The sequence below is a fragment of the Pantoea sp. PNA 03-3 genome (genome assembly GCF_003201175.1).
GTDB classification, from domain to species: Bacteria; Pseudomonadota; Gammaproteobacteria; order Enterobacterales; family Enterobacteriaceae; genus Pantoea; species Pantoea stewartii.
On sequence record NZ_QICO01000010.1, the window covers coordinates 57,672 to 115,342 of the forward strand.

A 57,671-nucleotide genomic window follows, 5' to 3' on the forward strand; every position below is an offset into this window, starting at 1 on the left:
CCATTCGTGAAGCGCTGTCCCGCCTGACGTCAGAAAACCTCGTAATCGCTGAACCGCAGAAAGGATTTCGCGTTACGCCTGTCTCTCTTGCTGATTTGCTTGACCTGACTGCCACCCGGAAGCTGATTGAGTGCGAATGCCTCAGTGAATCCCTGGCTAACGGGGATGTAAACTGGGAGGGGGAAATTCTTTCGGCGTTTCATCTCCTGGCACGCTACGGTAACGGGAAGGATGAACACCCCGGAACGCCGGAGTGGAACCGGCGTCATAACCGGTTTCACGATGCCCTGACGTCCGCCTGTCCGAACACCTGGCTGCTTCGTATGCAACGCATGCTTTTTATTCAGAACGAACGCTACCGCATACTTTCCGTCAATCTGACGCGCGGAGAGAGAGACCTGAATGCGGAACACAAAGCACTGATGGAGGCCGCACTCGACAGAAACACCGGACAGGTAAAACAGCTCATGCAGGAGCATATTCAGAAAACCACTGACGTTATCGTGAAACTGTTTGATGACTACGGTGCACTGACACTGCACGAATAACTGAGCGATACGGGGCAGGGTTTGCACGTTTCTGGCGGGTGAACCCTGACAAATTCATCCAGACTCATAAGGTTTTTAAAAAAAGGAACCCTTATGAAAAAGAAATACCTCTCTGGATGCCTGTTAGCGTTATTTGCCGTTAATGGCTGGGCCGCGCAGTCTTATGTGCTGGACGAAGTCCACCTTATCGACGGTTCGGGAAAGCCTCCGCAGGAACACATGCGTATCGTCGTTAGAGGGCAAAAAAATCAGTGAGGTCGGGCACGTGGCCTCTATGGCCATTCCTAAAGATGCCGATGTGAAAAACTACACGGGGAAATCCGCCCTACCCGGATTGATTTCCGACCACGCCCACCTGGCGCAGTATCAGGGAGTTACGCCTTCACCGGATGCGTATACCCGCGAAAAAAATTATTAACCAGCTCATGACTTACCAGAAATACGGTGTGACGACCGTGATGTCTCTTGGCGTTGACGATGAGTTTCTGAAACTGATGAAGGAACACGGGACGGTTTATATTCCAACGCTTGGGGGGATGAGTCTTTTTATCTTTTCGCCGAACAGCCTGAACTGCTTAAAACGCCTGAAGTCAGTCGGGCCCTTAACCCGGAGCAGCGTAAACTTTTCAGCAGCCAAGCATGGGCGCAGAAGCAATTGTCGAGCCCGGCTTACAAAACATTGAAAGCAGGCTTTGAAACGAATATGAAAAATACTTTCACTGTTTATAAAAGCGGACTTCGTCTGGGATCCGGAACAGACTCAGGCGCTAACCCCATGCGTATTCCGGGCTTTGTAGAGCATCACGAGCTGGCTTAACTGGTCCGTGCGGGCCTGACGCGTTACAAGCACTTTATCTTGCTACACGTTCGCAGCAGATACGCTGAGTCTAAATGACAGAGGAACGGTTGAAGCGGGTAAAAGAGCGGATTTGATTATCGTGAGCGGATAAACGATGTGTACCACAAGGTGGATTTAGAAGATGTTTTTTCGACGTGGATCACGCAACTATCGAAGATTAATAAGTGAATGACTTTTAGCGCCTGAACTCCGTTTGAAGGGGTGTGCCACATCACCAGTCAGTTTTCAGACTTGGTATTAATAAAGGCTGAATGTCCGCTCCTCGCTCATAGCGGACCTTCAGTTCAGTCAGCAAGTCCGCTCTGTGCCAGAAGCGGACATTATCGTTGCAACTCATGCTCAAATGATGGCGTGTGTTCTCAAAGACGAAAGCCCACCACTGGATGCCGGATTTTTTCAAACTTACAAAATCAATTATTCCAGCCTAATTTATGTAATGGCATAATCAGGCTGGAAAAAGTGAGGGTGAAAATGGATAAAACATCTAAAAATCAAATAGTAGATAGCGACATTGCACGTTTATTGCTTAAACACAGAAAGGCTCGCAACTTGACTGTAACTGAGCTTGCTCAACGATCTGGCGTCAGTCAGGCTATGATCAGCAAGGTTGAACGTGGTACTTCTAGCCCCAGTGCTACGATACTCAGTCGTTTAGCTAACGCGATGAATATTACGCTATCAAAGCTTTTCACAGAGCTTGAACTCCACCAGAACTCACTTGTTCTCTTTGCCGATCAGCAACAGCATTGGACGGATGAGCAATCAGGCATTACCCGCTGGTCTCTATCCCCGGCAGGGGCCTGCCCGGAACTTATAAGAGTTGAAATTCCTGCAATGGGTGAGCTGACGATACCCGCTTCCGCGAATGAACATCTTTCCGGGCAAACACTTTGGATGCTGAGTGGCAGCCTTGATTTTCGAGTCAATCATCAGACCCATCATTTACAAGCCGGTGACTGTCTCGCCCTTACCTTTTCAAGCGAGTACCAAATGAGCAATCCTGATAGTGAGCAGAGCTGTTCTTACATCGTCGCTTTTAGCCAAAAAGGTCAATGATATTTCCCTGCCACAACGGTTACATCTTATTCGCTATTCTTAAATGCAACAGGGGGTATGGCCTTCCCTGATTATCCCGCTCGGAACGTCCTGATACCTGAAAACCCATATGCTGATAAAACTCTACAGCCTGCTGGTTCTGTTCATTTACATCGACGCTTAAATCTGGATGCAGCTCCAGTGCATGTGAAACTAACCGTTTGCCGACGCCAAGTCCGCGAGCAGAAGCATCCACAAAAAGTGCCTCCAGATGACCATCATGCAAAAACATGAATCCCAGTGGTTGATCAGCCTGATTTGTTGCAACCCATACAGGCGTTTCTGAAAAAAAGCCGACAACCTCTTTTTTGATTTCTTGTCGGTCTGACGCCGTCAGAAAATCGTGCGTAGCATCTACTGAACTCTTCCAAATTTGTATAATTTCTGATGCTTCAGAGGGCCGTGACATTCTGATTGCTAACATTTTTCAACCTTAAAGTGATTTTAGCTGGTGCATTAAAGTACAAGAAAAGCCCACTTAAATTTACTATAGTGAAATTAAATTCACAATAGTGATTTTATGGTTATATCTTTTATTCATCATAAGTAGTGTTAACACTCTGCCTGACTTGAACCTTTTCATCATCTGCGACAAAGACCCTGACTTTTACACAAACGTCCGCTTCTCGCTCATGAGGGACAGCCATACTCAGATCACCCACATTTCAGGAGATTTGAGTATGAACACATCACCGTGGAACAAAGACCGTATCATCGGCCAAAAAAGACCACTTCAGATATCTCATATCTGGGGGATCCGAATCAGGCTTGAACTGGGAGGTAAAACGCGCGATTTGGCTCTGTTCAATATGGCCCTGGATAGTAAGCTTCGAGGCTGTGATCTGGTAAAACTCAAAGTATCTGATGTTGCATATGGTAGCTCTGTTTCAAGCAGAGCTACGGTGCTACAACAGAAAACCGGTAGCCCTGTCCAATTTGAGATAACCAAAGGGACAAGAGAGGCTGTTTCTGCATTGATAAAGCTTGGCAATTTACGCAGTAAAGACTACCTGTTCCGATCTCGGGTCGGTATTAACCAACACATATCACCCCGGCAATACAACCGAATTTTTCATGGGTGGGTAGCAAAAATTGGTCTCGAAGATTCTCTTTACAGTACACATTCCATGAGAAGAACAAAACCTTACCTGATCTACAAGAAAACTAAGAATCTTCGTGTGATTCAACTCCTGTTAGGTCATAAGAAACTGGAAAGCACGGTCCGTTATCTGGGTATTGAAGTCGATGATGCGTTAGAGATTTCTGAATCGATTGAAGTCTAAGTTTGTCAGGGCTGCAACAGCAGCCCTGTGCCAGAAGCGGACATTGCTAACATTCTATCTGCATCAACCATTTGGGAGTAGGACCCAGCTTCATTACACTTCCTCAACCTATGAACTTTTTGAGGGGCATTTAAATAGATATTGAATTCCTGACCTGCTCCCCATTAATCAACACGCTGCAATGTTGGTAACGTGACTGTTTGGCTACTAGAACAACTGCGAACTTCCGCTCCTCGCTCATAGCAGACATATCTAAATTGCTTAATTGAACGAGCTAACATCTGATAAGCGTGGGATTGACCTAATCGTTCGCTATCAGACATGATCTAAATGATACTTATGGTGTGTCTGTGGAGCTAACTCAGCAACTTGACCTGATTGTTAAGGGCTGTACTGATGCTAAACCCTGCCTCAGCTATGGGTTTTTTAAGTTAAAAGGAGTAAACATGGAAGTAACGGTAGAAATGTGTCCGCCGGATGAATGGGAATCCATGGTAAAAATTTTTACCGAAATGGAAGAGCACTACTATGGTAAGGGCTTCATTCAGGAACCACTGTTGAAGAATTACCTCTGCAATCGACTGTTCAGTCAGCTCTCCGGTACACTGGTGCTCAGGGCTCGCTGCGACGCTCTTATCGTTGGGCTGGCGTGTTGCAGTATTCTCTATCCTTCTCCCCGATACAGTGGCCAGCTACACATCAAAGAGCTTAATGTCTCCCAAAGTGAGAGAGGTAAAGGCACAGGGGAATCCATAATGCGCTTTATGGCAAAACTCGCTCTAGAGCATGAGTGTCGTAGCCTTAGCTGGAACGCCGAGAAATCAAACGCCGAAGCAAACCGTTTTTATCAGTATTTAGGGGGCAAAATAAATAACGATGTTGTGAATTATTATCTTCATGGTGAACTCCTTAGTAAACTGGCCTCAGACAGTTCGGCAGAGCCTGGCAACTGCACTGATTAGGCTATCGCATTGATTTGGCTTGCCAGGAAGGCAAAGAAAACCTGCAGAATGTTGATGCCGTATCCATTATGTGCCATAAGCTGGCGTTGCTAACTTCGGCATGAAATAATTTGCGGGTTAGCATGTCAAGGAAGATGTGGGTTTCAGCTGTGTTTCGTTCGCTCAACACAATAACGGGATAAATGAGCAAACATGATGAAAAGTATAAAAGCGATTATTACGGCCATGTTCTTTTTTGGACTTTCACCTTTGTGTTTTTCTGAAAATGGTTCCTTTATCCATCCTGGTGCATTAAACACGGCTGTTGACTTCAGAAAAATAGCTCTCGAAGTCAAAGAAGGGCACCAGCCCTGGTCTTCAGATTTTGCGTTATTACGTACTAATACTCATGACTCACCTGACTACACACCTCATCCCGTCGCTGCTATTTATCGGGGCACAGCAGCAGGTCACCCAAAAGAAAATTACTCGCTCCTCTTCAATGATGCCGCAGCCGCATATGCTTTAGCTCTGGACTGGCGAGTGAGCGGAGACAACTCACGCGCAGAGCGTGCCGTTTATATACTCACTCAGTGGGCGAATAAACTACGCTCCGTTGACGGAACATCAGATAAATTTCTCGCGGCCGGACTCTACGGCTACCAGCTTGCTGTAGCAGCCGAAACGCTTCGAGGGTCATCCGCTTTCTCAATCTCTCAGCAGAAGGCGGTCAGAAATATGCTGATTACGGTGTTTGCACCCATGAACGTCGATTTTCTGGAACATCATAACGGCGCAAAGACGGACCATTACTGGGCAAACTGGGACCTGTCTAATACCGCTTCACTGATGGCTGTTGGTATCTATGCAGACCGAAAAGATTTTTACGAAAAGGCTCGTGACTACTATCTCGATGGAAACGGTAACGGCGCGCTCAAAAACGCTGCATGGAAAGTTTATCCTGGCGGGCTTGTCCAGTGGCAGGAGAGCGGGCGTGATCAGGCGCACACGCTGCTCGGCATTGGTCTGGCAGGGACCATCTGTCAGCTGGCCTGGAACCAGGGTGACGACCTGTTTGGAGCCTATAATAATCGCCTGCTCGGGGCGGCCCGCTTCGTAGCCAGATATAATTCAGGAAACAGCGTACCTTATTCGATTTACCATAACAGTGACGTAACTCAGTCAGTTATTTCCGGTGTAGCCCGCGGAGAAAAAAGGCCCGTATGGGCACTGTTCTACGGCCATTATGTACAGGTTATGCATCTCAGCGCGCCGGAGATGAAGGCGGCGATAATGAATGAAGGCAATGAAGGCGGTGGTGGTAATTATGGCCCGAACAGTGGTGGGTATGACCAGCTGGGTTATGGAACTTTAACTTTTCTACATTGATATCCAGGGGGTGTTATTGCTCCCGGTTAATGCTTATACCAAAAATGGAGTCATACAGCGTTCAGATATCAGAACTACGGTAATCTCCAAAGTACATTCATTAGTCAAGGTTCATCAGCCTGAAACAGAGCACTTTCTTTAAACAGAATTCGAAATGGATAATGCATATGGAGATGCTCAAGCGAATGAGCGCTGATCAAGTAAGGGCTGTAACAGCAGCCCTTAGGGATACCAAATGTTCAGCGTTCAGTTTTTTAACAAAAAATACGATGAAGACCCGCTAAAGCAACTCAGAGAGAGTTGTTTTAGAATCCCTAATCGAGGGGATTGCCTGACGGTATCTGGCTGGCGAAATACCATAATGACGCGTAAAGGCACGAGTGAAGGTTTGTTGAGACTCAAAGTGGTATTTCTCAGCAATGTCAGCAATTCTTTCGTTAGTGCAAATTAGCTCAGATGCAGCCGACTTCATTTTTTCATCTCTGATTAAAACCCCTATACTTCTTCCTGTGTACTTTTTAAAGTGCCGGTTAAGGTACCATTTTGTATAACCAGATTTACAGGCCACATCGGCAACCGTAATTTGCTTATCAGCATGTCCTTTTATCCAGGTAAGCAGAGTGTCAATAAGCTTTTTATCGGCCATATATTCTCCGTCATTCATCCAGCACTGAGTTCACTACCTTTAGATTCAGAAGGTATAGGTAATGGCCATCACACCCATCACCTGGTCGCGTCGAAATACGATCGGGCTGTCTGCAGCGTGGTCTCCCAGCCATGTGTAACCTGCCGTTATGGCACTTCCCCAGTGATCGTCGAACTGATGCCCCCATGTAACCGTGGTCGCTACGCCATAAAATCCACCTGGCGCGTTATAACGGGAATAACCAGTTCGGGAACTCTGCTGCCCACTGACACCGTAAAAGGTATTCATATATCGTCCATCGCCAAAAAGTGCTGCAGACTGTATGGCTAAAGTGTCAGCTTTGTTTTGTACCGGTAGGAATGTCAGCGAAGTCTGATAATTAACTCCCTGACTGTCGCTCACTGGCAAGGTCGCTTTGCCCTCAATGACCATCCACGGCGTCACAGACCAGCCTAGTGCCAGTGCAGTATTGACGGAGGCTTTTATATTGCCCATTCCCCTCAGCTTGTCAGAGCCATCACGCCAGTCCGAATCACGGTCAGCACGACCCATTCCCCAGCCTAAGGTATGCTCCAGATAGAGTCCGTTATCACTCTGAATGTCATAGCCAAGACCTTTTTGAGAATCGAAGAAGAGTGCACCTTTACGCGCCTGCAGGAAAGGCACAGGCTGCAGGCGCATTTTGTCAGAGCCACTATACCGGGGAGCATACTGACCTCCTGCGCCGACAGTAACGCCATCCTGCGATACGCTGTCATCTGAATGCGCGTATGAAGTGAAAAGCAGAGCCAGTCCGGCCATATACAGCGAGCTTGTTTTACCTATCATCCTTACATTCCTCTGTTTCAGATAACCTGCAAGTGCAGGTGAAATTAACCAGGCCCTCAGTATCGCAACCGATTGTCAATAAACAGCCTGGGTTTTATGTAGAAATGGTCAAGGTGCGCAATGCAGACAAAAAAAATACTGGTTATTGAAGATGACAGTGATGCAGCAGAAGTCCTGGAAGCTTATCTGCTGAGAGAATGCTTTCTGGTGAATATCGCTGCTGACGGGTATCAGGGGCTCAGACAATTTGCGCTCTGGAAACCTGACCTGATTCTTCTGGATATGATGCTGCCGGGTATCGGCGGTAATGAGGTGCTTCAGGCAGTCAGACGCGAGAGCGACGTCCCCGTGATAATTGTTACCGCCATGGGTGACGCAGAGGATCGAATAGGTGCACTCCGGTTCGGCGCCGATGATTATGTCTGCAAACCATACCATCCCGGCGAAGTCATCGCCCGGGTGCACGCAGTGTTGAGAAGAGCGGAAAAAACAGATCCTTCATCAGATATCGCCTCACCGGACGGGAAGATAATCTGGCAGTCTCTCACGGTCTTTACCGAGACCATGCTCGCAACGGTGAACGATGGCAGCAGCAGTGGATATCATCTTGAACTTACCCCCACGGAGTTTTCACTGCTGACAGAACTGGTTCGATCGCCTTTCCGGCCTCTCAGCAGGCAGTACCTGCTTGAAAACTGCATACCAGAGAGCGATGCTCTGGTCAGAGTGGTGGACACGCATGTTTATAATCTTAGAAAAAAACTCGCTGCAGCAGGCATGACTGGCGTGTTGCTAAATGTTCGTGGATTTGGATACAGGTTCTCACACCCATGAAAAAAAACCATCAGACTCTGTGGCAATGGATGTGTATTCGCATCCTTACTCTTGCAATCGGTACTGTCATTCTCATTGCGTTCTGCATGTGGCTGCGTTTCGCAGTGCAATATACGTGGATTACTCAGCATATGCCCCCGGATGTTTTCAGAGAATTTCTTGCACTGAGGCAACATCCTGAAACCGATCTTGCCCGGTTCCATGAAATTGTTGATACATGGTGGGGAGTGCGTTTTTCAGATCCTTCTGTTTCCTCATCAGACTGGATTACGGTTGGCATTCTTGTCCTGGTAACCATTCCTTTTATCGTTTATTTCGGCCTCAGAAATGCGCGCCCACTTTCTAAACAGTTTGGCCATCTTAAGAGGGCAGCCGAAGCCGTCACTATGGGGCAGTTTGGTGCCCAGGCTGAACGCGTAGACAATGCGCCGGCAGAATTAGTCGATTTCTCGCAAGACTTTAACGCCATGACCCGACAACTGGCTTTATATGAAAAAGAACTGAGAGAATCTCATGTTGCGATGGCCCACGAGTTACGTTCCCCTTTGACAGCGGCAATTGGACGCCTGCAGGGGATGCTCGATGGTGTTTTTACAACTGAACCGCGCCAGTTACAAATGGTTATGAACCAGCTTGGCTATCTGAGCAGGTTGATAAATGATTTACACATGCTTTCTCTTGCTGATGCCGGTCAGCTTCGCATGGATTTTGTCCCGGCAAATCTGTGTGAACTTATTCAGGAGCGGGTGCACGGTTTCAGCCCCATTATGGATGAAGCCGGAGTCAGAGCAGAATTCAAATATGAAAAGAAAACAATCCTGCACGTTGATCCCTTAAGGGTGGGGCAGGTACTCACCATTCTCATGGAAAACGCTGTCCGTTATGGTCGTCAGGGTGGGACGTTCAGGATAGACATGCGCGTTGAAAAAGAGTGGTGTCTGATTGATTTCAGTGATGACGGGCCGGGGGTCCCTGAGGAATTTCTCAGCACCATGTTTGAACGCTTCAAGCGGGGAGAAACTTCCCGTTCACGTCATTCGGGCGGCAGCGGGCTGGGACTTTCCATAGCAAAAGCTATATGCGTTGCCCACGGGGGCAGGATCAGTGCTCATCTGCCACCACAGGGTGGACTGCTGATAAGGCTTCATTTTCCTTTGTCCCGTTGAAAAGCAGATAAATTTCGCTTCTTGACAGGTCCTTGACTGTTCGTCAGGCGAATCTCGACAATTTTCAGTTTTAATGGCGCGAATTATTACAGGAGCAGCGCCATGAACGACGATATCACCACCCTACTTCAGCAAGGGGCAAGCCACCTGACTCAGGCGCGGCGTATGACAAATGTGCTGCCGCTTCTGCCAGTCTTAATTTTCATTGCTCTGTCACTCACGGGTTGTGGGCAGAAAACCTCTGATGCCCCTCCCATAGCACGTCCGGTCAGAACGATGGTTGTTTCTCTGCCCTCTGAACTTCCTCTACAGGTAATGACTGGCGAAATCCGGGCACACGACGAAACCTCTCTCGGATTCAGGCTTGACGGCCGGATCGTCAGGCGAAACGTCGATATTGGCGACCATGTGCGTGCAGGAGATGTACTTGCCACTATTGAGAGTGACACGACGGCTAATCAGGTGACGACCGCTCAGGCTGATGTCAGTAGCGCAGCAGCATCAGAGCAGGTTGCCTTGATTAACCTGAACAGGATGAAGCAGTTAATGCCTTCAGGCGCTATCGCCAGAGCACAACTGGATACCGCACAGTCCGACTGGAAAGTGGCTTTTTCTCGTCTGCAGAGCAGTAAAGCCGCACTGAAAACGGCAGAGGACAACTTTCGCTGGACTCAACTGACAGCGCCGGTGCCTGGCATCGTGACCAGTGTCAGCGCCTCAGCCGGACAGGTTATCAGCGCGGGACAGACAGTTCTGACTCTTGCATCCGGAACCGAAAGGGATGTGGTACTTGACGTCACTGATCCCGCCATTGTGTCGGAGCATTCAGGTGAAGCATTTAACGTTTCGCTCCTGAATAATCCGGCAGCAAAAACAACCGGCCATTTACGTGATATCAGTCCTCAGGCCGATCCACAAACCCGGACATGGCGCGTGCGCATTGTTCTGGATATGCCTTCTCCCTTGATGGTACTTGGTGCAAGCGTAACTGTCAGTCTCCCCGGCCAGGTTTCCAGCGCATTCGTCTTACCGGCATCCGCTTTAACCCGGCTTTATGATAAACCCGCAGTTTTTGTTTGTGACGAAAAAAATAAAAAAGTCTGGCGACGTGAAGTTACTCTCGCGGAATATTCAGCCTCCTCTGTTTTCGTCACCGCTGGTTTAAGGCCCGGCGAAAGAGTAGTCACGGCAGGAGTGAGTAGTCTGCGGGATGGCCAGTCGGTATCTACAGAAGGAACGGAACCATGAAATTTTCGTTTAACCTCTCCGCCTGGGCGCTGAAAAGACAACAGTTGATCACTTTTTTTATGTTGATGATCATGGCTGCCGGAATTGAAAGCTACCAGTTACTTCCACGAAACGAGGATCCGGCATTTACCATCAAAACTGCGGTGGTCTCTGCACAATGGCCAGGCGCAAACCTCCCGGATACGGTTAATCTGGTAACCGATCCTCTGGAAAAGAAACTGCAGGAGATTCCCTGGCTTGACTATGTACAAAGTGAGACACATGCCGGTCAGAGCGTAATATTTATCAATCTGCGTGATGATACGCCCCCGGCTAAGGTTGCTGGAACCTGGTATCTGGTTCGCAAAAAAATGCATGACGTAGCGGCTGAGCTCCCGGAAGGCGTTCAGGCACCTGCTGTGAATGATGAATTTGATGACACTTTTGGGACCATTTATGCGTTTACGGCTGATGGATTCACCATGCGTGAACTGCGGGACAGGGTTGATAATGTCCGCCGTGAACTGATGAGTCTGCACGATGTAGGGAAAATTCAGTTGCTCGGCGTCCAGGAAGAACAGCTGACTGTGGCGTTTTCTCCCCGAAAACTGGCTGGAATGGGGCTTAATCTGCAGCAGGTGTCCGACGCATTACGCTCTCAGAATGCGGTTGTGCCTGCAGGGACTGTGCGAACGGATAACGAAAATATTGCACTTCGTGTCGGAGGTGCATTTCGAACTGAAGAAAGTCTTCGCGCAGTAACGCTTCACTTCAACGGACGCTATATTCCGCTGACCGACGTTGCAACGGTGACACGCCAGCCTGCTGAACCGCCTTCGCCTCTGTTTCGCGTCAATGGCCAGCCTGCCATAGGTCTGGCTGTTTCGATGGCAGCAACGGGTAACATGCTCGATTTCGGCAAGGCGCTGGGCGCGCGCATGGACTCGGTTGCCCTTAGTCTGCCACATGGCATCGAAATGATAAAAGTGGCAGACCAGTCTGCTGTGGTCAAAGAGGCGGTCAGTGGGTTTGTCCGTGTGTTAATCGAAGCCATCGTGATTGTTCTGGCAGTATCGTTTGTTTCGCTGGGACTTCGGGCAGGTCTTGTGGTTGCTGCTGCCATTCCCCTGGTGCTCGCAATGACATTCGTGTGCATGAACTTTGCAGGTATAGGGTTGCAACGCATTTCCCTGGGTGCGCTCATCATCGCACTCGGATTGCTGGTAGATGATGCCATGATTACCGTTGAAGCCATGGTTTCAAGACTGGAAGAGGGTGACTCGCGTTGGCAGGCTGCAACTTACGCCTTTAAAACGACGGCATTTCCAATGCTGACAGGAACGCTTGTCATGATAGCGGGTTTTATACCTGTGGGATTTGCCGGCTCGAGTGCAGGCGAATATTGCTTCACACTTTTTGCTGTTGTACTGACGGCACTGCTGAGCTCATGGATTGTTGCAGTATTGTTTTCTCCGCTGACAGGCAGCTGGTTACTGTCCGCCAGCCTCAAACCGCACCATAAGGGTGCAGGTCGCCTCAGGAGAATGTATCAAAAACTCCTCACGGTTGTCCTGCAGCACAGAGCATTAACTTTAACCGCAGCCCTTGCTGTGCTTCTGGTGGCAGGTTTCGGGGCAACCCGTATGCAGGGAGAGTTTTTCCCCTCTTCTGATCGTCCTGAACTTCTGGTCAGTCTTACTCTTCCTGCCAATGCTTCCCAGTCTGAAACGCTTCGCCAGGCAGCGCGGCTGGAAAATGCGCTCAAGGGTAATAAAAACATCGACCACTATTCAACTTACGTAGGTATGGGGGCTATTCGTTTTTATCTTCCGATGGATGTGCTTCTTAATGACGAAAACACGGCACAGTTAGTGGTCGTGGCTAAAGATCTTGCTGCAAGGGATCGCCTACGCTCACAGTTGGATACTTTGTTAAGTCGTGATTTCCGCGACATTACCACGCGTGTTTCGCCGCTGGAGCTGGGTCCTCCCGTGGGATGGCCTGTCCGTTACAGAGTGACAGGCCCTGATTACCTCAAGGTACGGGCAATCGCGGAAAAAGTCTCAGCCGCAATTGGTGAGTCTCCGCTCACTCGCACAGTAAACCAGACGGCTGGAGAACCTGAACGAGTCATCACCCTTAAGGTAAATCAGACCGCCGCACGGGCTGCCGGTATTTCATCAGAAACTCTGGCGCAGTTTTTGAATACAGTCTGGTCTGGCAGTGCTGTCACTACTGTTCGCGATCAAAACAGGTTGATCAGTGTCGTGTTGAGGGCTGATGATCAATCACGTCAGGATTTAAGCAGTTTATCCACATTGATACTGACATCAGACAGTGGTGCTAAAATCCCATTAGGACAGATAGCCACTCCCCAGTGGGGGCTGGAAGACCCGGTGATGTGGCGCCGGCAGCGGCTGCCTTTTGTAACGGTACAGACTGATCTGGCCCCTGGTTTACGTGCGGAAGCAGTGTCAGAAGGTCTCAGACCAGTCATAGACAGAGTGCGTTCATCTTTGCCAAAAGGTTATCAGATTAGTGAAGATGGTACCGTTGCAGAATCTGATAAAGGTAACAGTTCAGTGTATGCTGTTCTGCCCCTTACGCTGATAGCGATGCTGTTGTTATTAATGATCCAGCTACAGCGTTTCAGCAGAATGCTGCTCGCACTCTTTATGGCACCGTTTGGTTTGCCCGGTATCGTGGTGGCTATGCTGCTGACGGGAACAGCAATGGGGTTTGTTGCACTGCTGGGCGTGATAGCACTGGCCGGCATGATTATACGCAATGCCGTGATACTGATAAGTGAGACAGACAGCAACAGAGAAGCCGGTATGGAAAGGAATGACGCCATTTTCAGCGCGGCAGAGCACCGATCAAGGCCCATTTTGCTGACGGCATGCGCTGCCATTCTCGGCATGATACCGATCTCACACCAGGTATTCTGGGGGCCTATGGCATACGCAACTATCGGTGGATTGATTGTGGCGACCTTCGTCACCCTGACAGTCCTTCCTGCTGCCATGAGCCTTGTGATGCAGGCTGAAGAGAAAACACCGTCAAAAGGGATTAGCCAGAACGCGAAGCAGCCTCTTTCCTGAGAGTGACTGCTAATAGGTTGACGACGGTGCGGAAGCCCGCACCGTTATGCCGCATAATACCTGTTAAAACGGGTGGAGCAGCGGTATAACCGGGTGGTAGTTTTTATTTACTGCCACAGTCAGATGAGGCCGGATCTGATGTTGCTGCTCTGCAGTGCTGGTTCAAAAAACCAACGCCTGAATTTTTAAGAATGCTCACCGGGGGGGGCCATACTTCACCGTGCCTGACAGGCAGGCCTCAGAAAGGGGACTCAGACATCGGCTGACAACCTTGAAGCAAACGCAGATATGTTTTAATGTGAACATTCCCGATACAGACCCCGATAAAATCCTGAATATTGTACGCACTTCACTGGGGAAAGGTAATTTGCAGAGTATAGGCATTACAGTGAGTGAAGATCCCCGCGGTATGCCCTATGCCGGGCTCAATCTTGAAAGAACGGTTAAGTGTGAACGGGCGGACAGTAAGAATACCGCTGTTCGTGCTGGGAACATTTCTGTCACCCCTCTTCACTGCGACAGAACGCAATATGACTTCGGTTCTGTGTTTTTCAGCCCTGACTTTAGCTGATTTTCATCATGTGCGTCACATGGCAGAAAGGACGTTCTCAGCATTACGCTCTGATACAATTATTTCTGCATTATCAAAAACACTGCTTCTATCTGTTCTGACCGCTTAGTGCCAAGAACGAACGTTGCTAACATCGGTATGTGCTAATCTGCGGCGAGCTGGTCAAACTGACCTTCCTGTCTCAGAGAATTTCTTCATTCCTGAATAACTCAGCTGTTTATTCCTGTGAAAAATATCCTGCTAAATACCTGTATACTGTTCACTGCTTTCCTGTCGCTTTAGACAGTGAATGCAGTTATCGGAACGTGAAATTCAACGTAAAAATTAATTGTGTGTATAAAATAAGCGAGCGCTTCCTTTATCAACACTTTATCCGGACTTTCTTTTGGTTATCAGGTTTTCCGGTGGTTGTGCTTCTTTACCAGACTATCGTCACAGTCATCTCTTTTCTTTAGCGTCAAATCAATGCTTTTAACTATCACTGCGACAGGCATGCTTCCTTATTCAAGGAAATCCATCCGCGAATGCAGCAGATGAATGCATCTTTACGGGTGCGGCAGGGGTAAACAGAAATGAATTAAGAAGATGTTAGCGTTCAGTTCGGGCTAAAACGCCGCGCAAGAGCATTTTTAAATTTTTTATAATGCTAAAGCGCCCTGGCGAAAAGAAGCTCCCTCAGGTACGGGAGCAAATGTTTCACATTTCATTTTAAAAGGCCCGGGGAGGGCACGTAATTATTAACGACCCGTCGCTGAAATACTTTAATTTCAGAAACACTTTATCAGTAGGGTTCTGGTTACAGAGTGGATTCTGCAGTGCACCCCGGCTTATCCTGAACAGTACCGTTCGCAGTCTGAGGCAAGGTGTCTGGTTTCGCTGTTTCTTATGTGCACTTTAGCATACAAAAAAACCACTCAAGAGGTGAGGCGAACCAGTTGTGTGGCTACGGGCTTCTCTGGCGGCGGGCACCAGCAGTCACCTGCACGTTTAAATTATGCTTAAAAGCAATATGCGAGTAAGCGAGGCGGTAAGTAAGATGCTTAATCTGGCTGACCTGTCTTTAATTTACCCCAAAATCTTCAGAAAATGCATTGCATTCCGGCACGGTAATGCGGAATTACTTTTTTATTTTGTGAATCCCGCGCTTTACTGATTATACGCTTTAAGTTGATGTGTTCAGTTTCGTTTGGCTTATGGTGTAAATATTATTTAATTTTATTTATCTGACCCCAACCCGTTAAGAATAAAAGTTAGAGCCCAAACAATAACCTGAAAGACAATTAATCACCATTGTCAGTAAAGGGGTGATTAAGTGATTCTGATCAATGAAAACGATTATTTTATAAAGTCACGGGAAACAGGTGTAAATAATGTACCTTTCTGGCCGATACCGGATTGAATCCTGAGAGGATATAAATCTCAGGGTACTATTCAACTCCGGGGTAATTCAAATGAATATTATAAGAAAAGTTACAGATTTAAAGATAGGCGGCAAACTGGGACTGGGATTCACGCTGGTCATACTGGCCTCCGTCATCATATCGGCGCTGGCGTTTCGCTGTTTTATAAGCATTCAGGAAAATTCGGCCAAGCGCGATGTCACCGTTCAGATGCTCGACACGCTGGCGAAAGCCAGACTTAACCGCACGCTTTTTCAGTACACCCGCGACAAAAAGTTTATTGAGATTAACGGCGAGGCGATGAATCAGCTTTTTGGATTACGAACCAGTCTCAATAAATACTCCTGGTCGGCGGAAGGAGGGGAAAGGCTTTCTGTTCTGAGCGGTATCCTGACGCAGTATCAGGAAAAGCGTCAGGCTTTTCTCGAGAGCAGTGACAGTGCCGCGCGCGCGCTGAGCGAAATACACACGCTGGGCCTGGCATCACTGGGAGAAAAACTGGCCACCGGCCAGGCTTCGGCTCCTGCCGACATTGTTGCGCCCCTGCTTTCCCTCAGCTTCAGGACAGAGCAGGCGGCATTTTTTGTCCAGGAGTTCATCAGAAAGCCGGACGCTTCCACGCTGGATAAATTCAGTGAAGTCAGGGACGCCATTGCTCCGCAGGTAAACCAGCTCAGAGGCGTTTCCGGCAGCGCGCTCGCCGCAGTAGTGGCGGACGTGGAGCAAAAAATGGCATCGGGCTCCGCACTGCTGAATAATTATCTCCTTTCTGTGCGGACTGAAAAGCAGGCCTCAGATGAAATGACCGCAGCGGCAGGTAAGCTGAACCAGTCCATCACGGACCTCGCGTTCTTTCAGTCAGAGATGGCTGAGAAGTATATCCGGACCGCGCTCTGGCAGATCGGTTTTGCAACACTCGCCTGTATCGTTCTCAGCCTCCTGATTGCCTGGCGAATGACGCGAAGTATCACCGTTCCGCTGAGAGAGACGCTGTCGTCTGCACAGCGCATTGCTGAAGGTGATCTGACCTCAGACATCACTACCTCGCGCACCGATGAGCTTGGCGAGCTGATGACCGCCGTGGGCGCGATGAACCAGAGCCTGCGTGACATTATCTCCCGTGTCAGGGACGGAGTGAATAACGTCGCCCGCGCCTCCTCCGAGATTGCTGCGGGTAACACCGACCTGTCTTCACGCACGGAACAGCAGTCGGCAGCGGTGGTTGAAACTGCTGCCAGTATGGAGGAGCTGACCTCCACCGTTAAGCAGAATGCGGAAAATGCCCATCACGCCAGCCAGCTGGCCACTGAGGCGTCACACAATGCCAGCCGCGGCGGGGAAATCATCAGTGACGTGATCAGCACGATGGGAGGGATCAGCCAGAGCTCAGGTAAAATCGGCGAAATCATCTCCGTCATTAACGGTATCGCTTTCCAGACGAATATCCTGGCGCTTAACGCCGCCGTCGAGGCTGCAAGAGCGGGAGAACAGGGGAGGGGATTCGCAGTAGTTGCCGGTGAAGTCCGAAATCTGGCACAGCGCAGTTCACTTGCGGCAAAAGAAATCGAGGCGCTGATAAGTGAGTCACTGAGCCGGGTGAGTAACGGTACCGAACTTGTTAACCGTGCCGGTGTCACGATGGAGGATATCGTCAAGTCTGTGACCCAGGTCAGGGACATCATGGGCGAAATTGCCGCTGCGTCGGACGAACAGAACCGCGGAATAACCCAGATTGCGCAGGCCATGACAGAGATGGACACCACAACTCAGCAGAATGCCGCGCTGGTTGAAGAGTCATCCGCAGCAGCCAGCAGCCTCGAGGATCAGGCTCATGAGCTTGAAAAAACCGTAGCCGTGTTCCGTGTTCCTGCTTCCGGCCTGTTGATGCCGGAGGTTAAGGTGTCCACGCCGTCGTTAAAACACCCTTCATCCCTCAGGGCGTCGGAAGCAAACTGGGAAACATTCTGACAGCCATACTGCAGCCAGAGCCGTCTGTAACGACATCTGGCTGCATCTTTCAGTCATTTATCGGTGAGGTGGTCAGTGTGTGATCTCAGCGTGCCGCATTGTCACATCGGTAAGGCGGTGGAAGCTCTTTTTTATGATGCGGAGTCAGTCACCCGATTAAAGGTAATAGACAAACTGAGCCTGATGCTCAGGGAAGCGTCTGATCCTGTCCGGAAAAACGAGATAGTAATCGCCATCACTCTTCTCAGTTAAATCATGAGAACCAAAATCTATCTGGAGGTTTAAAAGACAAAAATCATGCAAATTTATCTTAGATAACGTCCTCCTCCGTTAAGGATAGCGTTGCATCGACCTGACCTGCTCCCCGTTGATTAATACACCGCGATGTCAGTAATGTCTTCATAAGCCACATGAGGACATCCCCATGAAGAAGCGTTTTTCCGACGAACAGATCATCAGTATTCTCCGCGAGGCTGAAGCCGGCGTTTCTGCCCAGGAACTCTGCCGTAAGCACGCCATTTCCGACGCCACGTTTTATACCTGGCGTAAGAAGTATGGCGGCATGGAGGTGCCTGAGGTTAAGCGCCTGAAGTCACTTGAGGAAGAGAACGCCAGACTCAGGAAGCTGCTCGCCGGGGCCATGCTGGATAAGGAAGCGCTTCAGGTGGCTCCTGGGCGAAAGTACTGACGACAGACCAGAAGCGCGAAGTCGTGGTGTTGATGTGTGATGCGACCGGTCTGTCGCAACGTCGTGCCTGCAGACTCACAGGTTTGTCCCTGTCGACCTGCCGCTATGACGCTCAGCGTCCGGCGGCTGATGCCCATTTATCAGGGCGCATTACTGAACTGGCACTGGAGCGCAGGCGTTTTGGCTACCGCCGCTTATGGCAGTTACTGCGCCGTGAAGGGCTTCTGGTTAATCACAAGCGCGTGTACCGCCTTTATCATCTGAACGGGCTGGGCGTTAAACGCAGACGTCGTCGTAAAGGGCTTGCAACAGAACGTCTGCCGCTGCTCCGCCCGGCGGCGCCCAACATGACCTGGCCGATGGATTTCGTCATGGATGCGCTGGCTACTGGTCGCAGGATCAAGTGCTTTACCTGCGTCGATGACTTCACAAAGGAATGCCTGACGGTCACTGTTGCCTTCGGGATTTCAGGCGTGCAGGTCACGCGTATTCTGGACAGCATTGCGCTGTTTCGCGGCTGTCCGGCTACGATAAGAACCGATCACCTGCCGCGCGCTCGATCAGTGGGCCTTTGAGCATGGAGTGGAGCTGCGGCTTATCCAGCCCGGCAAGCCGACACAGAACGGATTTATTGAGCGTTTTAACGGACGCTTTCGCGATGAATGCCTGAATGAACACGGGTTCAGCGACGTCAATCATGCCAGGAAAACCATCAGCGAATGGCGTCAGGATTATAACGAATGTCGTCCGCACTCCACGCTGAATTATCAGACGCCTTCTGAATTTGCAGCGAGCTGGAGAAAGGGTAATTCTGAGAGTGAAGGATCCGACATTACTAACTGAGTTTTGTATTTAATCCTGGGGGCAGGTCAAGAACAGCTTATCAGGGATAACGGATCCGTGAAAAATCCAAACTTTAGTTACTTCAGCTTTTTTGTAGGTATACTGGTATACCTACTTACGATATAAAGAGGCCGCTCATGACATCTTTTTCTCCATATTCTCAAAGCGCTTACGAAAAACTGCTCAGCGCTGCGCACATACTTTTTTACGACCACGGCATTAACGGGACGGGGATTGACGCCATTTTAAAAAGGGCCGGTGTTGCTAAAAAGAGCCTGTACAACAACTTTGCATCCAAAGACGAACTGGTGGCGACCTACCTCAGGGTACGGCATGAAGAATGGCTTTCTTTGTATAAAAACCGGCTGGAAGTGGCCATGACGCCCAGAAAGCGGGTGATGGCCGTTTTCTCTGCTTATAAAGATCATGCTGAATATGCCTATGAGAACGGTTTTCGCGGCTGCGGCCTGCTGAACGCAGCTGCAGAACTTCCCGCCGGAGCACCGTGCCGTCAGGCGGTTCTTGAGCACAAAGAGGAAGTGGAAGCGATCCTGGCTGCGCATCTGACTGACCTGATGAATGGAAAAGCTGAAAGCGCACGCAGTATGGCGAGACATTTTGCCTTTCTACTGGAAGGCAGCATTTCACGGGCCGGACTTGAAGGTAACAGTGACTGCGTGACCCATGCCTGCAACATTGCCGAGCAGATGATGGAGGCGTACTGATGCTTTCTTCGGGACCACGCCTTGGCGGCATGGCATGTGTGCTTATCGCAGCCGTTCTCTGGGGAACGACCGGCACAGCGGCGACTTACGCCCCCGGGTTGAGCCCACTGGCCGTAGGTGCGGTGGCGATGGGTATTGGTGGCCTGCTGCAGGGGCTTATCGCTGCGGCAACCATAATTCGCCAGCGCGCTCTGATAACCCGGAACTGGCATTTCCTGCTGACCGGAGCAGTGGCGGTAGCGGTTTATCCTCTCGCTTTTTATGCATCCATGCGTTACGCCGGTGTTACGGTCGGCACGGTTATTACCATCGGCTCTGCACCGATCCTTTCGGCCCTGATTGAATGCCGCCTTGACGGTCTCCGACTGACAAGGCAGTGGATGAGTGGTGCGGCTGTTGGCGTTGCGGGCATGGTGCTGCTCTGCCTGGCAGAAAGCAGCGGAAACAGTACCGCAAATGATCATGCTACGACGGGGATTTTTCTTGGCCTGCTGGCCGGCTTCACCTATGCCTTTTACTCGTGGTCAGCGCGACGGTTAATGCAGGCCGGGGTGGCCTCCCGCGCCGCGATGGGCGTCACCTTTGGTGCAGGCGGTATTCTGCTCATGCCTGTACTGCTGATGACGGGAGCTCCGCTCCTGATGGCATGGAACAACGCCGCCGTCGGTATTTATATGGCGCTGGTTCCGATGTTTCTGGGTTATGTCTGCTATGGCTATGGACTTGCACGCATTCCGGCCAGTATGGCAACAACGATCACTCTGCTGGAGCCGGTTATAGCCGCGCTGCTGGCCGTTGTGCTCGTCGGTGAAAGGCTGCCGCCTTCCGGATGGGCTGGCGTTGGCCTGATAGTAGCGTGTCTGGGGATCATCACCGTTCCGGCTGGAAAATTACGTTTCATTCTGTTCCGGCAACGGAAAGAAAATTTTGAAATCGCAGAAAGGGAATAATCATGAAAGATAAAGCGTTATTTGACTCATTTTCGGCTCTCGATATACGTGCCGGTACCATCATCAGGGTTGAAGAGAGTAAGACATCAAAGCCCACTTGGCGGATGACGATTGACCTGGGTCCCGAGCTGGGAACCCGGGTTTCATGCGGTGCGTATACTAACTATTCAGCCGGAGATCTGCAGGGTACACAGGTAATCTGCATCATCAATCTGGGTACAATGAAAATGGGACCTGAAAAGTCAGAGGTGCTGGTACTTGGCGTGTCTGACGGTTCAGGCGGGACGATCCCGCTGACAACAGAAAAGTGCGTCAGTAACGGTGAGTGTGTTTTCTAAAACCCGGCGGCTTTATCTGGTGGTAAGTTGCAGGGATTATGATACTGCGGTACGTCAAGCTCATCACCAGATAAAGCCATGCAGGGCAAGGAAAGGCTGAATATGTCAGCTTTTCGCTCAAAACGGACTTCCATCGTTCATAGCTTTTCTTAACGTTCCTTTAACCTCAGCAACAATTATGAAATTGTACGAGGGCTCTTTTACGCGTTCAAGGATCATTATGTCCCTGTTGTAGATGCTAAGTTTGCAATGCTGCTGCCGTTGTCACGCACAAAAAAGTTTCAGCCTAGTGGGTAATCCTGAGTTAATTTAGGTCAATTTCGGACTCGGCAAAATCTGTGGCAGGAAGTAAAATTCGACCGTATGTCGCCAGAAAAATTGATGCCATTTTTAAGCAGTATCTGTGATTCGCGGCTCCTTAGCTTTGCTTCATTGAACTTTTTGATTACTGAAAAGCTCAATACTGTCATATACAAAGGCGGGGCTCAGATATCCCTCTCCCTTTTGTCCTGAGGTAACGCTAATGCTAAGGGTATTTAACCCAGAATGCAGCGCTGAGCCTGGAATGATGATGTCATAAAAAGTGTTATTTCCTCGATAGGTTCCTCTTGTTATGCCCCGGCTCTGCGGCTGAATCGAAGCATGTGGGACATCAGCATTCCAGAGCTGGTTTACGTTAACTTCTGGACGACCGCCAAACTGCGCAAGGGTAGTAAAGATACGTAATGTGAGATCTCGAACCTCGTTTTTGCCTAGTCTAAAAATGATGCGGGTCGGTGTATTTATGTCCCGCCATTGTACGGCGGGAAAGTCACTTTCACTTGAGGTTCCGACAATGTAATCAACAGCTTTCCAGGGAGACATGCGTTGATCGGAAGGGTGGGCAGACATCAGCAAACGAGCATTTCGAAAACCCGAAGGTGTACCATCTGGCTGGCCAATTTGCCATATCATCTGTTTCGGAAGTTTCCGTGCCCATAAATCAATATCAGTATTATGTCTGGCGAGGATGTCCGCTGAGTTTTGTGCCACCTCAAGTTCGTTACTAAAGAGCGTTATCTGATAATGTCCCGGACGTATGCCAGTCAGTATAAAGTTGCCATTCAGGTCTACGTGAGTCCAGTATTCGGCTGCAGCATTACGAAGGCCTACTACGGTGGTAAAAAGATTTCTTACTTCCGAAACATGCCCAGAGAGGCTTCCGCGACCTGTCTTATCAAGAAAACCTTTCAGTCCAAGGGAGGAATCAATAAACCCCAAATCCATTAATATGGAGGATGGTCTAGCTCCAGAGGTGAAAAGCAGCCCATAAATTCCATGTAATCCTGCCCGAAAAGGCTCTGTCTGGGTGTGACTTGAATACATGTAATTGTATAACTCATGTGTAAAGGGCGTTTTCTGAGTGGCGATATCCCTAAAAAAAGGTCCCCCAGAACTCAGTTCACGGTTCCCCATCAGCATAAAGACGGCAACGCCTGGGCCGTGGACACCGTGCAAATCGTCATCAATCATCGGGCGAGCAGAATAGAATTTTGAACTCGTTCGCCCGTCGGGTAATAAAAAAATGTCCTTACCTTCAATAGGCTTCCCCACGTTAGAGTCCGTTCCCCAATCGGCTTTAGGGAATTTTTTCACATCAAGGCGCGTCACAAAACGCAGTTCTCCCATCGGCATCGGGGCAGGGGCATACGTTGCCATATAGATGGCATCGCGTCCTTTTTTGGCGATGTAATAGTGAATAAGCTCGCCTGACTGGGCGCTGACTACAATGACGTCACCAAGATTTTTAATCTCGACATGTGCGTGTCCCAACCCGGAGGCGATCTGGGAGGCTTTAGGCTCGGCTGACTTTAATTCGGTTCCGCGATACCGCATCGAAACCAAGTCTCCGTTGCGAGTGTCCACACTAAAAATAAGGTTGGCACCAGTATTTAAAACCACATCATGATTAGCATAGGAAACCCCGAAATTGTCCTCATCTGCCTGAGCATGATTTATCTCACTTAAGAGGCAGAAGGTAAAAATACACAACAGTAAACGCGACATCGGAGAAGTCCTGTAAGTTTATATTATGAATTAAATGAGTATATTATCGAATGTTATTAGGAGTAGAGTGGCCAGCTCCGGCTTCGCGTGGCACTCGTATGCTGGTAATATCGGGAGGCATTGGTGAGACGAGGTATTGGCGATAGGGTTTAAATACCTCAAGTACCGAGATATCCTGGGGCCGATAATCTTCTCCACTAAACGTTTGCATATTTCCTGCACATTCCCTTCCCAAATAGCTTAAACAGGCCTTGTCAGAGGAGCGTGATACAGGATAAAAGGGGGCGAAAGCATCCCCGGGCTGCTTAGGGTCATTAAATAAAGGGTGAGTCACCCTGTTGAAAACGTTACCTTCTGCGAGAATGTGTGAAGAGGCCGTGCGCGACATTATCGCCCCTTGATAAGTGAGATTTAAAAATACATTGTTAACCAGTTGAACGAGGATATCGGCATTGTTCATCCCTCCTGAATGAGGGGCGCGGCCAGACGTATCATGAATATAATTTCTTGTTACTGTTAATGTGTCGTGATGTCCAAGGAACAACCATACCCAGTAATGATGGCCGTCACAGGTCGCTGAATAGTGGGTCCGGCCATCAAACTCATTATCTGAAATTGTGACTTGGGAGGCCGATCCCCAGCCCGTAACTATCATTTGCCGTCCAATGCGCGCAAAGGTGTTATGGTCAACCCATATACCTTTCGCATTATCAATTGTCAGGGCATCCCCTCCCCAGACGATACGAGGGTTAATATCCGACAACGTAAGGTTGCGTATAATTACATTGTGAACGCCGCCTAAGTAAAGCCCCATCCCTTTGATTCCCGCATGAGAACCCAATCCGATAAGCGTTTTATTTGATCCTACTTTGAGACGTTGCAAACCGGCATTGTCATAAGTCACCTTAACTGGGGCTTTGGCGTAACAAAAATGATTTGCGCCGTTGAGTGCCCACTGCCCATCGCCCTTAGGGCAGACATTTGCCATACATCCAATTTCAGTTGTTGTGGATTTACCATTTAGCATCACAGTGCCACGAAAATCGAATATATGGTCAAGATTAACGACCCGGGGCCTGTCATCGACACAGTTCCCCTGTTTGTCATAGGTAGCGCACAATGCCTTTTTAAGGTCGTCTGTGGTAGTTGGCTCAACAGGGGGGGCACTGCCTCCTCCTGATACACCATTGGCAAAGCCGTCTGGAGTATCCCGGGCTTTTGCTACACCTGGTGCCATCCATAAAAGAGCTGAAAGAATTAATACAGCACAAAAAGCATGTAAATATCGGGCAAAGTGTTGACTATAAATTGAACGTGGTAAGGTAACAGTGTAAAAAAATGAGATTTTCATGACTTTTAGATGAGCTTTTTTTGCTTAAAATATGACCAAAGAGAGGTAATGACAGCCGATGGTTTCTGATGTCGAAGATGAGCTGATACCACCGACTAGTTAAAGTTTAAAATAAATGCTGTTACTGCTTACATACTATAGATAGACAGAAAATCCCTAATGCGTGTTGCCGCCTCCACGCACTCCGCAACAGGTGCAACTAATGCCATTCGAACCCAGCCTGAGCCAGGATTGATGCCATCAACCTCTCGGGAGAGATAGGAGCCAGGGATGACGGTAACATGAGCATGACCAAAGAGTTGCCGGCAAAAATCTGTATCATCACCAGGAACCTCTGCCCAAAGATAGAAGCCTCCGTCAGGCTTTTTTACCTTAAGAATGGGGGTCAGAATCTCCAGAACAGCATCGAACTTTTCCCGATAAAGAGAACGATTGTCGCGAACATGTGCCTCATCCTGCCAGGCAGTGATGCTTGCGAGCTGGCTATACATCGGCATCGCGCAACCATGGTATGTGCGATAGAGTAAAAATGCTTTGAGAATTTCTGCATCGCCAGCCACAAATCCAGACCGAAGACCCGGCAGGTTCGATCGTTTTGAAAGACTGTGGAAAACAACACAACGCTTGAAATCGCTACGACCCAGTTCTGCGCAGGCGGTCAATAAGCCCGGAGGGGGCGCCAGCTCGTCAAAGTACAGTTCGCTGTAGCATTCATCAGCAGCAATAATAAAATCGTATCTATCAGCGAGGCTAATGAGTGACTTCAGCGTTTCGAGAGGGATAAGTGCACCGGTAGGATTGCCGGGAGAACACAGGAATACAATTTGACAACGTGTCCAGATATCCGCTGTAACAGCATCGAAATCAGGAATAAAATTGTTACACTCAAGGCATGGCAAGTAATGCGGAGCCGCGCCCGCCAGAATAGCAGCACCTTCATATATCTGATAGAAAGGGTTTGGGCTGACCACCAAGCCTTCTACATTTGGTTCAACAACCGCCTGGGTAAAGGCAAATAATGCTTCCCGTGTCCCGTTTACCGGAAGAACGTGACGGCTGGCATCAAGCCACCCCTTTGGGACGCCAAACCTCCTTTCACACCAGTTTATAATTACCTCGCGCAATGCAGGAATACCAAAGGTTGCGGGATACACCGACATTTTGTCGAGGCTGGCAATAAGCACTTGTTTGACCAGATCAGGCGCCGGATGTTTAGGCTCTCCGATTGACAGTGATATCGGCGCGAGATTTTCATTAGGTTGAATCCCAGCCAGTAAAGCTCGAAGTTTTTCAAACGGATAGGGATTAAGTTGTTTCAGCGCAGGGTTCATATCGGTCATCACTCCAGCATTTCTGAATTGAGAGAAATTTCGTGACGTAAGCCACAAATCCTTCTTAAAGACCATTCTATATCATGATCGTTCTAATTATCTGGTTTGACTGAACGCTTTAGTACGCTTAATAAGCTCCATAATTTCCCTTAGGTGCATCCTGTTATGCTTTTTGAAAAGACCCCATAATTTGGTTTTAAACACAATGGTGACACATCCCCATAAGACTCAACAAAATAATTTATGTTAATGTAATACATAGGAAAATAATCTTAACCTATTAATTTTCCCTTCAGGCATGTAAGCAGAAAATACGTCATAAATTGAGGTGTTTTGGTACGGGGATTTTGTACTCATGTATCTAAAAATCAGTGTTGAGTTATTTACATTTTGCAATGAAATAGTCACTTAATGTTATAATAAATCATGTAGATTAAATTTTTTGTTAGGTCAGATTAAGAGAATGACATTCAGCTTTGTTGTCAGTCAGGGAGTTTTGGCTAAAACTTAATTTTGACGAGTTGAGGTCGCAGCTTTTAATCTGATAATCCCATGAATCTAATAGGAATAACTAGCGTGTTTAGCATAAAAAATTGGCTGCCCTTTATTGTTATTCTGTCTTTGTCACCAGTAGTTTTTGCGAATCAGCTGTCATTACGTGTTGGGGTTGACTTGACTTATCCTCCCTTTCAAAGTACTGACAAAACAGGGCATCCTGCAGGATTCGAAATTGACTTGACCAACGCCCTTTGCAAATCAATCAATGCAAAATGTGACTACGTGGTCAATACGTTTGACGCTCAGATTCCTGCACTTCTGGCAAAAAAAATCGATGTGATTTCTCCGCTAGGCGTTACATCCAAAAGGATGAAATCCATTGATTTCAGCGATTATGTTTTTCATGTGCCAACACAACTTGTAGGCCGAAAAAATCTTTACCTCTTTCCTCGAGCTGATGAGTTGAGGGGGAAAAATATTGCTGTCCAGCAGGGGTCAATCCAGGAGGCTTATGCCAACAAGTACTGGCTTCCGGCTGGGGTAAACATAAAGAGTTATCCTGATCAGGATGCCATCTATCAGGACTTACATGCAGGCCGTGTCGACGGCTCGCTGAGCCCCTCAGTAGGTATTACGTTTGGTTTTTTACAAACGCCGGAAGGGAAGGATTTTGAACTTAAAGGGCCAGAGGTCACCGATGATAATTTGTTCAGCGCAGGATCGGCCTATGGAATTCGTAAAAATGACGAGCAGACTAAAAGGTTAATCAACACAGGCCTACAAAATATCATCAATGATGGAACTTACCAAAAGCTTAAAAACCGCTACTTTGGTAATATTGATTTGAGCGTAAAAAAATAGTGCAGGATGGCCGCAATAATTTTTTGCAGTACGAGAGGCCTATATGAATACAGTTCTGACATACACCTCCGAGTCATTTAAGGTGATTAAAAAGAGAGGTGCCCATAAGCTTTATACGTTATCCGGAATAGTTCAAAATAAATGCAATCAAAATGGTTGTTGATCGCGAACATTCGTTTGAAATTTTTTGTCATCTGGCTTGATAAAACCATACAGCCTCTTTGCCCGGGCCAGGGTAAAATTCATGCCAGTCCCAGTGACCCGATCCTCATTGATTATCGCGCACTGGTTTTACTCATATTTTCGTTCAGGCCCGATTACTTCTGAAATCTTTTAGCAAGCAGGTCTGCTTCTCATTCATAGCGGACCTTAAAGTACACTGGTCTGTTTCGTGCCAGAAGCGAAAAATGCTTTTCTGTAGGCTTAATAAATGACACCCATTTGCCGACTTTACTCTTACTAATCTTATGATAATTTTCTGAAATGTGTTGTGTCTTCGATTAATCAATGTGCCTTACTGTTTGAGGTGTTATTTACAATTAGTCTCAACCACCCTTTTTTTACCAAGCACTGCAACAGCCATTCCTGAAGCGACTATCCCAATAAAAACCGTAATCATCAGCAGTGATAATGACAGCGATGTGACAGTCAGAAGGGCACTCGCAAAGATCACACCAATGGCATTGGAAGTTCGCAGTAAGGCGAAGACCTCGGCTTTCAGATGCGGAGGAGACATTTCATCGAGTACAAGCGAAAAATGTGTTCCAAGTGGGGCAATGACAGAGCCAATACACATCACACCCACAATGGTTGTAATGGCGGAGAAATTAACAGTAACCATCAAAGCCCCTAGCATCATCAGGCACAGATGTAAAAGTACTGTGCCGGGTGGAGACATCCGGTTGCGGATACTGACCCAGACTCCTCCTAGGACAGAGGCAAGACACAAGGGAACGGTGAACAAAATGGCATAAACTGGCTCATACCGGAAGTTCAGGGCTAACGCCACAGCACCTATCTCAACGGCGGCGACGGTTGCCTCAGCTGCAGTAGAGCATATAAGCACCAAAGCAACGGGTCTTGTCAGTGCTCTTTGTTGGGTTTTAACCACGGAAGGTGAGCTCCGGATATTAAGCCGGGGAATGAGAATCGCGGGAAGTATACCCAGAGCGGTAATGACAAGCAGAGAAAACACCGGGGAGATGCTTCCCAGTCCTGATGCAGCCACGGGAGCCAGAACAAAAACCATCTCATTCAGAGTCGCGGCCATACCCAGCCCACGTGGTAAACGGTTTGCGTTAACCACGTGGTTTAGTATCACCCTTAAATATCCCTGAGCCGCACCATTTACCAGTCCGGCCAAGCTGGCAAGTATGACTAATACCGGAAAAGGCAGTTTATACCATGATGCCAGTACTATGCAGAATAAAACCATAGAACGAGTCAGCGTCAGTAGCTGGAAGTAAGTGACCGAGTTAAAGCGGTTCCCCAGACGTGTGAACGGGATCACGCCAATAACCTGAGCAATCGTCATGGCAAGGATCATCGCTGCCCCGCCTCTGCTGTCGCCTGTGATACTGAGTGCAAGCAATGAGAATGCAATGGGACCAGCAGCCTGTGGAAAGCTCAGGAAAGCTGATGAAAAAAGCCATCTGATGAGAGCCTTGGGCATTCCCCTTTCAGGAGTAACAGCTGATGTATGAAGTTCATTGGAAGGCTTTTTGCGGATATTCATTAATCATCTTACCGAAATTAGTGCCTGTGATTTCCGTAACCCGGCGGTGACAGAACGGGCTATAGACCGTATCTGATTACCGGACATAAATTGTGCAAAACACTTCTTACCTTAATCTGTTAAGCATATAAAAAAACCTGCCTGGTGAAGATGTTACATTTACATTGCCCAAGCGTTACTGCTTTACTGAAAAGAGCTCATTTCGGGTAAACTGTTTTCAATTACCTTTATCTTGGATTCCGGCTCTGAAGTGTACCTGTGGCATCCGTACGCGTAGGTAAAATGCCAGCCAGCTTTTCCAACCAAGTACAGTATGTGTGTTGCCTATCACACAGCAGTAAGAAAGCACTCCAGTAAATACCAAATGAGCGTATAAAAGTGTACTCTTTTGATTAAAATCAGGGGCGATAGATTAACCTTTTTGAATCTACCTTTCAGTTAAAACGGATTTCGCCATGCCTAAACGTATGAAAAACAGCCGCTGGTCAGGTTATGACCCCCGCTACATCTATTCTCTGGTCGTTCGCCGTTATTTTGTTGAGATGAAGACCAAAACAGAAATTGCCGAAGAACTTGAGATCTCACGATTCAAGGCCGCTCGCCTGATCGATGAGGCGATCGAGCAGGAATACGTTAAGTTTCTTTTTCCCAAACAGCAGATGCTTGATGAAGAAGTGGCTCATAATATCTGCGAGAAATACGCCCTGCAGAAAGCCGTCGTGCTTTCTGTATCAGAATCCTGGAGCAGCCAGGAAGAGCTCAATGAGAAGCTGGGTGGCATCACAGCCAGCTATCTGGGCAATTACCTGGCCGAAGGTATGAAGGTGGGTATTGCGTGGGGACGCGTTCTGTCCAGTACCGTCAGTCAGCTGAACAGCCTGCCTGCATTAGATATTGTGCAGCTTTCAGGCGTGCATCCGGGTATCGAATTCAGTCAGGGCCCGATAGACCTCATACACCGCCTGGCAGCAATCTCTCAGGGAAAGGCACATCCTATGTATGTCCCCATGTGGGTGGATGATGAAAGTCTGGCAGAAAAGCTGGCCAGCGACCCTGCAGTGGTTGACACCCAGCAGTATTATTCGTGCCTGGACGTCGTTATTACTGGTATTGGCGCCTGGAAAACCGGCTCGTCAAGCCTGTGTGACATATTTCCTGAAGAATGGCAGACGCCACTTTTCCGTGAGGACATCGCGGCTGATGTGTGCATCACGCTTGTCAACAGTAAAGGGGAGATCCTTGACAGCCCGATAAGCCGGCTTGGATTCGGTATTTCCACTGAGCAACTACGTAGCGCGAAAACAGTAATTGGTGTGGCGGGAGGAGAGCAGAAGTACGAAGGTATCGTTGCCTCTCTAAAGTCAGGCTTGCTTGATGTGCTAATAACAGACTTTGATACTGCGGTAAAGCTGGTCAACTCCTAATAAGTCAGGAAAAACCGATATCTCCTTCCATACGGGGCGCTGCTTGCGCCCGCGATCTCCTTGTTCTCAAACCTTCCGCCACAGCGTCATCGACCTAAATAACGCAGAGAATCCTGCCCCCCAGATTTCCGTTCATTATGCCTGCAGTTGTTTGACCGTTCGCTTACTTAATCCTCCGTAATTTCAGGCACTGTCGTAAAAGGCATCTTGCAAAACAGCGCGTTAGTCGAAATCAGATATATTTATTAATTAAATTCAATTGCTTATCATGAGATAGAGGATTAAATCCCTTGATTCTAAATGCTCATATGAGCATTTGATATTATGCTCTGTTGTTTATTACTGTGATCGACCTACAACTTTTGCTCTCTGCTTGTTTCCGCAAAACACCGGCATGCTATATATGCTCATATGTATAAATACTTACGCTCATTTGAGCGAAAATAAGCTACCGGGAGAAGTTATGAATACAGTGCTTATAAGCGTCACCGATGGCGGCGACTTCAAACGTTATGACGAGGTGCTGCAACATATTCATGAACGGCAGAATGCTGCGGGGACAGTGAAGGATACCTATCTGGAGGCACTACGCGAGCGTGAAGCCAAGTACCCGACTGGTATTTTGCTTGATGGCTATTCTGTGGCGATCCCGCACTGTGACAGCACGCATGCCAACAAACCTTCTGTTTACATTATTCGTCTGGCTGAACCCGTTGAGGTCGGTCAGGCTGATGGCGATGATAAATTACCGGTACGACTTGTCATCAATTTAGTGGTTACCAACCCGTCTAATCAGTTGCAGCTGTTGAAATCCCTGTTCAGCAAGCTGCAGAACAAAGGTTTCTATCAGAATCTCCTGGAACTGCCGTCTGAAAAAGCTGAAGCATTATTTATTTCAGAAATCATGCAATAACCTTACCGGAGCAAAATTATGATCACTATTCTCGTCGCCTGCGGAAGCGGAGTCGCCACCTCAACACTTGCTGCTGATGAGGTTAAATCTGTTTGTGCTGAATACGGTATCTCTCAGTACAAAATAAACAAATGCAGCATGTCAGAACTGCCTTCAGAATTGCAGCATGCCGACGTTGTTCTAACAACGAATAATTATAAAGGTGATATTGGGAAGCCTCACTTGAGTGTCGCGGGTTTTATCACCGGAATTAATGAAGGTGCGCTGCGAAAAAAACTGGGTGAATTACTAACTAAGCTGACCCGGAAATAATAACAGATAAAGAGGGTGTCAGGATGGAAATGTTAAAAAGCATAATGCTGACGATAACAGGTATGGGTGCTACAGCTATCCTGCCACTGGTCATCTTTATTTTAGGCCTGGTTTTCCGCATGAAAGTCGGAGCGGCCATCAAATCAGGCATTACTGTCGGTATCGGCTTTATTGGACTGGGTCTGGTTGTTAACCTGCTGAGCACCTCTCTGCAGCCTGCCATCGCCTATTATTCAAAAATCGGCAGCGGATTTACCGTTGCCGATATTGGATGGCCCGCAGTAGGCGCAGCGGCATGGGTTGCACCTTTTGCCGCTCTGGTTGTGCCTGTCGGTATCATTCTAAACTTGCTGCTTGTGCGCCTGAAGTTAACCAGAACGCTTAACGTGGATATCTGGAACTATATGCACTTCCTCGTTCCTGGTGCGCTGGCTTACTTCGTGTTTGACAGTTTCTTTATCGGTTTTGGCGTAGCCGTGACCCTGAGCGTCATCGCGCTGTTTATCGGTGATTTAATAGCTCCCCGCTGGCAGAAATACTACGGTCTGGAAGGAACGACCTGCACCACCATGATCCACATTGGCTGGACATTACCTTTTGCGCTGCTGGTCAATAAAATTATCGACGTGATTCCTGGTCTGAACAGACTCGACCTCGACCTGGAAAGCGTGCAGAAACGACTGGGAGTATTTGGTGAGCCCGCCATTATTGGCGTCATGGTCGGGTGCCTGCTCGGGATCCTTACCCGTCAGCCCGTGACAACTATTGTGCCCATGGCAATGGGCGTTGCCGCAGTCATGGTACTGCTGCCCAAAGTTGTGGGCGTGCTGATGGAAGGTCTGTCTCCGATTGGCAAAAGCGCCAAAGAAATTATGCAGAAGCAGATGGGCAAGGACGCGGAGTTGAACATTGGTATGGACTGTGCGCTGGCGCTGGGCGACCCGGCCACCGTTACCGTTACCGTTATCACCATTCCGCTGACCATGCTCTGCGCACTGGTATTTCCGGGCATCATGATTTTTCCCATCGGTGTGCTGATGTCGATCATCTATATGACAACCATGACCGTGATGGCCAGTAACGGAAACGTCATCCGCGCCGTTATCTCCACCTTACTGTTCAGCATTGTTGTTATGTATTTAGGCGGCTATGTGGCGCCAGGCGCAACGCAGTTCCTGCACGGTGCCGGCGTGGGTGTACAGGGGCAGGGCACTGACTTTGTACTGACCGGCCCGTGGGAAGTACTGACGTACTGGCTGAGCACGGTATTCCACTGATTTGAACAATGAGGTTTGCTTACCATGGCACAGATTTTACCGTCAATTTTCGGGGCAAATATCCTGCGACTGCAGGATGAGATCCGGTTTCTGGAAAATGAAAATACCGACATACTGCACGTTGATTTAATGGACGGTTCTTATGTCAGTAATATCGCATTTGGTCCAAACCAGATATCTGCAATGAAAAAAGTCAGCAAAATGAAATTTGATGTACATATGATGCTGGCAGATCCGCAAAGACATATTGATGACGTTATCAGTACCGGTGCGGAAATGATTTCCGTACATTATGAATCAACTCCGCACGTGCATTTTATTTTACAGAAGATCCGCCAGGCCGGACGTAAAGCCGGGGTGGTAATTAATCCGGGTACGTCTGAAAACGTACTGACCTATCTGCTGGACGATATCGATTACATTCTCATCATGACCATTAATCCGGGACAGCCAGGCCAGGTCTTTATTGAAAAAAGCCTGGAGAAAATCAGGAATACACGGGAAATGGTCGCCGGCCGGAATATCCTGATTGAAGTCGATGGCGGCATTAACCTTGCAATAGCAAAAAAAGTCCGGGAAGCCGGTGCGGATTTAATTGTCGTCGGCGGCGCACTGTTTAATGAGAACCCGGAATCGAGCTACCGGGAATTAAAAGCTGCTATGAACTGATTCAAGCCTTTATCAAAGAAAAGTTGATTGCATAAGCATTCGTGATTCAGGTCATCCGGCTGGGAACGTCCTTCCCGGTCGTAAAAATTCAGGAGAAAATGCTGATGGGTAATTTTGCAGGAAAGGTTGTGTTTATCACTGGCGGTGCGCACGGTATCGGAAAAGGGATTGCAAAACAGTTCGCGGATCGTGGTGCCCACACCGTCATCGCTGATTACAATGAAGCCAACGGTATCAGAACCGCTGAAGAACTGACGTCCGGCGATGTAAAATCACTTTTCATCAGAACGGATGTATCTGACCCGAAGGCTCTGGTCGATGCGCGTAATAAGGTTTTTGCAGCGTATGGCCGCATCGACGTTCTGGTGCTGAATGCAGGTGTAGCCTTCGCTAACCGGGTCAAGGATATCTCTTTTGAGGAGTGGAATAAGACCCTCTCCATCAATCTGACCGGCTTGTTCAATACCGTTAAGGCTTTTTACGATGATTTTCTCACCAATCAGGGATCAATTGTATACATTTCTTCCGGTTCAGCGCTGTCAGGAACCGGCGGCGGCGTGAGCTATCCGGCGAGCAAAGCAGGCGGGGAGGGGCTTATCCGCGGCCTGGCAAAAGAGCTTGGACCGAGAGGCGTTAACGTTAACGCTATTGCACCCCGCCTGATTGATACCGGCGAAATGATGCGTGTTAACTATCCGACGCAGGCCGATCTGGATGCGGTGCTGGAAAAAATTCCGGTCCGCCGCTTGGGCACCATTGATGACGTGGCAAACCTGGCCATTTTTCTCGCTGATAAATCAAACTCCTACATCCAGGGACAGACCATCCTTATGGATGGCGGCCGTACCATTGCCTGACCGGGAGCTGAAAATGAGCGTACAGGAATACACACGAAGCATCCTCAGTGAATTAGAGCAAAATGCGCAGAAAATTGATGAGGATCAGGCGATGCAGCTGATCGCCCGTATCCGCAGTGCGGGACACATTTTTCTGCAGGGAGCCGGACGCAGCGGAGTTGCAATCAGGGGGTTTGCTAACCGGTTAATGCATCTGGGATTCTCCGTGAGCGTGGTGGGAGACATTTCGTCTCCACGTGCCCGTCCGGGTGACCTGTTGATTATTGGTTCCGGCAGTGGCGAAACCGGCAGCCTTAAAAACCTCGCGCAAAAGGCTGCTGAAAGTGGCGTCGGTGTGGCGCTGGTGACTATGAAGAAAGACTCGTCAATTGCCAGACTGGCCGACAGCATACTGGTTTTACCTGGTGCAGTGACAAAGGAAAACGATCACAATCCGGTACCGTTTTCCCAGCCGATGGGCTCTGCATTTGAGCAGCTCTGTTTCATAACTTACGATGCGATTGTGCTTGAACTGATGGCTCAGCTGGGAGAAACCAGCAAAACCATGGCTGCACGGCACGCTGACCTTGAATGACGTCAGAGAGCGCTTCTCCGTAAGCGCTCTGTGCATGGCACACTTTTAAAAGACCGGCAGGTTGCCGAGATTATCGCGTGTCGTACTATTCGGATCAGTCGTAAGGTAAATATCGTCTATGACGTGAACATTCGCGCCATAAACCCACTGCCCGTTAACAAGCGTGATCGTCTTAAACGTCGCCTTATCGGCCTTTATCAGCTCGGCAACAAACTGTCGCGAGTTGATTGAGGCGTCTTTATTTCCCTTGCCAGCTTTGATGATTTTAACGTACTGAATGTGCTGCCCTGTACTGTCCCTGCGTATACCCGAGATATAAAAGTCTGCCATGTGACTCTCCTTCGTGGCTACACCGCGTAACCGCGTTCAACAGCCTGATATTTGTTCGGGTGGGTGAATTTCAACCATCACACTTACCATTTACAGGGATATATATCGACAGCCTTCTGCTGCCGGAAACGGCGTCTGCTCAGCGACCCACTGCGGATCGTATATTCAGGGGTAGAACAGGTGGGGAAGCAAAACTGCCAGTCAGGCTGGCAGCCTGACTGGCATCAGGTGCCAGAGGGGATGATTTAAGGTTCAGCGTGTTCCCATGCAGCTTTGCGCAGGTCTGCAGGTTTAAGCTCCTTTGCCGGGACAATCACGCCATCACATTTACCGTGGCGGAATACCGTGATGTTGTCCGCTACGTCCAGCAGTTCCTCTTCCTCGCTCGATACCACGATAACGCAGCAGCCTTTATCCGCCAGCTGATGGATGATGCGGTAGATGTCCGCTTTCGCACCAATATCGACACCTTTAGTTGGTTCATCCAGCAACACCAGGTCCGCGTTTTGAGCAATAACCCGGGCCAGCAGTACCTTTTGCTGATTCCCGCCAGAGAGGGCCTTAATCGGTCCATCCAGCGATCCCCGCGTATTCATTTTGCCCAGCAGTTCTGAGGCAGCCTGCCGCGCCGCGCCGTGACTCACAAAACCACCGGAGCGGAATTTTTTCAGAACCGGCAGCGTCGCGTTAGCATAGCTCGACATCTGGGGAATAAACCCGTCCTTTTTACGCTCCTCGGTCAGGTAGGCAATGCCACGGGAAATGGCCTTTACAGGTGATGAGGGATGATATTCCCTGTGTCCCACCCGGATTTCACCACCGGTGACGGTTTCCAGTCCAAACAGCGTCTGGCACAGGCGCGTACGGCCTGCACCGGCCAGTCCATAGACTCCAAGAATCTCCCCGCGGTACGCTTCAAGGTTCACACCTTTAAGGCGATCCGTATGCAGGTTATTCACCGACAGCCAGGGTTTACCCAGCGCCCCCCGGATCAGGCCGCGGCTGTTTGAGGGAGCCTGATAAGCATTTGCGTTGCCCACGATTGCGTCGATAATGGCGCTCTTGCTCAGCGTTTTTTTAACTTCGTTATAAATCACGCGGCCGCTGCACATCACGGTAGCCTCATCGCAGACGCCCAGTACCTCGTCCAGCTTATGCGATACCAGTACCACGCCAATCTGTTTCTCGCGCGCAATGCGCTGTACGGCCTGTAGCAGCGCGTCTGCCTGCGCACCCTCCAGCGCGGTCGTCGGTTCATCGAGAAAAAGAAAACGTGCGTCACGATCGAGATTAGAGACCACTTCCAGCATCTGCTTGTCCGGATGAGAGAGGTCCCTGACAAGATCGGTCGCGCTGAAATCCAGGTGGTAATCACTCAGTACTTTCTCAGTATGTGCAATCATGCTGACATCATCGGTAAAACCGTTGCGCTTGCGGCGCTCACGCCCGAGGAAAAGGTTCTGCCATACGCTCATACCGGGAATAAGCCGGAGTTCCTGGTAGACGCAAGCAATACCGTGGCTGAGCGCATCACGTGGCGATGCAAGGCGCACCGGCGTAGCACCAATCATCAGCTCCCCGTTATCCGGCATATTGACACCAGCCAGTATTTTCAGCAGCGTTGATTTACCCGCGCCGTTATGGCCGAGAAGGGCGTGAATTTCACCAGGTTTTACGCTGAAATCCACACCATGAAGGACCTGCACGCCTGAAAAACCGATTTTTATCTGCTTCGCCACATAATTCATAACTGTCTGCCTTTTACTCAGTACGCTGAACCCATAACGGAGGCCGCGTTGTCTTTAGTGACCAGCAGCGGTGGATTGTTGATCATGGCCGGGACCTGTTCACCGCCCAGGCTTTTCCGGACGTTTTCAACCAGTATCTGAGCAAGCTTAACGGGTTCCTGAATCGCACCGGCTTTGAGTATACTGTTATCCTGAACGGCTTTAACGCCTTCTTTATCTACAAAAGCATACAGCTTCACTTTGTCACTGACGCCCAGCTGCCTGATGGCCGCCAGTGAACCCAGTGCAGAAGGTTCGGTGTCTGAATACACCACGTCAATCTCCGGCCTGCCCTGCAGCATTTCAGTGGTCACTTTCAGAGATGTGGTTTCTTCTACCTTTCCGTTAACCAGTGCAACAAACTTAATATTTTTATTGGACGCGACGGCGGCTTTGAACCCCTCATCACGGGCGTTTGCGGCTATTGAGGTCGGTTCTCCCACTATTCCGACCGTTGCCGGGCTGTTTTCACCGATGTCCTTCAGCAGCTGCTGCCCAATGAGCCTGCCACCTTCCCGCTGATCGGTCTGAACCCCCTGCACCAGGGTGACGTTCTGTTGTTTGAGTCCCGCTGTATCAGGGAGGATATTGATAGCAAATGCCGGGATTTTTGCCTGATTGAGCTGGCTGATAATTGAAACGCATGGCCCGGACGAAACGCAGTTCACCGCAACCGCATCCACTTTCTGCTCGATGAAGTTCTGCACCTGCGACAGCTGTTTGGCATCGTCATTATCAGCAATCGAGATTTTGACGTTCATCCCCTGAGCAGCAGCATTATCCTCAAAGCTTTTTTTCATGGCCACATAATAGGGGTTGGTCAGGTTCGGAAGCGTTACGCCGAGTGTTTTTTTGCCAGCGCCTGCGGTGCTTTCCGCATCATCCCGGTTACAGCCGGCAAGCAGGCAGGCCAGCGCAACGATCGTAGCTGTTGCAGTGAGAGTCGTACGCAGTTTCATGTTTATCTCCTGGTAAGGTACAGGTCAGAGGTTAAGAGGCTTTATTGTTGTGTTTTTCGTGGTTTCCTGACTTTGAACCAGGGGATCACGATTTTTCTGGACGTGCGCAGAGTATCGAACGTCACGCCAAACAGGATGATCAGTCCGATAACCAGCGGCTGCCAGTACGCGCTGACGTTCAGTACGTTCATCAGATTGGATATGGCGGCAATCAGCATTGCCCCAATCATCGCGCCGATGAGGCTGCCGGTGCCGCCAAACAAGCTGACGCCGCCTACTACCGCACCCGCGATTGAGAAAAACAGCTCGTCACCACGGCCCGCCGTCGGATATCCGGTCATCAGGCGCGAGCCGTAAATCAGTCCGCCGCATGCCGAGCAGAGTCCGGAGATGGCATAGACCAGCAGGGTTATACGCGGAATGCTGATCCCTGACAGGCGCGCGGCATCTGCGTTGCCGCCGACCGCATAAATATGGGTACCGGTGATGGTCCGCCGCAGGAAGATGACGCCAATAATAATGGCCAGCAGCAGGGCTATCACCGGAAACGGAATGCCCAGGGGTTTTGACTGACCGATGAGGCTGTAACCGATTTGTGTCACGCGGATCGACTCGGCTCCGGTGATAATCTGCGGAATGGATGCCGCCACGCCCATCATTGCAAACGTCACAATGAAAGGTGGAACGCCGGTACGTTCGATGATCAGCCCATTAACCAGACCGCTCAGGGCCCCCACCGCCAGAACCATGGGTACGGCAAGCTGCCAGGGAATGGCAAATTTTTCCATCAGCAGCGCCGCGACTACGCAGGTCATGGCCACAATTGAGCCACAGGAAAGGTCAATCCCGCCTGTCAGCAGAACAAAAGACTGCCCCAGACACAGGAAACCTATGACCGCGCCGTTAAGAAGTAAAACCATCATGTTGGATACGGTCAGAAAATTAGGCGTGGCTATAAAGCCGCCCAGCATAACCAGTAAAAAAACCACGGCGATCCCCGCTTCAGCAGGCACTTTAAGTGGCTGTCTTGGGGGTTTAATTTTAGCGGGTGTGCTCATTGAACTCATTGCAGCTCTCCTGATAAAGCATTGGCATAGTTAACGTAAGCGTTCAGAACATGGCGCGCATCCTCACGGGGATCGGCGACTTTCACAAATGGCCTGCACCAGCGTTCGGCCATTTCAGCATTCGTACATCCCAGTACAGCAGCGGCTGCCTGAATGGCTGCCCCGGCGGCGGCTGTTTCTTCCACCGGAGAAACCCAGACCGGTTTGCCAGTCAGGTCAGCAAGGATCTGGCGGTAGGCACGTGACTTCGCCCCGCCGCCGGTGACAACGATGTGCCCGTCATCACTGAAGCCATGCTGTTTCAGGATCAGTCCGCCTGCCAGCAGGCCGCACAGCACGCCTTCCACGGCAGCGCGGGCCATATCCTCTCTGGTTATGGTGGTGCGTAACCCGCGCATGTGCCCCGTAGCGTCGGGAAGGTTAGGCGTGCGCTCGCCATCCAGCCATGGGACAAGCTGCAGACCGTTGGCGCCGGTAGGTGAACTCAGTGCGAGTGCATCGAATTCGTCAGTGGTAACACCCAGCAGGGTGCGGAATGTATCGGTTACCTTCGCGGAATTCAGCGTGGTAATCATGGGAATGAAGCGATCGGCTGCATCTGCATAGCCGTTGATAATCCCGGTGCTGTCGGCTATTCCCGCCGGGGTTATGCCGTACAGCGTACCGCTCGTGCCGATCGATATGCCGGTATCACCGGGTTTCAGGTTCATTCCCAGCGCAGCAGACATATTATCGCCAGTTCCTACGCCTACAACGGCACCGGCAAGGTCTTCCAGACCGGGGATCAGCTTCACCACGCCGGCAGGCTGATGCGAGGGAATGATGGCAGGCCAGAGGGAGAGCCAGTCAATTCGGTTGTTTACCACAGCAGCGAGCTCAGGCTCCCAGCTATTGGTGAAAGGGTTGAAGTAGCCGGTCCCAGATGCACCGCCACGCTCGCACACAAAACTGCCGCTGAGGCGATAAACCAGATAGTCAAACGGCAGCATAATGCGATGGCACTTTTCAAGCAGGCCGGGGCAGTGATGTTCGGTCCACGCCAGTTTTGAAATGGTCATCGCCGGTCCGGGCACCGATCCTGTAAGGCGAGCCCACTCTTCAGGGTCAACTTTCCGGCACAACTCGTGTGCCTGGGTAGCAGACTCAGTGTCATTCCAGAGCTTGGCTGGACGCAGTGCCCGGTCATCTTTATCAAGCATGACCAGACCGTGACCCTGCCCACCGACAGCAAGCCCTGCAATACGGGGCTGCCATACTTTGAGCTCATCCAGAGCCGAAGTTAACGCGTCCCACCAGGCCTGCGGATCCTGCTCACTGCAGGGGGGCGTCGTCGGCGGATGCGGCTTACGGGCCTGAGCAATCACGTCGCCACTTTCAAGGCTGCGCAGCATAACGGTACAAGACTGAGTAGATGAGTCTATTCCCGCAACAAGGTCCCGCTTCATTGAACTACCCCTGAACAATTTCTGAGAAATGACAGAGCTGAACAAAAGTATCATCAGACTAAAAACAGCTAAGCCGGGATGCTGCATGGCTCAACAATTTTGCTCATATGATCACTTTTGTTTGCTCGTTTGTTAAGTGCAGACAATACCGCTATGAAATCATCCGTCAATTGACGTTATCCGGGAACGTTAAGCAGCTCTCACTTTTATTCGTCCTGCCTGTGTTGGGCTGATCTCTCCGGTGTAAGCTCCTCCGGTCTGGCGCTGATGAAGAAGCAGATGCCTCCAGGATAGTCGGCACTCTGCCGGAGGGAGGCCGCCGTAAATATTCAGGCAGTACGTATCAGCGTTTCTGATCCCCCCGCTCATTAAGCCGCCAGTCATTGAGTGGCCCGTCAGGTTCAGATCAGCTTCTGCGGTTAAATCGAAAGTACGATGAATAACTTTTTTTAAAACTGGACAACGGCATTTCAAATGACTAATCTACCTACTAGTAGATAGCTGGCGTGTTCTGGCTTTCTCCCACAAACCGTTTACAGGAGTATGTATGTCGCATTCAGCAAAACCTCAGGCTTCCGCTGACGCCATCAGTAATGTTCGTGAGGCCGTTCGCGCAGAGCCTGGCCTTGGTAACATGTCATTCCAGGTAAAAGCGCGTTCACACGGCGGTCTGGCCGTACGTGTGGAAACCGGATCGTCATTTCAGAATGGCAAAGAAGACCGGAGCCGCGTAGGCAAATTCTCGAATATCGGGGACGAACCACCTGGGCTGCTTGGTGACGACACCGGCATGAGCCCCACCGAATATATTCTGCAGGCGCTGGCTGGGTGTTATACCGCTACTCTGACCCTGATGGCTGCTGAAAAAGGTGTAGATCTGGAAAGTATCGAGCTGGATCTCTATTTCGATATTGATATGAAAGGTTTCCTAGGACTGGATAAAAACGCCCGTAAAGGGGCTAAAGGTATCCGCGTAGACGTACGTCTTGAAAGTAATACGGCGAGCCGTGAAAAGCTGGAAGAGCTGGTCAGCCTGCTTCCTGAGGCATCACCTATTCATGACACGCTGGCTAACCCGGTGCCGATTGAGACACGTCTCGTATAAGTCACATCTGTTCTGCCTGTGAAGCTTCATGACCCTGTTCCTCCCAGAGCAGGGTTTTTCTGCGCAGCAATTTTATCTGTTTTACTCAGCACTGTTCTGCATTAAGCTTCAGGCGCATAACAGACTACCGGAGTCACCTGTTATGCGCCTCGCATCGCGCCGGTCAGCGCATGGTCACAAACTCTTCCGCTGCCGTCGGGTGGATCGCCACGGTATTATCAAAGTCTTTCTTGGTCGCCCCCATTTTCAGCGCCACAGCAAAGCCCTGTAGTATCTCATCCATACCAAATCCGATACCGTGAATGCCGACAATTTTCTCATCTGTACCCACACAGACCAGCTTCATGCGGAACGGCTGACGATGCCTGGTTACCGCGGTGTACATCGCGGTAAATGACGATTTATAAACCTTCACCTGATCATCGCCATACCGTTCGCGCGCCTGCGGTTCGGTCAGCCCCACGGTGCCAATCGGCGGATGGCTGAACACCACGGTCGGCACATTGCTGTAATCCAGATGCTCGTCCGGCTTGTTGTTAAACAGACGCTCAGAGAGACGACGGCCTGCGGCAACCGCAACCGGCGTCAGTTCAACCGCACCGGTGTTGTCGCCCACGGCATAGATGCCTGACACACTGGTGTTCTGGAATTTATCGACTTTGATATAGCCCCTGTCGTCCAGTGCCACGCCTGCGGCTTCAATGTTGAGGTGATCGTTGGCGGGCTCACGGCCAATCGCCCAGACCAGGCAGTCCACGGTACAGTCACTGCCGTTTTCCAGCTGCAGCGTCAGGCTGCCATCACTGTTTTTAATCACAGCTTCAGGAACAGATTCGGTGTGCAAAGCCGGACCTTCTCTGTTCATAACTTCGACAAGCGTCTCGGTGAGTAGCGGATCGAAGCTGCGCAGCGGCGCCTGCTTACGCACGAACAGGTGAGTTTCTGAACCCAGCGCATTCACAACGCCCGCCAGCTCAATCGCGATATAGCCCGCGCCAACAACTGCGGTGCGCTTCGGCAGCGCATCCAGCTCAAAGAAACCGTCGGAATCAATGCCGTACTCTGCGCCCGGTATCGACGGATGGCTAGGGCGACCGCCGGTGGCAATCAGAATATGATCCGCCGTGATGATCTCACCGTTGACTTCAACGCTGTGCGCATCAACGAAACGGGCGAATCCTTTGATCACTTCAACGTTGTTTTTACCCAGCACGTTTTTATACGAAGTGTGGATACGGTCGATATAGGCGCTGCGGTTTTTTACAAGCGTGGCCCAGTCGAAGCGATTCACTGTGGTGTCGAAGCCATAATCCGGTCCGTAGAGATGGATAGCTTCGGCGATTTGCGCGGCGTGCCACATGATTTTTTTCGGCACGCAGCCTACGTTCACGCAGGTGCCTCCCAGCTCTTTCGCTTCAATCAGGGAGCATTTCTGGCCATACATGGCTGCACGGTTAATCGAGGCGATACCGCCGCTGCCGCCGCCGATGGTGAGATAATCGAAGTGCCGGTTTGTCATTTTTGTACTCCGGACAGCTCTGCTGTCCTGGTTTCAGGTTGAGGCGGTTAATGCCAGATATATACGAAGCAGCCCTTCGCTCAGTACGGCGCGAGGGCAGGCAAGATTGAGCCGTATGTGGTTATCACCGTTACCGACAAACATGGATCCGTCCTCTACAAGAACACCCGCTTTTTCGGCAAAAAAGTGGGAAGTGAATTTCGGTTCGTCCTGAGCAGAAAGCGGCGTCAGGTCAATCCAGGCAAGATAGGTGCCTTCAGGAATGCTGTAGCGGACGCGGGGAAGATGTTTTTTCAGCCACTCACTCAGGAAAAGAAAATTTCCGTCAATATAGCGTTTTACCTGAAGCAGCCACTCATCACACTGCGACCAGGCAGCAATGTTAGCCGCCAGGCTTAGCGGGGAAACGAACTCATCGTGCAGGCGAAGCCAGGCAGTCCTGACTCCGGGATCAGGGATCATTACGTTGGCCAACAGGTTACCTGCAAGATTAAACGTTTTGCTGGAAGACATGCAGGTAATGATTTTCTGGCTGTGGGGAAAAAGGGAAGCCGCAGGCGTGTGTGAAATGCCGATGCGCGTCAGGTCACAGTGAATTTCATCTGAAATGATCCAGACGTCGTTTTCCAGACACATTTCCATCATCCTGCGAAGCTCATCAGGATGCCAGACACGCCCCGTGGGATTATGCGGATTACACAGGAAAAAAGCTTTTATCCTCAGCGTCTTATCCTGCAAAAGATTCCGCATAGCGTCAAAATCAACCGTCATATACTCGCCATTGCTTTTCAGCGGGCAGCTGATCACACGACGGTCGCTGTATTCCCCGGCTTTCTTAAAGGGAGCATACGAGGGTGTGAGGATCAGGATACTTTCATCCTGACGTGTCAGTAAAGGAACCAGCCGGTACAACGCGGGTATCACCCCAGGTGACAGCACAATACTCTCGCGCGGAAAACAATAGCCATAGTGTCTTTCGCACCAGTTTTCAAAGCTCAGAAGATACCCGGGGTGGTAAGCTTTAGTATAACCAATTATTTTCTGGCTGAGCCGCGCACGGATAGCCTCCAGTACCTCAGGAGGTGTGGAAAAAGCCATATCCGCTACCCACAGATTAATAAAGCCACCGGGCGGCTCTGATGGTATGTCGCCCTGGCAGTCGCCGAACATATATTCACGCCAGCCCTCGGCGGTCAGACTGTCTGTTCCCGATCGTTCAATAAGCCCGTCAAAATCGTATTGCATGAAGATATCCGGTATATCTGAAATAACAATCACGGCCCGGCGACCGTCAGACAGACCAGCTGCAGGGAGTCCGGGCAATGCAGAGCGCCCGGATTGAGATTACCAACCTACTAGTTGGTAAATCAAGTCTTTCTGATCTTTCACCTTGCCGGGCTGCTGCCACTGCTTTCAGACCGCGAAAAACCAATTACTATACCAATCCCGCTGAGCACGGCCCCCGCAGACAGAACCATTTTCAGGCTCAGCGATTCACCGGTAAATAACACGCCGCCGAGCATGGCTAGACAGGGTACGCTCAGCTGAACCGTACTCGCGGTCACGGCATCCAGATGTGGCAGAAGTGAATACCAGAGAACGTAGGCGCCGGCTGATGCAACTGCACCCGCCATTACGGCAAGAACAATGCCAATACCGTCAGCATGCTGGCCACTGCTGATGAAGGGAGAAACAAGAATCGCAAGGGGCGCGGCAATCAGGAAGTTACCGGCTGTAGACGCTGTGGCATCAGGCATTTTTTTACCGGCAAGCGTGTAGGCCGCCCAGGCAAGCCCGGCCAGCACCATGATCAGCGCACTGCCCGGCGGTGGCGCAGTGGCTCCGGGTAAGAGCAGAGTCAGTAATCCGCAGGACGCAATAACAAGTCCTGCAGCTCTGCCCGGGGAAAGTCGGTCCCCGTGAAAAAGGCCGTAAATAACCATGGTCAGCTGGACAACACCAAACAGCAGTAATGCCCCGGCCCCGGTATCCAGATGAATATAAGCCATCGCAAAACACATGGCATATACCACGAGACTGAACCCATTTTTCAGGGACAGTGAGCCTCTTCCGTCCTTCCGGAGCAGGAAAAAAGGCAGCAGAACGACAGCACCGCTTAACAGTCTGAGATCGGTAAAGCTCACCGGATCAATGTGATTGCCGCGCAGTGCCACGCGGCAAATGACGGAGTTGGCCGCAAAGGCAATCATGGCAATAATAACTTTCAGTACGATAAATTTTCCGTTCACAGTAGATCCTCCAAAAAGAGAAATGTACACTACCAACCAGTAGATTGGTAACATTCATGCTAACTCTTTGGCTGTCCGGACGAGCCTGAAGTAACTTATTTAAGCCTGAAACGAGAATTAAATAGCGGATCTCGCGCAGCGGTTTCGCTACCGGGAACCGGATGACTTAAGACAGGAGAAAAATGATGAACTTCAGGGCGCTGATTACACACGCAATGGATTACGAGCTTTTTACGCAGGGAGGTGCAGAGAAAGATGTCGAGGCGTTGCGTTATTTTGAAGTGCTGGCAGGACAGGCAGAGGATAAAACGCTTTCTGAACGTTTATCTGCCTTGCAGGGCGGCTACAACATTCTGGTCGTGGCAGAGATGTGGTGCCCGGACTGTCACCGGAACCTGCCAGCCATCAGGGCCGTTGCCCGCGCAGCTCCACACGTTTCCCTGGGCCTGATTACGCGTGAAGACGCGGGCAATGAATTTTCAGCCTTCTTTGGCATTGATAAAATTCACATTCCTTTTGCCGCTGTGCTGAACAGCAATTTCGAACTTCTCGGCCAGTTTATTGAAAGACCGCGCAATGCAAATGATGCGCAGGGAAACATGATCGACAGATACCGAAAGGGTGAGATGCTCATGGATACAGCCCGGGAAATCGCCGCAGTACTGTTTCGTGCAGATGAAGCCGCTGCGCATTGTCGCCACCAGAACGGCTGAGGAAAAAACGCCGATTGCTTGCCATAGAAGGGTGTGAAGGATACAATCTACCAACTAGTAGATTGAAGGATTTTAAAATGACGATTATGACGCGTGAACGGCTGGTTAATGAAGCCGAGCACCTGATGCGGGAAAAGGGCTATTCAGCTTTCAGCTATGCTGACCTGTCCAAGCTGATTGGCATCACGAAGGCCAGTATACATCACCACTTCCCGACGAAAGAAATTCTCGGGCAGGAAGTCGTGAAGCAGGCTGTCAGTGACACGGTTAACCAGTTTGATCAGATTGAAGCAGTACATCAAAAAGCGGCAGATCAGATTACCTCTTATGTAGCGCTGTTTGAAACGAGTTACCGGGCATCACTGTTGCCGCTGTGCTGCGCGCTTTCAGCTGAAACGGCAAACCTTCCGGAGGCGATTCTGGAACAGACCTCCCGGTATTTTGATATGCAGATTGCGTGGCTTACCGGGGTTGTTAAGCGCGGTACAGACGCGGGTGAGTTTGTTTCTGCCATGCAGCCAGCCGATGTGGCTATGCTGATAATAAACCTCTGCGAAGGTGCCAGCGTGGTGGCCCGTGCGACAGGTCGGGCTGAAGTGTTTAAAACAAGCCTGCGGCACATCCTTCTCACTTTAAACACTACCCCTCAGGAATAATACTATGCATGACTGGAGCAATTACCGGCAGGAATTAATGCAGCGCCTCGGCGAGCTGGGCAAGCTGGCGCCGGACACTATGAAAGGCGTTGTTGCACTGGGCGCTGCAGGCAATAAAACCGACCTGCTCGGTGCAAAGGTCCGGGAACTGATAGCCCTGGCATGTGCGGTGACAACCCGTTGCGACGGCTGCATTGCGTTTCACGCGGAGGCCGCAATCAAGGCCGGCGCAACGGATGAAGAAATTGCCGAAGCGCTGGGCGTTGCCATCAATCTGAATGCGGGTGCCGCTGCCGTATATTCAGCCCGAACCCTGGATGCGGTCAGCCAGCTGCGCGGTTAAAAAACATTACCGCCTCCTCATAAAAGGGCCTTGCGGCCCTTTTTTTATTTCTTCAAGCACTGCAGCATAAAACGCTGGTGATTTAACGCCAGGTATCCGGCGTACCAGTTGGCCCTCCCTAAAAATCAGTACAGAAGGAAGACCCCATATTTCATACTTAGTCGTAAGGACTGGTGCCTGATCGACATTCACTTTACCCACCTGAATGCTCTCTTCCAGGCCGTCGGTAAACGCGCTAAAGAATGGCTCGCTGATCTGGCAGGGCGGACACCATGGCGCCGAAAAACGCACGACAGAAATGCCTTCATACTGTTCAATATCGCGAAAATTATCTTCGTTATAAGCGGCTGCTTCACGCACGTTAATTCCCTTCTGTTACGGTTTAAAGTGAGGGCATCTGTTGCGCCTGCCCTGTGCCGGCCCCTGAGTCTCGACATAACAGGTATGGCCGGAAGCAACAGTATAATTAATTCCCATTGACCTATCAACTAGTAGGTTGGTATAGTGCCGCCCATGAACCCGGCAGGCCGGAAAATACGGTGTAAGAACCGAAGCCCGGCTCCTGTAGCCACCATTGATATTGTCAGAGGCGCACCATGAGCAAGTTATTCACCCCCTTTAACCTGGCTGGAACAGAACTGAAAAATCGCGTGGTCATGGCTCCCATGACCCGCACCCGCACCATGAACGACGTTGCCGGTGAGGTGGTTGCCCGCTACTACGCGCAGCGGGCCTCGGCAGGTCTGCTGATTACGGAGGGGCTGCCGGTTTCAGAAGAGGCACGCGGCTATCTCTACACGCCGGGCATTTATACCCGTGAGCACGTAGCCGGCTGGCGCACGGTGACCGATGCGGTACACGCCAAGGGCGGCCGTATCTTCGCTCAGCTATGGCACGTCGGCCGCATGTCCCATGTTTCATTACAGCAGGGTAATGCCGCCCCGGTGTCATCGGGCACCATTCCGGCAACCAACACCACCGTATTTGCCCTGACAGAATCCGGCGAGCCAGGCCCTGTCGTCCCCAGCACGCCAAGAGCACTGGAAACGGCTGAAATCAGGCGTATTACGGCTGACTTTGTTAAGTCAGCAGAACTGGCAATGGAAGCGGGCTTTGACGGCGTCGAAATTATGGCGGCTAACGGCTTCATCTTTGACCAGTTCCTCAGCACCGCGCTGAACCACCGCACCGACGCTTACGGCGGCACCGTTAAAAACCGTCAGCGCTTTTTGATGGAAACCATTGATGCGGTCTCTTCCGCTATTGGCGGCGAGAAGGTCGGCGTGCGGCTTTCCCCGTTCGGGCGTATTTATGATCTGGCCCCGTATGAGGGGGAGGAGGAGACATGGGGGGTTCTGGCGATGACGCTCGCAGAACGTGACCTTGCCTATGTTCACCTTTACTACCAGCCGGCTTATAACAGCGCACCTGTACCTAAGGGCTTTAAGGCTTTCTTCCGTAAGGCTTTTGGCGGCACGCTTATCGGCGCCGGCGGCTTTACTCGCGACATCGCCAGCGCCGCTCTTGAGGCTGATGAACTAGACCTGGTGGCATTCGGCGTGCCGTACATTGCTAACCCTGACCTGGTTGAGAGAATGCAGAACGGCTGGCCGCTGGCTGAAAGCGATCGCAGTACTTATTACGGCGTCAGCGGCAATCCTGAAAAGGGATACACCGACTATCCGGCCTGGCAGGATGAACAGAAACACTAAGCCTCTGGCAGCCTTCAGTCGTCACACGAAAAGCAGAAATTCAGGAGTAAGCAATGCAAACCCTTAAGCCCGTCATAACTATAGATATCTGGTCCGATCTGGTCTGTCCCTGGTGCTGGATCGCCAAAAAACGCTTTGAGAAAGGCCTGGCAGCGTTTGAACACCGCGACCGCGTGGTCATCCGTCAGCACAGCTTCCGGATTGCCGAAGGCATGCCGGCCATGCCTTTCCGCGATGCGCTCTACAAAAAGCTCGGCGGTCAGAGCAACGCTGAGCTGATGATGAATCAGGTGGATACGGCCGCGAAGTCAGAGGGACTGCGGTACAACTTTGACACCATGCTGTTCGGGGATACCGAAGATGCGCTGACCCTGCTGGCTGCTGCACGGCAGGCAGGACTAGGGGAGGTGATGACCGAACGATTCTATCTTGCAGGTACCACCGAAGGGCGATCTATCTTTGATCGCGACGAACTGATAAAGCTGGCTGGTGAAGCCGGCATGACGGCAGACATTGCAGCAGAAGCTCTAAATAACGCGTCGCTTCGTGCTTCAGTAACGGAGGATGAGAGCAGCGCCCGATCGATTGGTGTGAGTGGCGTGCCTCTTTTTCTGCTGAATCAGAAATACGCCATAAGCGGCGCTCAGGCATCGGAAAATTTCCTGAGTGCCCTGCGACAGGTCTGGGATGAAAAGCAGGAAGAAATAACCGTGACTGCAGGTCAGGCCTGTGGCTCAGACGGCTGCAGCATCTGATTACCCAACACCGGCCGGCCATTTACGTGCCGGCTGAACATTACCTGTAAATAACGGAGTCACATATGAGCGATTTTTTTAACGGTAAAAAACTTCTGGTCGTAGGCGGCACCAGTGGTATGGGTCTTGAAACGGCGCGTATGGTGCTGAAAGCAGGCGGCAGCGTGGTTTTGACGGGCAGCAGAAAAGATAAAGCTGACGCCGTTCAGAAAGAACTGAGCCCTCTCGGCCCGGTGTCTGTCATTACGGCAAACCTGATGACAGAAGAAGGGATGAATACCATTCGTCAGGAAATCAATGCGCATCACCGCGACATCAGCCTGATGGTGAATGCCGCGGGTATCTTTATCCCGAAAAGCTTTACCGAGCACGAAGCTGCGGACTATGACAGTTACCTGTCGCTGAACCGCGCCACTTTCTTTATCACGCAGGACGTGGTGAAGAACATGCTGGCCGACAAACGCGAAGGTGCAATTGTGAATGTAGGCTCAATTGGCGCGCAGGCTGCGCTGGGTGATTCTCCTGCTTCTGCCTATTCGATGGCAAAAGCTGGTCTGCATGCGCTGACGCGCAACCTGGCAATTGAACTGGCCAGCGCGGGTATACGTGTGAATGCCGTTTCTCCGGGTATTGTGCAGACGCCAATCTACGAAGGATTCATGGCCAAAGAAGATATTGCTGATGCAATGAAGGCGATGAGTGATTTCCATCCGCTGGGCCGCGTCGGCAAACCTGAAGATGTGGCAAATACTATCCTGTTCCTGCTGTCGGACAAGGCAGCATGGGTGACCGGTGCTATCTGGGACGTGGATGCAGGTATTATGGCCGTACGTCGTTAATTTTACGCCACGCATGTCAGGCTTTAGGTCTTAAAGCCTGACAGACTGCTCCCCAGGTTGAGGTTGTCGTCTGCTGAGATTCTTTTTAGCAGCAGCGGTGATAGCCAAGAGTCTCTAAGTCATCAACAGAAATTGCTGACAACCTCGTTAGCTAATTTGCGCGAAGCAGGGCGGTTTGTGGTATTCGCTGACAGAGCCTGGGGCAGGCGATCTGAAAGCAGCCAGGGATGAAGGTGGCATTTTCACCAAGGTGAATACAGACATACCAGGAATATACCTCCACGCCCCCGGTCACGCTATTTCTGAGTACTTTAGCCCCGGACATCTTTTCATAGCCAGCGTCCGTTTCTTAGTCATAGCAGACCAGAGAATCTGTTCATATTGTCTGCTCTGCAACCACAGCATTCTAATGTTTTGCATTTATTTGCCTCCATGCGGGCATAAGTCTGCTGGGTTACACCTAACCTTTCAGAGATATCTTTTTGAGTCAGTCCTTTTTCTTTTCGAAAAGCGATTAGCAAAGGGCGTAACTGGCTAAGTGTCTTAACGGTATAAAAATTTTTCATGTTGAAAGGTCCACCGGAACTGACTGGATACAACATTTAAGCTGTTTTTTCACCATACAACCTTGAGGCTGTTAAATCAATATTACAGCCTGAAAGCTGTAGCAATTTAATTCACCAATTAAGCTGTAATACGGATCGATTCCTTTTTATTATTGATCCAGAGATTGAGAGCTCTTGGGACTGAGGAACGGTGTTCTGTTTCAGGTTTTCACCTGCCTACATGGGCATCCATAAAATCAACCATTGCACCAGAATGTGCGTCAACGTGTCGGATATAGCGCATTACTGTTTCAGCCTTCTTCCAGGTTCCTTCCTGCATGATTTGCGCGGTACTGTATTTGTTTGTGGCCATATCAATAGCAGCCCCTACCCGGGCACTGTGTCCCGACCATCGCCGGTACCGGTTTTTATTGGGTTTAACATCCGCAGCGGGACCCGCCTCGTGCCAGGCTCGGGCAAAAATATCTTCCATTGACCGGGTGGAAAGCGGCCTGTCGGTGTTGATTTTTGCTCGATTGGTACGGTGAACAGGGGAGAATATAAAGGCATCAGGTTCGTTAATCAGGCCCGACGCGTTCAGCCATTCTCTCAGGCGTTGCGTTGAAAGTGCGCCCAGTCCTTTGATAAGCCCCCCGGTCATCACAATGGTTTTCGTCCAGCCGACATCCAGCACAATCCTTCCGTCTGAAGCATGTGAAACATCACGTACGCGGAGACGTCCCAGTTCGCTCACCCGAAGCAGTGTGGAATAGCCCACGTGTAAAAATGCCAGGTCGCGCTGGTGCTGCAGAGAATCTGATCCCGACCATCTGGCATCAAGCGTGAGAAGATCGGTCAGACGAAAGGGTATTGCCTGGCCTGTGCGCTCGCCACTAACCACAGCAGTTCGGCTAATTTTCTTCATTGCCCGAAAAACTAAGGGTGAAGCATGAGGAGGAGTCAGCCCTGCGTTACGGTGTAACATACTGATAAGAGCGAGGTGTGTACCTATAGTCGAAGATGCCCGTCCGTTTGCCTGCAGCCACATAAGGTAATCACGCAGGCATTCGGGTGTCATGGGCAGAAAGGTGCGGCCGTACTCCTTCGCCCAGCCGGCGCAGATCCGCATCACGCTGAGCAGCTGCCGCCACGTATTGTCAGAAAAGGCCTCTCGGTCCTGAACAAACTCCCGGAGCTGCGCCACCACGTCAGCCTGGCCGGGCAGCTGAGCATCAGATACGGGTAAATGTGGTCTGAAATCGTCCATTTTTATCCTTTCAGGAGACAGCGCTACGTGAATTCTGTAAGAGAAGCAGGGGAGAAACCCTGCAGAATTTACGTAGCGATGCCTGTTAGTTTGTTCACACAGGACTGAAGATTTCATGCGCGGTTGATCTTCAGACCGGATCCCATGATACAGGGATCCGCTGCCGGATCCTAACTTCATATAATGCCAATTATATGAAGTTAGGGCTTTGGACAATTATATTTTCGGTTCAGGCATGGGTACGCTGAAGCTACCCTGCTTATATAAGGTAGAAACTTAACTGAAGGTGATTAAGTGATGTCTATTTTCCCGTACTTAGTTCAGGGTTCTTAATAGTTAAAAAACCAGCATTTCTGTCCGGTACGTCCGGATAAACCGTTCGATAAAGGCATTCGGCGTCGGCTTACCCGGTTTGATAAAGTCCATTTAGTCGACCACTACATATGTGGTCATACTTATTCGTCAGGAAACTCTTTCTTATGATAACTACGGTTGGAATAGTGCATAGTGGATAAATAACTTACATCACCATCCCGAGGAGGAATATGATCATTCATTTCAAGAGCCCATCCGTCATAGGTTCGTACCTCTATAAATGGATTTGATAAACCTTTTTGAGACCAACGCTCCTTTCTTCTGTTATTATCATTTAATTCTCTTCCTCTCCCGTAAATTAAAACACCTCTTGTAGCAAAAAAAGGCGGCAAAAGAAAATCAGGCCTTAACGGTGCCAAAATATCTCGAAGAGTACTTTGATTTCTCGACGTCCAGCCTAACCAGTCTTCCACTTGTCCGTACGCATGATTGAAGGCTTGTGTAAATGAATCATCTTGATTAAATATTAATTTAGAAGGTTTTTCAATCTCTATAAGGTACACATACACAGGACCAGAACGAGGGTTCACCCATGCAAAATCTGTCACAAAATCAACGCCTAATGGTAGTTTTGCGATCAATGCATTAGATAGTGCATGTTTAGACCCTATGATCGAAGCTGGGTATCTTTCTAAAAAATCTTGCACAATACTTTCTTCAGGGTTAGTTTCGATTAGTTTATTCAAATTATTCAAGCTTAACTCCTTGTTTTATAAATATAAATTATTTTGCTTTTTTGCAATCTTTTCAACAGACATGAGAAGATTAAAGATAACATATAGAAATCATATTCTACTATCTGTCATTATTTAAAAAATTTATTCAGTTGAGGTTCTGCCGTCTTGACTTTATTCTTCTATTAGATACGAAGTCCAGTTATTAAAATTGTTATGACCTGCTCCCCGTTGTTCAACACACCGCGATGTTAGTAATGTTACTGTTACGAGTATTTTCTGAAAATATTTATTTTTATGATTTCCTTGAAGAAAAGGAAATTCATAGTTTTGGTTTTTTTCACACAATTACTTTATCTACAAGATAAGTAGGCGGAATGATATTTCTTAATGGTTCACGATTGAGTTCATTTAAAACCACTAGAAGTCAGTTACCATTGAGGGTAACTGACTTTAATATCAGCGATTAATGCTAAGAATAGGCCTAGTCGCATATCGTGTGGTAGTACTTATTAGCCAGTTTGTTGGCAGAATGTCTTGTTTGGTCACTGGGGATTTGCTGTCTCCATTAAAACCCCAAGTGACATTCAAATTACTAAGCTCGCCAAACCTAGATTTTAAAAACAATTCCAAAAACTTTATTCTCTCCGGGTCCTTCGTTATATAGCCAATTGGTAAACTAATACCACTGTCAGTGTTAGGCTGACCGTGATACTGTATAAATCCTAAAACCCCCGGGATTATAAAAAGCTCAATTCTATCCAACTCAAATGCAGTGGATAGCCCGCATGGAAATATATTTTTTAGATATGGCCTAACACTCCACTTATTGCCTTGATGGATTAAGGTTATTTTTGCATTACTATCCCTTTGCTCAAGAGTAGTTTTTAGACTTTGTATGAAACGGTCTAAATCTTCCGAGTTAGCACCCCAAAAAGGAACATTACTCGGCATCCACAGTGCTTTTAATTCAGTAACGTTATCATTTTCGTGAATTGCCTTACGAATCCATTGAAATGCTTCGCGTCTATTTTCAGTTAAATACATAGGACCAAAAATACCGCGAGTGTCAGGTGAACCATAGCCTGTTTTGCTTTCATCTCTAGCACGCATCCACCCCGAATAATCAATTTTGTAGCCTTTTACGAACGGCTTAAGCGCATGATCATCGGTTAGCTTACAATAACTTTCAGCATCAACACCTTTGTCTTCAATGAAATTCGATCCAAGAAAATCTGCGATATGGGCTTCTAGCTTACTATTGAGGGGCCGGCTCTGATTAGGACCTAGACGCTCTGAAGATTGAATCACCTGTTTTGGTTCACCATCAGCTCGCAAATAGGTGAACTCAATGTCAACTGCTAATTGAAGCACTTCACTCGTACTACAACCCATCACCTTATAAAGCTGAGTTCGTTGGCGCTCATGCTCATTGTTTCGTGTTATTTCCAGATAACTGCGAAACTGTCGACCGAATTCTTCGATAACATTGTCCATTCCTAATCCTTTAAGAGAGTCGGGCATGGCTAATTCTGGTAAACCAAACATCAATCTATTCATTCGCTGTTCTTTACGTACAGTAAGAGCAAGAGCGTCAAATACAACATGTTCAGTCTGCTCATTATATTTAACCAACATTGGTACACCATCCCCATCACCAACTTGGCCCTTCAACAATGGACTTGGGACTAAATAACCCTGATTATCCAATGTAGCGAGGCGCTTATCTTCCAAGGAATTTATTAATTCATCCTCTTCACGTTCTGAGAGCCCGAAAAATTCTCGTAGCTCAAGTGGTAGCATTCGCTCAAACAGTATTAGCAGTCTGCAAGCAAATAGCTCAATGGCAGGCATTGGCCTTTCCTCAGTCCAAGCTAAGTTCATGATATATTTTCTAGCAGGGATAAGGATAGTAATGCGATTCCCTATACGAGCTTTAATCTCTATAGAAGGCGAGTTCATATTGGCATAGCTTCCTTTTCAAATTTAAGATTCGTAATCATTTGGTAATGGCTATTGTCTTGTAATGCTTGCTCTGCGATGTATTCATAGACCGCCCCCAATGCAGAATCATTGTTATCCTTGCGCCACATTCTACTTGCTCCAAGGATTACTAAGCGCTCCTGAGCTCGAGAAATAGCAACGTTAATTCGCGGTGTATCTCTTAAAAACCCCTGCAAAGCAGTGGAATTATCCCGCACTAAACTAAGTATTATGATCTTGTTTTCTTGCCCCTGGTAAGAATCAACTGTATCGATTCGGATCAAGTTGCGTAGAGGCCCCATCCACTCAGCTTGATTAAGGTGGGTCTCGATTTCATTTTTTTGAGCCCTATACATGGTAATAATTCCGATTGGATATGGCTGTTCATTAGTGACGGTTCTTTGCAGATGTTCTACAGCATCAGCCTCAACAAGTACGCGTAATGATTGTAGTAACAGGTCTATTTCGTGTTGGTTGATGTAACCAGGATTAGCCTTTCTTTCACCCTGCTCAGAGGTAGTATCTATCCAACTAACACCTTTATTCCAAGGTGATGGCAACTCATTGTACCAGTTTTTGGCTGGCCCTCTTCCTGTGTGTAGCTTTCCAATTTCATCGGCATAAAAGCACGCAGATACTAGGTCGCCAATGGGTTCAATCATTCTATATTGTGTATCCAGAGTCACTCCACCACATGCCTTGAAGGCACGTTCAAAATCAGACTCTCTAAAAGCCTCCGTACTTACATCAAGTAATTTACTCGCGTGTTTGATATGTCCATTCTGGTAAAATGGTGGTAATTGCTTGTGATCTCCTACTAACAACACACGTTTAGCGCTTTGCAATGCCACCATTAATTCGCTAGCTTGAGCACGACCGGCTTCATCCACAATAACCCAATCAAATTCGGTCTGCTCAAGCTCTAAATTACGGCGTCCAACCCCCACTAAAGTGCCGCAAGCTAATTGCTTAGTTTTTAACATAAACCGCTCATAGCCAGCCTCTCCTGAACGCAGGACATCGAGCCATTCTTGACTTAAGGATAGCAATCGATGTAGACGATCAACTTTAACGGGATTATTAACTCCATGGCTTTGAGCTAAGACTTGAAGCAATTTGTCGAGTAAAAGATCACTATCTGTTGGCATATCACCAACCGCACCTTCAAATTGCTGGCGGATCATAGTTTCAATCGTTTCCAAAGTCCGATTTCTCTGAACCATTAATTCTGTCAACTGGTTAGCATGGGCCTCGTTAGCATCTCCTCCAGTACGTAAAAGCTTTTCCCGCTGTCGTTGAACTTGTCCTAATTGTACTAGTAATGGAGCCAAGCTACGGTGCAATCGTGTTGCATCTTGTATAAGCTCATGTGGTAGTTGCAACCTCGATGATAGAGCATTGACTCGTATGTCGTATTCCCGGTGAAATTTGTGGCGGATTTTTTGTTGCAAAGCTCGGCTATGTGTTGGCAGCATACGATCATCGATTAGTGATTCACTGCCAATTCGAATTGTATCCACTTCAAGACCTTTATCAGCACAAAGTTCACGGGCCTTTATTGCGACATTGTCGACTGCAGAGTGCTGCTGTCCTACAAGTAGGATGTTTTTTGCACCTGCATGCTCAAACAGATAATGGATGAATTTACTGACGAAAGTTGTCTTTCCTGTGCCAGGGGGGCCTTGAAGTACTCCAACAGGACCTTGGCCTACCAAAAATTGAAATGCCTCGATTTGCTTGCTATTTGTTTCCTGACCACGAGCATCATATAATTCACGTAGCTTTTGCACCGATGGACGTTCAATCATTTCCCTTAGAGCAGGACGCTGTCTAACATCAAAGTAGTCGAGCAAATTAGGTATGATTGATTTTCTTGTTATTACCCGGTTTAAAGCCTTGAGTCTAAGATCTCTAGACGATTTACTTCGAATGGATTCAAGTTGAAACGACTTGCCGGGAGTGAACTGCTTACTCGCCCAATTGTTAACTGGTTGTATAGCAACAAAACTACTGCTCGTCTCGTTTACAACAAGTTCTCCAAGTTTTTCATCGGACTTAAGTTGGTAGATGTAGTAAGTTTCATCAGCATCAATCTGCAAA

At 49.3% G+C, this 57,671-nt stretch carries 50 protein-coding genes and 3 pseudogenes (2 of these 53 cut by a window edge); 31 read left to right on the forward strand and 22 right to left on the reverse strand.

Going from position 1 to position 57,671, the window contains the following annotated elements:
• The 4 genes from C7433_RS20670 to C7433_RS20685 all read left to right on the forward strand — a co-directional run.
• On the forward strand, nucleotides 1-548 hold the 3' portion of the coding sequence (locus C7433_RS20670) for a GntR family transcriptional regulator (protein ID WP_019105491.1). Its footprint begins 145 nt before the window's first position; the window shows 548 of its 693 coding nt (coding positions 146-693); its start codon lies beyond the left edge, outside the window; it ends in the stop codon at nucleotides 546-548.
• Between the two features lie 93 nt (nucleotides 549-641).
• Complete coding sequence (locus C7433_RS23785) at nucleotides 642-803, forward strand: hypothetical protein (RefSeq protein ID WP_019105492.1); 162 nt, start codon at nucleotides 642-644, stop codon at nucleotides 801-803.
• 19 nt (nucleotides 804-822) lie between these two features.
• A complete protein-coding gene (locus C7433_RS23665) occupies nucleotides 823-966 on the forward strand; it encodes a hypothetical protein (protein ID WP_157179224.1) in 144 nt (47 codons plus the stop codon).
• A gap of 912 nt (nucleotides 967-1,878) precedes the next feature.
• Nucleotides 1,879-2,463, forward strand: a complete 585-nt coding sequence (locus C7433_RS20685; RefSeq protein ID WP_019105494.1) for a helix-turn-helix domain-containing protein — start codon at nucleotides 1,879-1,881, stop codon at nucleotides 2,461-2,463.
• A gap of 19 nt (nucleotides 2,464-2,482) precedes the next feature.
• On the opposite strand, the gene C7433_RS20690 is transcribed toward C7433_RS20685, so the two are convergent.
• Nucleotides 2,483-2,926: an acetyltransferase gene (locus C7433_RS20690; RefSeq protein WP_072403885.1), complete on the reverse strand. Its 444-nt coding sequence runs from the start codon at nucleotides 2,924-2,926 to the stop codon at nucleotides 2,483-2,485.
• A 256-nt stretch (nucleotides 2,927-3,182) separates the two neighbouring features.
• On the opposite strand from C7433_RS20690, the gene C7433_RS20695 reads away from it, so the two are divergent.
• The 3 genes from C7433_RS20695 (at nucleotide 3,183) to C7433_RS20705 (ending at nucleotide 6,115) form a co-directional block, all read left to right on the forward strand.
• Entirely contained in the window at nucleotides 3,183-3,785 is a 603-nt protein-coding gene (locus tag C7433_RS20695) for a site-specific integrase (protein WP_072403886.1), read from the forward strand.
• A gap of 446 nt (nucleotides 3,786-4,231) precedes the next feature.
• Nucleotides 4,232-4,747 (forward strand): N-acetyltransferase, encoded by a 516-nt coding sequence (locus C7433_RS20700; protein ID WP_019105496.1) that lies wholly within the window; start codon nucleotides 4,232-4,234, stop codon nucleotides 4,745-4,747.
• 192 nt (nucleotides 4,748-4,939) lie between these two features.
• Nucleotides 4,940-6,115: an alginate lyase family protein gene (locus C7433_RS20705; RefSeq protein ID WP_026020973.1), complete on the forward strand. Its 1,176-nt coding sequence runs from the start codon at nucleotides 4,940-4,942 to the stop codon at nucleotides 6,113-6,115.
• Nucleotides 6,116-6,395: 280 nt separating this feature from the next.
• Here C7433_RS20705 and C7433_RS20710 read toward each other — a convergent pair whose 3' ends face one another.
• On the reverse strand, nucleotides 6,396-6,761 hold the full coding sequence (locus C7433_RS20710; RefSeq protein WP_019105499.1) for a helix-turn-helix domain-containing protein: 366 nt from the start codon (nucleotides 6,759-6,761) through the stop codon (nucleotides 6,396-6,398).
• A 45-nt stretch (nucleotides 6,762-6,806) separates the two neighbouring features.
• On the reverse strand, nucleotides 6,807-7,589 hold the full coding sequence (locus tag C7433_RS20715) for a MipA/OmpV family protein (protein ID WP_019105500.1): 783 nt from the start codon (nucleotides 7,587-7,589) through the stop codon (nucleotides 6,807-6,809).
• 120 nt (nucleotides 7,590-7,709) lie between these two features.
• Here C7433_RS20715 and C7433_RS20720 point away from each other — a divergent pair, with 120 nt between their 5' ends.
• The 9 genes and pseudogenes from C7433_RS20720 to C7433_RS20765 all read left to right on the forward strand — a co-directional run bounded on the left by C7433_RS20720 (nucleotide 7,710) and on the right by C7433_RS20765 (nucleotide 21,400).
• Complete coding sequence (locus C7433_RS20720; RefSeq protein WP_019105501.1) at nucleotides 7,710-8,423, forward strand: response regulator transcription factor; 714 nt, start codon at nucleotides 7,710-7,712, stop codon at nucleotides 8,421-8,423.
• The gene (locus C7433_RS20725) at nucleotides 8,420-9,589 is read left to right on the forward strand and encodes a cell wall metabolism sensor histidine kinase WalK (protein ID WP_019105502.1); all 1,170 of its coding nucleotides are present in this window, start codon (nucleotides 8,420-8,422) and stop codon (nucleotides 9,587-9,589) included. Before C7433_RS20720 ends, C7433_RS20725 begins: the two co-directional genes overlap by 4 nt.
• Nucleotides 9,590-9,691: 102 nt before the next feature.
• The gene (locus C7433_RS20730; protein WP_019105503.1) at nucleotides 9,692-10,837 is read left to right on the forward strand and encodes an efflux RND transporter periplasmic adaptor subunit; all 1,146 of its coding nucleotides are present in this window, start codon (nucleotides 9,692-9,694) and stop codon (nucleotides 10,835-10,837) included.
• A complete protein-coding gene (locus C7433_RS20735) occupies nucleotides 10,834-13,917 on the forward strand; it encodes an efflux RND transporter permease subunit (RefSeq protein ID WP_019105504.1) in 3,084 nt (1,027 codons plus the stop codon). Before C7433_RS20730 ends, C7433_RS20735 begins: the two co-directional genes overlap by 4 nt.
• Before the next feature lie 2,022 nt (nucleotides 13,918-15,939).
• Nucleotides 15,940-17,856: a methyl-accepting chemotaxis protein gene (locus tag C7433_RS20740; protein WP_105082675.1), complete on the forward strand. Its 1,917-nt coding sequence runs from the start codon at nucleotides 15,940-15,942 to the stop codon at nucleotides 17,854-17,856.
• A 424-nt stretch (nucleotides 17,857-18,280) separates the two neighbouring features.
• A pseudogene (locus tag C7433_RS20750) lies at nucleotides 18,281-19,387 on the forward strand (IS3 family transposase).
• 137 nt (nucleotides 19,388-19,524) lie between these two features.
• Complete coding sequence (locus tag C7433_RS20755; protein WP_019105509.1) at nucleotides 19,525-20,112, forward strand: TetR/AcrR family transcriptional regulator; 588 nt, start codon at nucleotides 19,525-19,527, stop codon at nucleotides 20,110-20,112.
• Nucleotides 20,112-21,062, forward strand: coding sequence for a DMT family transporter (locus tag C7433_RS20760; RefSeq protein WP_019105510.1), 951 nt, complete (start codon nucleotides 20,112-20,114; stop codon nucleotides 21,060-21,062). Before C7433_RS20755 ends, C7433_RS20760 begins: the two co-directional genes overlap by 1 nt.
• Nucleotides 21,063-21,064: 2 nt before the next feature.
• Entirely contained in the window at nucleotides 21,065-21,400 is a 336-nt protein-coding gene (locus tag C7433_RS20765) for a hypothetical protein (RefSeq protein WP_019105511.1), read from the forward strand.
• A 429-nt stretch (nucleotides 21,401-21,829) separates the two neighbouring features.
• Here C7433_RS20765 and C7433_RS20770 read toward each other — a convergent pair whose 3' ends face one another.
• From C7433_RS20770 to dapC, 3 genes are all read right to left on the reverse strand, one after another.
• Nucleotides 21,830-23,446: a rhamnogalacturonan lyase B N-terminal domain-containing protein gene (locus tag C7433_RS20770; protein WP_019105513.1), complete on the reverse strand. Its 1,617-nt coding sequence runs from the start codon at nucleotides 23,444-23,446 to the stop codon at nucleotides 21,830-21,832.
• Nucleotides 23,447-23,489: 43 nt separating this feature from the next.
• Entirely contained in the window at nucleotides 23,490-24,797 is a 1,308-nt protein-coding gene (locus tag C7433_RS20775) for a right-handed parallel beta-helix repeat-containing protein (protein ID WP_232285084.1), read from the reverse strand.
• 128 nt (nucleotides 24,798-24,925) lie between these two features.
• A complete protein-coding gene (gene dapC, locus C7433_RS20780) occupies nucleotides 24,926-26,137 on the reverse strand; it encodes a succinyldiaminopimelate transaminase (protein ID WP_019105515.1) in 1,212 nt (403 codons plus the stop codon).
• 543 nt (nucleotides 26,138-26,680) lie between these two features.
• Between dapC and C7433_RS20785 the strand changes: the two genes are divergently transcribed.
• Nucleotides 26,681-27,487, forward strand: a complete 807-nt coding sequence (locus C7433_RS20785) for a transporter substrate-binding domain-containing protein (RefSeq protein WP_019105516.1) — start codon at nucleotides 26,681-26,683, stop codon at nucleotides 27,485-27,487.
• Nucleotides 27,488-28,016: 529 nt separating this feature from the next.
• Here the strand turns inward: C7433_RS20785 and C7433_RS20795 are convergent.
• A complete protein-coding gene (locus C7433_RS20795) occupies nucleotides 28,017-29,222 on the reverse strand; it encodes an MFS transporter (protein ID WP_232285085.1) in 1,206 nt (401 codons plus the stop codon).
• Between the two features lie 455 nt (nucleotides 29,223-29,677).
• Here C7433_RS20795 and C7433_RS20800 point away from each other — a divergent pair, with 455 nt between their 5' ends.
• The 7 genes from C7433_RS20800 (at nucleotide 29,678) to hxlB (ending at nucleotide 35,248) form a co-directional block, all read left to right on the forward strand.
• Nucleotides 29,678-30,646, forward strand: coding sequence for a sugar-binding transcriptional regulator (locus tag C7433_RS20800; protein WP_019105519.1), 969 nt, complete (start codon nucleotides 29,678-29,680; stop codon nucleotides 30,644-30,646).
• A 463-nt stretch (nucleotides 30,647-31,109) separates the two neighbouring features.
• Complete coding sequence (gene gatA / locus C7433_RS20805) at nucleotides 31,110-31,559, forward strand: PTS galactitol transporter subunit IIA (protein ID WP_019105520.1); 450 nt, start codon at nucleotides 31,110-31,112, stop codon at nucleotides 31,557-31,559.
• 18 nt (nucleotides 31,560-31,577) lie between these two features.
• Complete coding sequence (locus tag C7433_RS20810; protein WP_019105521.1) at nucleotides 31,578-31,871, forward strand: PTS sugar transporter subunit IIB; 294 nt, start codon at nucleotides 31,578-31,580, stop codon at nucleotides 31,869-31,871.
• A gap of 23 nt (nucleotides 31,872-31,894) precedes the next feature.
• Nucleotides 31,895-33,148, forward strand: a complete 1,254-nt coding sequence (locus C7433_RS20815) for a PTS transporter subunit IIC (protein WP_019105522.1) — start codon at nucleotides 31,895-31,897, stop codon at nucleotides 33,146-33,148.
• 24 nt (nucleotides 33,149-33,172) lie between these two features.
• Nucleotides 33,173-33,817 carry a ribulose-phosphate 3-epimerase gene (gene rpe, locus C7433_RS20820; protein ID WP_019105523.1) on the forward strand — a complete coding sequence of 215 codons (645 nt, stop codon included), beginning with the start codon at nucleotides 33,173-33,175 and terminating at the stop codon, nucleotides 33,815-33,817.
• 104 nt (nucleotides 33,818-33,921) lie between these two features.
• Complete coding sequence (locus C7433_RS20825) at nucleotides 33,922-34,674, forward strand: SDR family NAD(P)-dependent oxidoreductase (RefSeq protein WP_026020976.1); 753 nt, start codon at nucleotides 33,922-33,924, stop codon at nucleotides 34,672-34,674.
• A gap of 13 nt (nucleotides 34,675-34,687) precedes the next feature.
• Entirely contained in the window at nucleotides 34,688-35,248 is a 561-nt protein-coding gene (gene hxlB / locus C7433_RS20830; RefSeq protein WP_026020977.1) for a 6-phospho-3-hexuloisomerase, read from the forward strand.
• 45 nt (nucleotides 35,249-35,293) lie between these two features.
• Here the strand turns inward: hxlB and C7433_RS20835 are convergent, their stop codons facing one another.
• From C7433_RS20835 to xylB, 5 genes are all read right to left on the reverse strand, one after another.
• Complete coding sequence (locus tag C7433_RS20835) at nucleotides 35,294-35,578, reverse strand: DUF3892 domain-containing protein (RefSeq protein ID WP_019105526.1); 285 nt, start codon at nucleotides 35,576-35,578, stop codon at nucleotides 35,294-35,296.
• 245 nt (nucleotides 35,579-35,823) lie between these two features.
• Nucleotides 35,824-37,326, reverse strand: a complete 1,503-nt coding sequence (locus C7433_RS20840) for a sugar ABC transporter ATP-binding protein (RefSeq protein WP_019105527.1) — start codon at nucleotides 37,324-37,326, stop codon at nucleotides 35,824-35,826.
• A 17-nt stretch (nucleotides 37,327-37,343) separates the two neighbouring features.
• Nucleotides 37,344-38,324 (reverse strand): substrate-binding domain-containing protein, encoded by a 981-nt coding sequence (locus C7433_RS20845; protein WP_019105528.1) that lies wholly within the window; start codon nucleotides 38,322-38,324, stop codon nucleotides 37,344-37,346.
• Nucleotides 38,325-38,365: 41 nt separating this feature from the next.
• Complete coding sequence (locus C7433_RS20850; RefSeq protein ID WP_019105529.1) at nucleotides 38,366-39,391, reverse strand: ABC transporter permease; 1,026 nt, start codon at nucleotides 39,389-39,391, stop codon at nucleotides 38,366-38,368.
• Entirely contained in the window at nucleotides 39,388-40,836 is a 1,449-nt protein-coding gene (xylB, locus tag C7433_RS20855) for a xylulokinase (RefSeq protein ID WP_026020978.1), read from the reverse strand. Before xylB ends, C7433_RS20850 begins: the two co-directional genes overlap by 4 nt.
• A 547-nt stretch (nucleotides 40,837-41,383) precedes the next feature.
• Between xylB and C7433_RS20860 the strand changes: the two genes are divergently transcribed.
• The gene (locus C7433_RS20860) at nucleotides 41,384-41,941 is read left to right on the forward strand and encodes an OsmC family protein (protein WP_019105531.1); all 558 of its coding nucleotides are present in this window, start codon (nucleotides 41,384-41,386) and stop codon (nucleotides 41,939-41,941) included.
• A 163-nt stretch (nucleotides 41,942-42,104) separates the two neighbouring features.
• Here C7433_RS20860 and gorA read toward each other — a convergent pair whose 3' ends face one another.
• From gorA to C7433_RS20875, 3 genes are all read right to left on the reverse strand, one after another.
• A complete protein-coding gene (gorA, locus tag C7433_RS20865; RefSeq protein ID WP_019105532.1) occupies nucleotides 42,105-43,460 on the reverse strand; it encodes a glutathione-disulfide reductase in 1,356 nt (451 codons plus the stop codon).
• 33 nt (nucleotides 43,461-43,493) lie between these two features.
• Nucleotides 43,494-44,705: a MalY/PatB family protein gene (locus C7433_RS20870; RefSeq protein WP_019105533.1), complete on the reverse strand. Its 1,212-nt coding sequence runs from the start codon at nucleotides 44,703-44,705 to the stop codon at nucleotides 43,494-43,496.
• Nucleotides 44,706-44,845: 140 nt separating this feature from the next.
• The gene (locus C7433_RS20875) at nucleotides 44,846-45,709 is read right to left on the reverse strand and encodes a DMT family transporter (RefSeq protein ID WP_019105534.1); all 864 of its coding nucleotides are present in this window, start codon (nucleotides 45,707-45,709) and stop codon (nucleotides 44,846-44,848) included.
• A gap of 182 nt (nucleotides 45,710-45,891) precedes the next feature.
• Here C7433_RS20875 and C7433_RS20880 point away from each other — a divergent pair, with 182 nt between their 5' ends.
• From C7433_RS20880 to C7433_RS20890, 3 genes are all read left to right on the forward strand, one after another.
• Nucleotides 45,892-46,422: a thioredoxin family protein gene (locus tag C7433_RS20880; RefSeq protein WP_233255809.1), complete on the forward strand. Its 531-nt coding sequence runs from the start codon at nucleotides 45,892-45,894 to the stop codon at nucleotides 46,420-46,422.
• Nucleotides 46,423-46,499: 77 nt separating this feature from the next.
• Nucleotides 46,500-47,078, forward strand: coding sequence for a TetR/AcrR family transcriptional regulator (locus C7433_RS20885; protein ID WP_105080094.1), 579 nt, complete (start codon nucleotides 46,500-46,502; stop codon nucleotides 47,076-47,078).
• A gap of 4 nt (nucleotides 47,079-47,082) precedes the next feature.
• Nucleotides 47,083-47,421 carry a carboxymuconolactone decarboxylase family protein gene (locus C7433_RS20890; RefSeq protein WP_019105537.1) on the forward strand — a complete coding sequence of 113 codons (339 nt, stop codon included), beginning with the start codon at nucleotides 47,083-47,085 and terminating at the stop codon, nucleotides 47,419-47,421.
• Between the two features lie 6 nt (nucleotides 47,422-47,427).
• Here C7433_RS20890 and C7433_RS20895 read toward each other — a convergent pair whose 3' ends face one another.
• Complete coding sequence (locus tag C7433_RS20895; RefSeq protein ID WP_019105538.1) at nucleotides 47,428-47,781, reverse strand: co-chaperone YbbN; 354 nt, start codon at nucleotides 47,779-47,781, stop codon at nucleotides 47,428-47,430.
• Between the two features lie 236 nt (nucleotides 47,782-48,017).
• Between C7433_RS20895 and C7433_RS20900 the strand changes: the two genes are divergently transcribed.
• The 3 genes from C7433_RS20900 (at nucleotide 48,018) to C7433_RS20910 (ending at nucleotide 50,727) form a co-directional block, all read left to right on the forward strand.
• Complete coding sequence (locus C7433_RS20900; protein WP_019105539.1) at nucleotides 48,018-49,133, forward strand: alkene reductase; 1,116 nt, start codon at nucleotides 48,018-48,020, stop codon at nucleotides 49,131-49,133.
• A 53-nt stretch (nucleotides 49,134-49,186) separates the two neighbouring features.
• On the forward strand, nucleotides 49,187-49,888 hold the full coding sequence (locus C7433_RS20905) for a DsbA family oxidoreductase (RefSeq protein WP_105080093.1): 702 nt from the start codon (nucleotides 49,187-49,189) through the stop codon (nucleotides 49,886-49,888).
• A gap of 65 nt (nucleotides 49,889-49,953) precedes the next feature.
• Nucleotides 49,954-50,727 (forward strand): SDR family NAD(P)-dependent oxidoreductase, encoded by a 774-nt coding sequence (locus C7433_RS20910; RefSeq protein WP_019105541.1) that lies wholly within the window; start codon nucleotides 49,954-49,956, stop codon nucleotides 50,725-50,727.
• Between the two features lie 422 nt (nucleotides 50,728-51,149).
• On the opposite strand, the pseudogene C7433_RS20915 reads toward C7433_RS20910, so the two are convergent.
• From C7433_RS20915 to C7433_RS20940, 6 genes and pseudogenes are all read right to left on the reverse strand, one after another.
• Nucleotides 51,150-51,293: pseudogene (locus tag C7433_RS20915) on the reverse strand (helix-turn-helix transcriptional regulator); the annotation flags it as partial.
• Between the two features lie 208 nt (nucleotides 51,294-51,501).
• Nucleotides 51,502-52,539: a tyrosine-type recombinase/integrase gene (locus C7433_RS20920; protein WP_105080092.1), complete on the reverse strand. Its 1,038-nt coding sequence runs from the start codon at nucleotides 52,537-52,539 to the stop codon at nucleotides 51,502-51,504.
• A gap of 339 nt (nucleotides 52,540-52,878) precedes the next feature.
• Nucleotides 52,879-52,965 (reverse strand): annotated as a pseudogene (locus tag C7433_RS20925) (integrase core domain-containing protein); the annotation flags it as partial.
• A gap of 29 nt (nucleotides 52,966-52,994) precedes the next feature.
• Nucleotides 52,995-53,609: a Shedu anti-phage system protein SduA domain-containing protein gene (locus C7433_RS20930; protein ID WP_110268831.1), complete on the reverse strand. Its 615-nt coding sequence runs from the start codon at nucleotides 53,607-53,609 to the stop codon at nucleotides 52,995-52,997.
• Nucleotides 53,610-54,047: 438 nt separating this feature from the next.
• Nucleotides 54,048-55,442, reverse strand: a complete 1,395-nt coding sequence (locus C7433_RS20935; RefSeq protein WP_233255810.1) for a hypothetical protein — start codon at nucleotides 55,440-55,442, stop codon at nucleotides 54,048-54,050.
• A gap of 104 nt (nucleotides 55,443-55,546) precedes the next feature.
• Nucleotides 55,547-57,671 carry the end of an AAA domain-containing protein gene (locus tag C7433_RS20940; protein ID WP_110268833.1) on the reverse strand. The gene runs 2,852 nt beyond the window's last position, so only the last 2,125 of its 4,977 coding nucleotides appear in the window; its start codon lies beyond the right edge, outside the window; the stop codon is at nucleotides 55,547-55,549.

Coding starts and splice junctions, on each gene's coding strand:
- C7433_RS23785 (WP_019105492.1), top strand. CDS start 642: ATGAAAAAGAAATACCTCTCTGGATGCCTGTTAGCGTTATTTGCCGTT.
- C7433_RS20690 (WP_072403885.1), bottom strand. CDS start 2,926: ATGTTAGCAATCAGAATGTCACGGCCCTCTGAAGCATCAGAAATTATA.
- C7433_RS20775 (WP_232285084.1), bottom strand. CDS start 24,797: ATGAAAATCTCATTTTTTTACACTGTTACCTTACCACGTTCAATTTAT.
- C7433_RS20920 (WP_105080092.1), bottom strand. CDS start 52,539: ATGGACGATTTCAGACCACATTTACCCGTATCTGATGCTCAGCTGCCC.
- gorA (WP_019105532.1), bottom strand. CDS start 43,460: ATGACAAACCGGCACTTCGATTATCTCACCATCGGCGGCGGCAGCGGC.
- C7433_RS20840 (WP_019105527.1), bottom strand. CDS start 37,326: ATGAATTATGTGGCGAAGCAGATAAAAATCGGTTTTTCAGGCGTGCAG.
- C7433_RS20825 (WP_026020976.1), top strand. CDS start 33,922: ATGGGTAATTTTGCAGGAAAGGTTGTGTTTATCACTGGCGGTGCGCAC.
- C7433_RS20695 (WP_072403886.1), top strand. CDS start 3,183: ATGAACACATCACCGTGGAACAAAGACCGTATCATCGGCCAAAAAAGA.
- C7433_RS20710 (WP_019105499.1), bottom strand. CDS start 6,761: ATGGCCGATAAAAAGCTTATTGACACTCTGCTTACCTGGATAAAAGGA.
- C7433_RS20890 (WP_019105537.1), top strand. CDS start 47,083: ATGCATGACTGGAGCAATTACCGGCAGGAATTAATGCAGCGCCTCGGC.
- C7433_RS20765 (WP_019105511.1), top strand. CDS start 21,065: ATGAAAGATAAAGCGTTATTTGACTCATTTTCGGCTCTCGATATACGT.
- C7433_RS20705 (WP_026020973.1), top strand. CDS start 4,940: ATGATGAAAAGTATAAAAGCGATTATTACGGCCATGTTCTTTTTTGGA.
- dapC (WP_019105515.1), bottom strand. CDS start 26,137: ATGACCGATATGAACCCTGCGCTGAAACAACTTAATCCCTATCCGTTT.
- C7433_RS20885 (WP_105080094.1), top strand. CDS start 46,500: ATGACGATTATGACGCGTGAACGGCTGGTTAATGAAGCCGAGCACCTG.
- C7433_RS20835 (WP_019105526.1), bottom strand. CDS start 35,578: ATGGCAGACTTTTATATCTCGGGTATACGCAGGGACAGTACAGGGCAG.
- C7433_RS20685 (WP_019105494.1), top strand. CDS start 1,879: ATGGATAAAACATCTAAAAATCAAATAGTAGATAGCGACATTGCACGT.
- C7433_RS20860 (WP_019105531.1), top strand. CDS start 41,384: ATGTCGCATTCAGCAAAACCTCAGGCTTCCGCTGACGCCATCAGTAAT.
- C7433_RS20735 (WP_019105504.1), top strand. CDS start 10,834: ATGAAATTTTCGTTTAACCTCTCCGCCTGGGCGCTGAAAAGACAACAG.
- C7433_RS20900 (WP_019105539.1), top strand. CDS start 48,018: ATGAGCAAGTTATTCACCCCCTTTAACCTGGCTGGAACAGAACTGAAA.
- C7433_RS20910 (WP_019105541.1), top strand. CDS start 49,954: ATGAGCGATTTTTTTAACGGTAAAAAACTTCTGGTCGTAGGCGGCACC.
- C7433_RS20730 (WP_019105503.1), top strand. CDS start 9,692: ATGAACGACGATATCACCACCCTACTTCAGCAAGGGGCAAGCCACCTG.
- rpe (WP_019105523.1), top strand. CDS start 33,173: ATGGCACAGATTTTACCGTCAATTTTCGGGGCAAATATCCTGCGACTG.
- C7433_RS20720 (WP_019105501.1), top strand. CDS start 7,710: ATGCAGACAAAAAAAATACTGGTTATTGAAGATGACAGTGATGCAGCA.
- C7433_RS20935 (WP_233255810.1), bottom strand. CDS start 55,442: ATGCCTGCCATTGAGCTATTTGCTTGCAGACTGCTAATACTGTTTGAG.
- C7433_RS20700 (WP_019105496.1), top strand. CDS start 4,232: ATGGAAGTAACGGTAGAAATGTGTCCGCCGGATGAATGGGAATCCATG.
- xylB (WP_026020978.1), bottom strand. CDS start 40,836: ATGAAGCGGGACCTTGTTGCGGGAATAGACTCATCTACTCAGTCTTGT.
- C7433_RS20800 (WP_019105519.1), top strand. CDS start 29,678: ATGCCTAAACGTATGAAAAACAGCCGCTGGTCAGGTTATGACCCCCGC.
- C7433_RS20760 (WP_019105510.1), top strand. CDS start 20,112: ATGCTTTCTTCGGGACCACGCCTTGGCGGCATGGCATGTGTGCTTATC.
- C7433_RS20880 (WP_233255809.1), top strand. CDS start 45,892: ATGATGAACTTCAGGGCGCTGATTACACACGCAATGGATTACGAGCTT.
- C7433_RS20715 (WP_019105500.1), bottom strand. CDS start 7,589: ATGATAGGTAAAACAAGCTCGCTGTATATGGCCGGACTGGCTCTGCTT.
- C7433_RS20870 (WP_019105533.1), bottom strand. CDS start 44,705: ATGCAATACGATTTTGACGGGCTTATTGAACGATCGGGAACAGACAGT.
- C7433_RS20815 (WP_019105522.1), top strand. CDS start 31,895: ATGGAAATGTTAAAAAGCATAATGCTGACGATAACAGGTATGGGTGCT.
- C7433_RS20850 (WP_019105529.1), bottom strand. CDS start 39,391: ATGAGTTCAATGAGCACACCCGCTAAAATTAAACCCCCAAGACAGCCA.
- C7433_RS20845 (WP_019105528.1), bottom strand. CDS start 38,324: ATGAAACTGCGTACGACTCTCACTGCAACAGCTACGATCGTTGCGCTG.
- C7433_RS23665 (WP_157179224.1), top strand. CDS start 823: ATGGCCATTCCTAAAGATGCCGATGTGAAAAACTACACGGGGAAATCC.
- C7433_RS20725 (WP_019105502.1), top strand. CDS start 8,420: ATGAAAAAAAACCATCAGACTCTGTGGCAATGGATGTGTATTCGCATC.
- C7433_RS20810 (WP_019105521.1), top strand. CDS start 31,578: ATGATCACTATTCTCGTCGCCTGCGGAAGCGGAGTCGCCACCTCAACA.
- C7433_RS20795 (WP_232285085.1), bottom strand. CDS start 29,222: ATGAATATCCGCAAAAAGCCTTCCAATGAACTTCATACATCAGCTGTT.
- hxlB (WP_026020977.1), top strand. CDS start 34,688: ATGAGCGTACAGGAATACACACGAAGCATCCTCAGTGAATTAGAGCAA.
- C7433_RS20905 (WP_105080093.1), top strand. CDS start 49,187: ATGCAAACCCTTAAGCCCGTCATAACTATAGATATCTGGTCCGATCTG.
- C7433_RS20755 (WP_019105509.1), top strand. CDS start 19,525: ATGACATCTTTTTCTCCATATTCTCAAAGCGCTTACGAAAAACTGCTC.
- C7433_RS20770 (WP_019105513.1), bottom strand. CDS start 23,446: ATGTCGCGTTTACTGTTGTGTATTTTTACCTTCTGCCTCTTAAGTGAG.
- C7433_RS20740 (WP_105082675.1), top strand. CDS start 15,940: ATGAATATTATAAGAAAAGTTACAGATTTAAAGATAGGCGGCAAACTG.
- gatA (WP_019105520.1), top strand. CDS start 31,110: ATGAATACAGTGCTTATAAGCGTCACCGATGGCGGCGACTTCAAACGT.
- C7433_RS20785 (WP_019105516.1), top strand. CDS start 26,681: ATGAATCTAATAGGAATAACTAGCGTGTTTAGCATAAAAAATTGGCTG.